Source organism: Phytomonospora endophytica, from assembly GCF_014202425.1.
GTDB classification, from domain to species: Bacteria; Actinomycetota; Actinomycetes; order Mycobacteriales; family Micromonosporaceae; genus Phytomonospora; species Phytomonospora endophytica.
Window position 1 is genome coordinate 1 of record NZ_JACHGT010000024.1, and the last position, 55,767, is coordinate 55,767.

The following is a 55,767-nucleotide window of genomic DNA, read 5'->3' on the forward strand; positions in this document are numbered from 1 at the left end:
CGGCTTCGCCGCCCTGGCGTGCGGGGGGTCGGGGCCGCGCGCGCCCGGGGGCGGGCTGGCGGGGCCGGCCGGGCCCCCCCCCCCCCGCCCCCCCCCCCCCCGGCCGCCCCCCCCCCCGCCCCCGCCCCCCCCCCCCCCCCCCCCCCCCCCCGGGGGGGGGGGGGGGCCCGCTTCCGTGTGGTCTAGCCGTGCGCGGGCCGTCCCATGCCGCGGTATTTCCAGCCCGCGCCGGTCCACAGGACGGGGTCGAGGCTGTTCGTGCCGTCGATGACGCGGGCGTGGTCGACCAGGCCGGTCAGGGCGGCGGGGTCGGTGTGGCGGAACTCCTCCCAGGCGGTCAGGACGCAGACGAGGTCGGCGCCTTCGACGGCTTCGGGGATGTTCTTGGCGTATATGACATCGGGCACGACGTCCTTGGCGGTGGCCATGCCCTCGGGGTCGTAGGCGGTGACGACGGCTCCGGCGCGCATGAGTTTGCGGGCGACCGACAGGGCGGGGGAGTCGCGGACGTCGTCGCTGTTGGCCTTGAAGGTGACGCCGAGCAGGGCGATCTTCAGGCCCGACAGGTCGGGTCCGGCCGGACCCGATACGCGTCCGCACATCTCGGCGGCCATGGTCACGACCTTGGTGCGGCGGCGGGCGTTGATGCGGTCGACCTCGCCGAGGAAGCGCAGGGAGTCGCCGACGCCGAGTTCCTCGGCGCGGGCGACGAAGGCGCGGATGTCCTTCGGCAGGCAGCCGCCGCCGAAGCCGACGCCGGCGCGCAGGAACTTCGGGCCGATGCGGTCGTCGTAGCCGATCGCGCGGGCCAGCAGCGTGACGTCGCCGCCGGTGGTGTCGCACAGGTCGGCCATGGCGTTGATGAAGGAGATCTTGGTGGCCAGGAAGGCGTTGGCGGCGACCTTGACCAGTTCGGCGGTGGCGAAGTCGCAGGCCACGACCGGTACCTGGCGGTCCTCGGCGGCGGCGAGCTCGAACACTCCCTTGTGGACGGCGTAGAGCATGCCGCGCGCCCAGTCGCTGTTGACGCCGAAGACGACGCGGTTGGGGCGCAGGACGTCTTCGACGGCGAAGCCCTCCTGGAGGAACTCCGGCGACCACGCCACCTCGATGCCCGCCTCGGGCGGGGCGTGGCGGGCGACGAGTTCCTCGACCCACGTCGCGGTGCCGACCGGGACGGTCGACTTGCCGACGATCAGCGCCTTGCGTGACAGGTGGGGCGCGAGTTCGGTCACGGCCGCCTCGACGTAGGACAGGTCGGCGCCGTCGGAGTCGGGACGCTGCGGCGTGCCCACGCAGATGAAGTGCACGTCGGCGAACTCGGCGATCTCCTCGACCGAGGTGGTGAACCGCAGCCGCCCCGAGTCGATGTTGCGCTTGAGCAGCGCCTCCAGCCCGGGCTCATGGAAGGGCAGGACGCCCTGGGAGAGCTTGGCGACCTTCTCGACGCTGACGTCCATCCCGACGACCTCGTAACCGAGTTCGGCGAAACAGGCCGCGTACGTCGAACCCAGGTACCCGCAGCCCACGAAAGCCAGCCGTGGCCGCAGCGCACCGGAAGGTGGCGTGATGGGGTTGGACGGTGACGGTCCGTTGACCTGGACGCTCACTGAGCGGACCCCCTACTGGCGAGTAACGCTGTCGACGAGAATATGGTTCGTACTGCCGTACTGCTATGCCTAGGTATCCTCACAGCCGAAGCGAGCACACGGTGTCCTGATAGTTGACGGCGGGTGAAGGGCGAGGTAAATGGTGTTCGACGCGTACCGGTTGCCAGAGGAGCACGAGGCCATCCGCGCGGCCGCGCGCGAGGTCTGCGACGCCGAAGTGGCCCCCCGCGCCGCCGAGGCCGACGACACGGCGACCTTCCCGCAGGCCTCCTACGAGGCGCTGCGGGCGGCGGATCTGCACGCACCGCACGTACCCGAAGAGTACGGCGGAGCGGGCATCGACGCACTGGGCACGGCCATCGTCATCGAGGAGGTGGCACGCGCGTGCGCGTCCTCGTCGCTGATCCCGGCGGTGAACAAACTGGGTTCGATGCCGGTCCTGCTCGCCGGTTCCGAAGAGCTCAAGCGCGCCTACCTCCCGCCCGTCGCGGCCGGTGAGGGGATGTTCTCCTACTGCCTGTCGGAGCCCGAGGCCGGTTCGGACGCCGCCTCGCTCAAGACGAAGGCCGTCCGCGACGGCGACGCCTACGTCCTCAACGGCGCCAAGCGCTGGATCACCAACGCGGGCGACTCGAAGTTCTACACCGTGTTCGCGGTGACCGACCCGTCGGCGCGCAGCCGCGGCATCAGCGCCTTCGTCGTCGAGAAGGAGGACGAAGGGGTCAGCTTCGGCGCGCCCGAGCGCAAACTCGGGATCAAGGGCTCGCCCACGCGCGAGGTCTTCTTCGACAACGTGCGCATCCCCGCCTCCCGCCTCATCGGTAACGAGGGCGAAGGCTTCAAGATCGCGATGAAGACCCTCGACCACACGCGCGTGACGATCGCCGCCCAGGCCCTCGGCATCGCGCAGGGCGCCCTCGACTGCGCCGCCGCCTACGTCCAGGAGCGCCAGCAGTTCGGCCGCGCCATCGCCGAGTTCCAGGGCGTCCAGTTCATGCTCGCCGACATGGCGATGAAGCTCGCCGCCGCCCGCCAGCTCACCTACGCCGCCGCGGCCAAGTCGGAACGCAACGACGACGACCTGACCTTCTTCGGCGCCTCCGCCAAATGCTTCGCCTCCGACGTGGCCATGGAGGTCACGACGGACGCGGTGCAGCTGCTCGGCGGCTACGGCTACACCAAGGACTTCCCCGTCGAGCGGATGATGCGCGACGCGAAGATCACCCAGATCTACGAGGGGACGAACCAGGTGCAGCGGATCGTCATCGCGCGGCAGGTCCTCGCCAACGTGGGATCGGTCTTCGACTAGCGCGACGTGGAGCCCTCGCCGGTGTGGCCGGCGGGGGCTTTTCGCCGTCCCCGTTCCGCCGGTTCGGCCGAGGTCCGGCCGATCCCGCAGCGGCTCGTTCGCCGGGCCCGCGGCACTGAGGCGTCCGGGTGAATCTTGATCCGTGGCGGGCATTTCCAGGTGCGTTCGGCGTGGTGGGGCGTCGTCGGTGAGCAGCCGAGCCGCCGCCGGCCCGCACGAACGCCCTGTTCCGGACGCCGGCCCGCGCGGGAGGGAGTCGGCCGCCGCGCGAGTCGCGCGGCGGCCGACCGCCGCATCGGCCGGGACGCCCTATCCCGTGCGATGCGGGCGCCGGTCGTCGATCCGCGCGAACGCGGGATCGAAGCGGCAGACCGGGCGCCGGAAAGGAGCTGAGCTGCAGGTACCCCGGCGCCCGCGGGGTCCAAACCTCTCGGCCGGAACTTTCGCGTCGCGGCCCGGGGTTGATCGTGGTGGATACCTTGGTCATCGGGCAGTCCGGTCCGCACGGCGCCCGACGCCTCGGCGTCCCGGCATCCCCGGCACCGGCTCAAGACGTGGGGCCCGGCCCGCACGGTCGGGCGCTGCCCACCGCCTCGCCGGGGCCGGTCGGTCCCGGCGAGGCCTCCGCGGTCGGGGGGAAACGGCGTCTTTCCCGCTCTCTGACCGCTTTACCGTTGCGTGAACAACCCGTGGGCCTCCCATCACGTGTAGCGTCATGACCAGAGGGTCTGTGGATGTGCGTCCCCATCGTGGACATCGACCCCCAGGTCTCGACGGCTCGACGGTTCCACGTCGCCGGGGTACGGCGTATCGGCGGACGCTGCACGTTCCGCCGGGAACCTCAGCGAGGACTTCCGAAGATGGATGACACCGTCCGCACCTTCGTCGAACTGGTCAAACAGAAGCAGCACCGCATCGTCATGGACGTCGCCGCCGCCAATCTCGGCTCGCCGCTCCCCGACATCCAGGCGGCCCTCCGCGTCCGGCTCGTGGGCACCGGTGCCTCCGACGCCGAGATCGCCGCGTGGGCCGAGATGATCCACTCCACCGCCCGCGCGCCCCACCTGGACGACGCCGACCGACGCTCCTGAACGTGCCCGCGTCGTGAGTCGCGGGATCGACCGTCATGAGCGATCGGCATCGCCCTGAGGCGAGGAGAGAGCGCGCCCGGCACGCGCGTTCTCGGTTTCGCGCGGGTGCGTGGCGCCACCCGCGGAAGCGGCGAGGGCCCGCGCGCGGTGGTCGGCGCCCCCTGATATCGAGGCCCGGTGGCATGCCCACAGCGTCCATGGCCGTACCCCCCCCGCCGGAGGTCTCCCCGCGAGGCCGGCTCGGTCGGGCGGTGGATCCAGCGGACCGAGTGCCCGCGGAGTCGTATGCCTCGGGGCCGCACCGCGTCGGCGGTTTGCTTTCCGATCACCACGGGTAGCCAGACGGCGCCCGGCCTCGCTCGGTGCGGCGCCAGACGAGAGGAGAGGCCATGAGCCACCAGCACAAGCCTCACATGCCCAGCGACGTGACGTCTCAGGTCGGATTCTTCGATCGTTTCGCCCAGTCGGCGTCGAAGTTCTTCTCCAAGCCCTGGTTCTTCGCCTTCTGCGTCCTGCTCGTGCTGCTGTGGGCGCCGTCGATCCTGGTGATCAGCGAGGTCGACACCTGGCAGCTGATCATCAACACGACCACGACGATCGTCACCTTCCTCATGGTCGCTCTGCTCCAGAACACCCAGACGCGCTCCGACGAGGCCGTGCAGGACAAGCTCAACGCCATCGCCGAGATCCTCGCCGCCATGGCCGAGGAGAGCGGCTCCGAGGACGTGAAGGCGGCCGTCAAGGAGGCGAAGGCGGCCATCGGCCTCGAAGACAAGGAAAGCGCGTGAGCGGCCACGCCGGGCATCCCGACATCGTCGACGGGTTCCCCGTGCTGAAGGCCCGCGCCATGAACGGTGACGGCGAACCCGAGGCCACCGCCCCCCGCCCCGCGCACCACGGGAGCCCGGGCTCCGGGCGCGCCTGCAAGGCGAAGGGGCGCGAGGCCTGGATCGTGGCCGCCGTCGTCAACGGCGCCGGCTCGGTGGCGGCCGCGATCCTCGCGGTCGCCGGCGTCCTCGCGTGGGTGGTCGTCGGGCTGGCCGCCGGGTTCACCCGGTCCTGGCTCGACGTCCTGTTCGCCGTCAGCGGCGCCGTCACCCTCGTGACGGTCATCGTCATCCAGCACACCACCGGTCGCCGGTTTCGCGCGCTGACGCTCCAACTCGACGAACTCCTCCGCGTCGGCGACCGCCACATCGGCGCCGAGCGTTCCCCGCAGGAAACGCAGGAAGATCTCGAACACGACGTGGTGGAGGACCGTAGAGCCGACAATGGTCGTGAAGGGACGTGATGACTCGTGGAGAAGCACTTCGTCGACCACATGGAGGCCTTCGGCAACGGCTATCGCGATCCGCAGGACGTCGTGGGCCGTCTCCTTCCCCCAGCGGAGGTCAGAGCACCGCACGAGTGTGTTCCCGGCGTATGCCGAACCGACCCGGGCACCGAGGAGCCCGGGCCCGCGGCGGATTCGGCGACCTGAGGGTCGTCAGTCCTGGACGGCGCGCGCGGCCTCGACCGTCGCGAACACCGGCAGCGCCGTCAGCAGTCCGTTGGTCCGCAGCACGCTCGTCACGTGATCCTGCGGGCCGGCCAGCCGCATGGCGCCGTCCCGTTTCCACAACTCCTTGGCCGAGCGGATGAGCATCCCGATGCCACTGGAGTCGCAGAAACCGACCTCCGACATGTCGACGACGACGAACACGCCCGGCGCTTCGGACACGAGCGCATGAAACTCGTTGGCGACCGCGCCCTGAACCGCGATGTCCATCTCGCCGTACAACCGCATGACCCGAATGCCCGCCTCGTCGGCGACCTCGATGCGCAGGCCCTCAGGTTCGTCGAAACCCGTCATGCGGACACGCTAAGACACGCTTTGACCGGGCCGCAATCGCCCACCTGAAATCGAGGTGCGGGAGACGGCGTTCTGCCTGGAAGGCCGCCTTTGTGCGGGCCTTCGCGGGCCTGGCGCAACGGCCTCGCCGACCCGTTGCGAGCAAGGCCACAGCCGCACGTCCCGCCGCGGAGTCCGAAGTGGACTCCGCGGCCGGGCCGCGCCCGCTAGTCGCAGTGCCCGATCGGCGTGCACGAGCAGCGGTAGCACTTCTTGAGGTAGGTGAACTCGCACTTGTACCACCAGAAGTTCCGTAGCGCGCACGCCTGAGCCGCCCGCGCCCGCGAGGCTGGAACCAGCCGGGCGAGCAGCCTGTCGCCGAGTCTTCCCACGAACGTCACGTGACCTCCCGTTGCCGCGACCCGGACGTCCCCTGTGGACGGAACGGATCGTGCGGCCAATGTCCCTCACCGGCGGGCGAAAGTTCTTGAGCCGACCTTGACCGCACCGGCGACGGTGCTCGTTGGTGCCCCGGATCGCCCAGTGACCTGCGGAAACTCGCTGTCAGACGTCCTGTCAGGGCAACGTCAGGCCGGTGTCAGCACGGCCACCGATAGTTGCCCCATGACCGAGACCGGTGAGGCCGGGCAGGACGCGAACCGTCCCGCACCGGGCCCCGCCGCAATTAGTCTCATAACCATCGGAAAGCCGTTAAAGGAGCCCGCCGTCATGTCGATCACCCTTACCGACCAGGACAAGATCACCGTCTACAACGCCGCGCACGGTGCCGTCATGCTGATGTCCTTCGCCGGTGTCGCCAGTTCGCCCGGCAAGATCGCCGCGCACGGCAGCCTGGCCTTGACGTCCGCGACCGGTGCCGTCGGACACGTGCTGGCCAAGCGCCCGAAGGGCGCCAAGCTCGACGCCAAGTCGGCCGCCGCGCTGGCCGACCAGGTCTTCCCCGCCCTCACCGAGGCGGTCGCCCTGCTCAAGAAGCAGGACCCGGCCGAGGCGGAGAACTTCCGCAGCACCGTGACCATCGCCGTCGAGGCCGCCGCCGGCGCCCAGCGCGGTGAGGCGAGCCCGCCCGTGGTCGCGATGACCCGCAAGATCAGCGACGCCCTCGGCGCGGCCTGATCCGGCTACCGTCCAGTTCGACCACAGCCCCCGCCGGGAACGGCGGGGGCTTAGCGTGCCCGGCATCTGCATCGGACAGGGCGAGAGCGTGTGGCGCGATCTCCCGACTGACGTCTACCCGATTGCCCCCGAACGGCCGCCGGGGCATGGTCGGATGAGACTGCCCGTCCACAAGGGCGGGACCCATCGTCAGGGGGAGGAATCCATGCTCACCGAATTCCAGCGGCGCAAGGTCGACCGGTCCTTCCGGCACTTCGACGTCAACGCCGACGGCTTCATCGACGTCCGGGACGGCGGCAAACTGGCGCAGGCCTACATCAACGGGCTCGGCCCGACCGACCCCTTCGTCCAGCTCGCCGTGCACGAGCGCGTCGAGATCTACTACCGGCAGCTGGCCCGCGGCCTCGACGCCGACAAGGACGGCCGGATCTCGCCGGCCGAGTTCCGCGAGGTCTTCGCCCACGCGATCGTCGCCCCCGCCGACGGCTTCGGGCGCTACCTGCAGCCGCTCGTCGACGTGGTGTTCACCTGCTGCGACGACGACGGCGACGGCCGCATCGACCGCCGCGAGTTCCTGTCGCTGCAGAAGCTCCTCGGGACGACCGAGGTCGCCGCCGAGCAGGCCTTCCGCCGCCTCGACAGCGACGGCGACGGGCGCATCTCCCGCGAGGAGTTCGCCGCCGCCGCGCGGGATTACTACACGGGCGACGACCCGGAGGGGCCGGGGACGGCGCTGTTCGGGGAGGTGTGAGGTTCGGGCGCTGGGTGGGGCCCGGCGTGGGTGGGTGCGGGCGGCGCGTGGTGGGGTGCGGGCTGGTGGCGTGGGCGTTCTCGTGTGCCCGGGGCTCGGTGTGCGGTGTGCGGTGTGCGGTGTGGCGCGAGTGTGGTGTGTCCGGCGGTGGCGGGGCGTTGGGGCGAGCTGATCGTTTGGTCGCGTGTCGCCGCGTACGTGGGGCCTCGGCGTGCTGTGACACGCCGCCCGCGGTCTTTGTGGGCGTGGCGTGGTGGCGGCGGACGGCCGGGCCGTGAGGCGTGGTGGCCGGAGGGGCTCTGCCGGCATATATGCGGGTCACACCAGGCGCCCCCGATACGAGGATCGCGCGCGGGTGTGACAGTTCGCCCCGGCCCGCCACGGTCGGGGGTCTTGCACCCGCGCCTACCTCACGCCTTCGCTCCCCACCGTTCCGCGAGCACCCGCCGCGCCTCTCCGCCTCCGCGCCTCACCTCTCCGCGAGCACCCGCCGCGCCTCTCCGCCTCTGCCTCCGCATGGCCGAGCTCGTCCTGGACGGCCAGGGCGCGTTCGTGGTGTCCACGGGTGGCGGGGTGGCCTGTCGCCGTCGTGTTGTCGCCGCGGTGGCGGAGGACGGTGGTGGAGGGCGTGAACTAGGGGGTGTCTCAGCCCGTCAAAGGCTCACCCTCGCCGTCTCCCCGGCACCACCGCCGCCTACGGCGACGGTGTCCTCTGCGCCGTCGGTGGAACCGTCGACGAGGCCCAGACCGGTGCCGTGGCGAGGCCGGGCGGTCGCCGACTTGGGCGAAGAGTGTGGCGGCATCGCCGAAGGCCTCGTCGGCGTGGTCGTGCTCGCCCAGGCGGTGAGGGGCGAAGCCGATGCCCCAGGCGCCCGCGCGGCCGTGTGGGGCGCCGAGTTCGGTGTGCGGCGCCAGCGCCTCGCGGCTGTGGTCGAGGGTCTCGCGGCTTTCGCCAAGGTCGGCCAGGTGGTGGCCGATGCTGTTGAGCGACACGGTGATCCCGCGCCGGTGCCGGTGGCGCCGAACAGGTCCAAGGCCTGCCGGGAGTGATCGAGGGCCTCGGCGTGGCGTCCCCGCCCGTCGAACGGCACCGACAGGCTCTGGTCAGTGTGACGCGACCGGCCCGCGCCGGCGGGAGCCCGGCGAGGCTCGCGGCGGCCGCGGTCGAGACCTCAGTGCCGGGGTACGGCCCGAGGAGGCGGAACATCCGGCCGCCGCGTCGCCGTAAGCGCGGTACGACCAGGAGAACACCGAGCGCTCTCGTGATTTCCTCACCGCTGTCGAAGGCGTCGAGGCCGATGCAGGCCGCGTGCAGTTCGGCGGCGAACCCGGCCAGGGGCACGCCCGGGCGCGGCGCGGCCCGGGCGGCGATCGCCAGCGCAGGCGGGAGCCCGCGCACCAGGCGATGAGTTCGTCGTCGGCGGACGCGTCGGTGCGCAGCCGCGCCCGCAGCAGGTCGCGGGACTCGGCGGCCGACAGCACGTCCGGCCCGACCGGGACCGCCGTTGCGTAACGAGGAGCGCTCGGTGAGCTCGCGCAAGGGCGCGGCGAGTTCGGTGCAGTTCCCGGTGGCGAGATCGAGGTAGGTGAGCCGCTCCAGCGCGCCAGGTGGCGCTCGGTCAGACCCGGCCGCTCGGTCCGCTCAAGCTCGGCGGAGGAGAGGTCCTGGAAGGGTTCTCCGCGCCACAGCGCCAAGGCCTCGGTCAGCAGAGGCCGCTCGGCCGCCGGGTCGACGGCCTCGGCCGCGTCGTCGAGTAACCATCCGAAGTGGAGGGTGTCGAGGCCGTCGGGGACCCGCAGCGCGAAACCGGTCGGTGAGGTCGCGATCCGTTCGGCGCCGTGGATCCCTCGCAGGCCGCCGATGTAGGTCTGGAGGCTGCCTTTCGCGCTCGCCGGAAGCCGCTCCTCCCACACGGCCTCGGCGAGCCGCCTGACCGGCACGGGCCCACCGGCCGCCAGCACGAGGACGGCGAGGACGGTGCGCGGACGTCCGCCGCCCGCTTCGATGTCCTCGTACCCGGCTGTCACCCCTCCGGCGGCCGACGGTCTTCGCCGCGGCCCAAGTCACCGTCGGGTCGGATGAGCGACCGCGCGGTATTCCGGACCTCAACGTAGTGTCCACATCGGACCGAAGAGTCTCGTGTGCGGCCGTTCCCGCGCCGAGGGGACTCGACGGCCCGCCCGGCGGGGGAGCGGGCATGGCCGTCGAGTCCGGTCCGGGGGTCGGTCAGCGCGTGATCAGCTCGCGGCTCTTCTCGACCAGCGGGTTGACGGCACCGTCGTAATTGGACAGTACGACCGAGACGTACTCCCGCTCCGGGAACAGGTCGAGGCGGGCCGAGGCGCCCGGCGCGCTGCCGGAGTGCCCGTGCACACGACGGCCGTTGACGACGGAGTCGCGGTGGCCGTACCCGTAGAACGACACGCTCGCGAGAGGGTCGGCCGGACCGTCCGCCGGTGCCAGTGGCACCTTCCCGCCGGTGAGCAGCCCGGTGAAGGATTCGCCGAGCAGCTCGTGCGAGGACAGCGCGCACGCGAAGCGCAGCATGTCCGGCGCGGTGGAGTACGCGCCCCCGGCCGGGCCGTAGCTGAACGGGAAGTACGGGCTTTCGCTGAAGTCGAAGCGCGTGCCGTCGGGCTGTGTCGCGTAGGGCCGCGCGATCCCCTTGCCCGCGCGGACTTCGGGCGCGGAGTGGAAGGCCGTGCGCGTCATGCCGGCCGCCGCGAAGACGTTCTCGCGCACGTAGTCGAAGTACGACCGTCCCGAGACGCGCGCGACGACCGCGCCGAGCAGGAAGTAACCGTCATTGCTGTACACGTGCCGGATTCCCGGCGGCGTGAACTGCGGGGGCGTGTTCCGGACGAGGTCGACGGTGCCGTCCATGACCTCGTCGAAGGTGTCCCATTCGAGGCCGGGCGGCTCGCCGTGACCGAGCGGCGGCCGCCCGAGACCCGAGGTGTGGGTGAGGAGCTGGTGGAGGGTGACCTCGGGCGGGAAGCCGTCGAGGTACGTGCTCAGCCTGTCGTGGAAGGAAAGGGATCCGCGTTCGGCGAGCTGTGCGATCGCCACCGCGGTGAAGATCTTGGTGATCGAGCCGAGGCAGAAGACCGTGTCGACGGTGTTGGCCGTCCCCGCCGCCTTGTGCGCCTTGCCGTGCGCGCGGGCGAGGACCGGGCGGCCGCGGTGGGCGAGCAGGACCGTCCCGGAGAAGCGGTCTTCGGCGGCCAGCGCCGCCGCGAGACGGTCGTAGGCGCCGCCGGGCCGCAGGTCGGCCGGGACGTGCCGGCCGGACGAGGCGGCGGCCGACGCCGGCGTCGCCGCCAGGACGCCCGCGGCGAGCGGGGCGGCGGTGATGAGTCCCAGGAGGGATCTGCGGGTCTGCGCCATGGCGCTTCTCCTTGCGGTGGCGGGGATCTGCGAACCCGGTCCGTTCTACCGGCGCGGCCCGATCGCGGCCCGATGCGGCGCTCATACCCGGGCCATAGGTCCGCGCTGGGATACTTCGGGCGTGCGGGTGCTGCTGGTGGAGGACGAACGGCCCCTGGCCGGGTACATCGCGGTCGGGCTGCGCAAGCACGGCTTCGCCGTGGACGTGGCCTTCGACGGTCAGGAAGGGCTCGACAAGTGCGAGCTGACGCCCTATGACGTCGTGGTCTTGGACCGGGATCTCCCGGTCGTGCACGGCGACACGGTGTGCCGTCGGCTCGCCGAGCGCGGGACCGCGCGGGTCCTGATGCTGACGGCGTCGGGCACCGTCGAGGACCGGGTGGACGGCCTGACGCTGGGCGCCGACGACTACCTCGGGAAGCCCTTCGCCTTCAGTGAACTGGTGGCGCGGGTGCGGGCCCTGTCGAGGCGCAGCGTCCCGGCGCGACCGCCGATCCTGCGCTCGGCCGACCTCGTGGTCGACCCGGCCCGCCGGACGGCCGAGCGGGGTGGACGGCTGCTTTCGCTGACGCCCAAGGAGTTCGGCGTGCTGGAACGGCTGCTCGCCGCCGACGGTGACGTGGTGAGCGCCGAGACCCTGCTCGACAAGGTGTGGGACGAGCACGCCGACCCGTTCACCAACGCCGTCCGCATCACCGTCGGCACCCTCCGCCGCAAGCTCGGCGAGCCGCCGCTGATCACCACCGTGACCGGTGCGGGGTACCGGATCCGGGCGTGAGCTACTTCCCTTCGCGGCCCGCCCGGGCGGCGCGGACGTCGGCGTCGCCGTAGACGGTGCGGACGCCGGAGAAGGACATGCCGGAGGCCTCCGCGAGCGAGGTGAGCGTGTAGGAGCGCGGCCGGACGACCTCGCGTCCATAGGCGACGAGCGCGCGGATCTCGGCCTCGGCGCGTTCCTTGCGGGCGCGGGCGCCGGCGAGCGCCGACAGCAGCGGGTCGGCGTCCCGCGCGTGCCAGGCGGCGGCCAGTTCATCCATAAGGGACGTTCGCCGCGCGGAGATCTCGGCGAGGGCGGCGGTGTAGGTCTCGGCGGCGGCGGGGTCCCCGGCGATCCCGGCCGGTGGCTCCGGGCGGGGATGGGCTATCGCGGCGATGTCGGCGAGCAGCGGGTGGAAGGCATGGTCGGTGGTCATGGGAGCGATGCTACCTCGATTTGCGATGATCGCAAATTCTTGTGTCGTTCGCAGAGGATGACGTGTCCGCAACTTGTCCGGAGATGCCGCTCCGCCGTTGTCGCAGGTCCCGCGCCGGAGGCACGATCGGGACCTCAATGACACCGGCGTGGAGGTGGGGAGGGTGAGCATGGGCATCGGTGCGTTCCGCGATCCGATGACGGCTCTGCGACGGCTCGGTGGGGCCGTCACCGTCGAGTCCGCGAATCACAACAGACTGGCGCGACTGAAGGCCGTGCAGGCCCATCTCGCCGCCGAACGCACTCCCGGCCCCGACATCGCCACCGGCATGCTCGCGGTCTCCCTGGTGGCCAACGCCCTCACCGCGCACGGCCGGCTCTCCGAGATCGACGGCTGGCCGAGCCAGGAGTCGCTCACCGACTCCGTCCGCGAGCTGGGCCTGCGGCTCGGCCGCGAGAGCGAACTGCCGACCCACATCGAGCTGCGCAGGCCGGACGGCTCGACGCTTCGACTGGCGAGGGCGTCATGAGGGCCTGGCTGGCGCTGTGGCGCTGCGGCCCGCTCGTCGTCGCGGCCGCGCTGGTGCCGGTTCCCTTCGCGCTGTCGGGAACCGTTCCGTGGACGCTTCCCCTGGCACTGGCGGTGACCGGCGCGCTGATGCGCTACGGCTCGAAGGGCTTCGTCGACTGGCGCGCCGCCCACCTCGACCGGATGTTGCGATCGACACCGGTCGTGCACCGGGGAGTGCTGCGGGCCCGCGCGGTCGCCGCCTGGGAGGTGCAGACCCAGATGCGGCGGCGCTTCGGCCTCACCGACGCCGTCACCGATCCCGACGAGGACCTCCTGTCGGGTGCCGACGCGGTCCACTTCGCACTGTCCCCAACGGACGGTCGCTCGGCCGAAAGGCATGCCGAACCCGGCTGTGCGAGGGAGCCCGCCGAAAGCGTTTCGGTGGGGATAATGTTCGCGTGTCCCGACGTCCCCTCGAAGACGCGCTCGTCACCCTAGGCAGGGCGATGCGCGCAGCGCGCGAACGTCGCGGCGTGTCCCTGCGGTCCATGGCCGCCCGTCTGGGATACGGGCACAGCGCCTTCACCGACTACGAACTCGGCCGGCGCCTGCCACCGCAGGACATCCTGGACGGCTACGAGAGCATCCTGGAGTTCAACGGCGGCCTGTCCGACCTGCGCCGGGCCGTGCTCACCCACCGTGCGATGGCCGCGCGCGGCGACCGGCCCGTCGCCCAGCTGCCCGCCGCGCCGGCCGTGTTCGTCGGCCGCGAGAGCGAACTGGCCGCTTTACGGCGCCACGCCGAGACCGCCGCCGAAGGCGAACGCCCGGTGACCGTCCTGGTCCACGGGCCGCCCGCCGTCGGCAAGACCGCCCTCGCCCTGGCCGCCGCGCACACCGCCGCGCGGATCACCGGTGCCTTCGACACCGTGCTGCACCTCGAACTCGCCGACGCCGAACGCCCGATCGGCGCGGCCCTGCACTACATGCTCACCGCCCTCGGCGTCGGCGAGCCGGACATCCCGCCGTCCACGGCGGGGCGCTCGGGGCTGCTGCGTTCGCTGCTGGCGCATCACGGGACGCTGATCGTCCTGGACAACGCCCTCAGCGCCCGCCAGATCGCGCCGCTGCTCCCCGGCGGGGGCCGCTCGCTGGTGCTGATCACGAGCCGTTCACGCTTCGCCGATCCGTCCATCGACCACGAGCTCGCGCTGCCCCCGCTGCCCGACGGGCACGCGACCGTCCTTTTGCGACGGTTGATCGGCGCCGAACGTTGCGACGGGGAGCCCGAGGCGGTGGGCAGCGTGGTCGCCGCGTGCGCCGGATTGCCGCTGGCCCTGCGGATCGCCGCGCACCGGATCCTCGGCGCGCCCGACTGGCCGGTCGCGCACTACGCCGGCCAACTCTGCGACGAGCAGCGCCGGCTGGCGGCGCTCGACGTGCCCGGCGGGGAGGTCCGCGCCGCCTTCGACCTGTCCTATGAAGCCCTGCCCGAGCCCGCGCGGGTGCTGTTCCGGCGGCTGGCGCACGTGCCGGGAGGCGTCGTCGGCGAACGGCACGCGGCCCTGCTGACCGAAGGCGGCGACGCCGCCGCGCTGCTCGCCGACCTGGCCACCGCGAGCCTGATCGCGCCGACCGAGCGGCCGGGCCGCTACCGCGTCCACGACCTGCTGCGGGTCTACGCCGCCCACCGGCTGGACCTCGACGAGGCGCCCGAGCTGCGGGAGGAGGTGCGGGCGAAGCTGTTCGACCGCATGGTCGGCGAGGCGATCGCGGCCGGGCACGGGCTCACGCCGGGCGCCGAACCCGGCTACCCGGGTGGCAGCGAGGCCGCACTGTCCTTTCTGGACGAGGAGGCCGAGGGCGTCCTCGACGTGCTCGCCCTGCTGGCGCGGGAGCACGGCGAGATGGCGCCGCGCACGCTCGGCCGGCTCGTCGAGGCGATGGCCTGGTACTGCGACCACCGCTGCCGCTGGACCCTGCTGCGTTCGGTCGGGCGGCACGCCCAGACCCTCGCGGCACGACTCGACGACCCGCTGCTGGAAGCGGTGTCCCGCAACGCGATCGGGCTGTCCTACAGCGAGGGGAACCGTCCGGCCGCCGCCGTCGCCCATCTGGAGAAGGCACTCGTCGCCGCCCGTCGCGCGGGAGAGTGGGCCGAGGAGGCCGAGACGCACGGCTTCCTGGGGCTGGCCACGCGCAATCTCGGCCGCTTCGCCGAGGCTTCGGCGCATCACCGGGCCGCCCTGGCGATCTACGAGGGGCGCGGGCACAAGCGCGGGACCGCGCAGGAACTCGGCCGGCTCGGGCACGCGCTCAGCCTGCACGGCGAGTACGACGAAGGGCTGACGGAGCTCCGCCGCGCGCTGGGGCTCTGGCAGGCGCTGGACGCGCCCCGGTCGGCGGCGATGGCCCGCTACCGGCTGGCCGCCGTGTACATCCACTGTGGACGGGCGCTGGATGGGCTCGCCGAGGCCCGCGCCGCCCGCGCGGTCTTCGAAGAGGTCGCCGACACCTGGGGCATCGCCGCCGCCGGGCAGATCACCGGTGCCTGCGAGCAGGCCCTCGGCGAGCACGGCCGTGCCGTGACCGCGCTGCGTGAGGCCGCCGAGGGCTTCGACCGGCTTGCCGACCGCTTCCGCCAGGTCCAGACCCTGCGCGTCCTCGCCGGGGTCCACGCCGCGGCGGGCGCGACGGACGCCGCCGAGGCGGCCCGCCGCCGCGCGCTGCACATCCTGGGACAGCTGGAGTCCACGCCGGTCATCGCGGCCGAACGCGCGGTGCTGGAGGGGGTCGCGGGTGCGGAGGGGCCCCCGTTCTTGTGACTCAGAGCGGGAACGCGGTCGTCCGCTCGCCGGGCCGCGGCCGGTGGCCGTGGGTCTGGCGCGTCGCGCCTATCAGCGGCGGCACGTGGGAGGCGGCGACGCCAACGGCCCGACGAGGCGGGACGCGAGCTTCTCGTCCCGGAGATCGCCGAAGATCCGGCTGAGCGAGGGGTCCCCGGTGTTGCCGTCGTCCTCCTCGACGCGGGCGGCGGCACGGCAGGCGATGAGCGTCCGCGAGCCGAGGAGGGCCGGGCGGAGCCCGAACGGCCTCACTCCTTCGCCAGATCACCCCGCACCGTCACGGTCGCCTCGATCGAGGCGGTCAGGAAGCGGACGATCGTGGCGCGCTCCTCCGGCGTGAACTCCCGCCAGCGGTCGCCGAACTCGACCGCGAGGGGCGCGAAGAACCCCGAGCCGACCCGCCGCGCCTTCTCGGTCATGTCCAGCTCGATCTTGCGGCGGTCGGCGGGGTCGCGGGTGCGCCTGAGGTGGCCGCTGGCCTCCAGCCGGTCGAGGGCCGATGTCGTCGCCGATGGGCTCAGGTGCAGCGCGGCGGCGAGGGACCCCGGCGACATGCGCCGGCCGCGGCGGGTGGCGTCCATGACGACGGCGAGCGCGTTGAGGTCGGTGCGGTGCAGGCCGTGCGCCTCACCGAACATCTCGGCGAAGCGCGCCGATTCCACCGTGAGCTGCCGCAGCAGCCGGATGAGCAGGCCGTCGGCGGTCTCAGGGTTCGGCAGGGAGCCGTTCGCGTCTGCCGCCATGTCGCCCACGTGCTCTCCTCGCCCTCGGGTTATCGTTTCGATCAGCGAAAGATTCGATCATCGAAATTATTTCGGAGGACCACCGTCATGGCCCCTGGCAATCCTGCTGCAAGCGAGACCGACGGCGGCCACCGCCCTCGCCGCGTTCTCCGATGGCTGCTGCCGGCCCTGGCGGTGCTCGCCTGGCTGGCCGTCGGCGGCCTCGGCGGCTCCTACACGGGCAAGCTCAGCGAGGTCACCACCAACGACTCCGCCGCCTTCCTGCCCGCCTCCGCCGAGGCGACCGAGGTCACCGAACTGCTCCGCGGCTTCGACACCGACAGTGCCATCCCGGCCGTCGTCATCGCCGAACGGCCCGGCGGCCTCGCCCCCGGTGACGTCGAGTACCTCGCCGGCGTCGACTACGGCACGCGGGTCTCGCCGCCGCTGGAGTCCGACGACCACGAGGCCGCCCAGGTCATCGTGCCCCTGACCGGCGACCCCGGCGAAGGCGTCGAGAGCATCCGCGCGGCCCTCGCCGAACCGCCCGCCGGACTCACCGTCCTGGTCACCGGGCCGGCGGCCCAGGTCGCCGACCTCGGCGAGGCGTTCAAGGGCATCGACGGCCTGCTCCTGCTGGTCACCGCCCTCGTCGTCGGCCTCATCCTGGTCGTCGTCTACCGCTCGCCGCTGCTGCCGCTCGCCGTCCTCGTCTCCGGCGCCTTCGCGCTCGGCCTGGCCAGCCTCGCCGTCTACTTCCTCGCCGACGGCGGCGCCCTCGAACTCAACGGGCAGAGCCAGGGCATCCTGTTCATCCTCGTCTTCGGGGCCGCGACCGACTACGCCCTGCTGCTCGTCGCCCGCCTGCGCGAGGAGCTGCGCGACACCCCCGACCGCGTGGACGCCGTCCGCCGGGCCTGGCGCGCCACCATCGAACCCATCGCCGCCTCCGCCGGGACCGTCATCCTCGGCGTGCTCTGCCTTCTTTTCAGTGATCTCAACTCCAACCGCACCCTCGGCCCGGTCGCCGCGATCGGCATCGGCGCGGCCTTCCTCGCCTCGGTCACCTTCCTCCCGGCCGTCCTCGCGCTGCTCGGCCGGGCCGCCTTCTGGCCGCGCCGACCCCTCGTCGGCTCGCCGCATCCCGAGGCGAGCGGTCTGTGGGCGCGGGTCGCGAAACTCATCGACGCCAAACCCCGCGCGGTCTGGATCGTCACCGTCCTCGTCCTGCTCATCGGCGTGGCCTTCGTGCCGCAGCTGAAGGCCGACGGCACCGCCCAGTCCGACATCTTCCTCACCGACGTCGACTCCGTGGCCGGTCAAGAGGCACTGTCGCGGCACTTCCCCGGCGGCAGCGGCTCCCCGACGGTCATCATCGCCCGGGCCGAGTCCGCCGACGCGGTCATCGCCGCCGCCCGGGTCGACGGCGTCGAGCAGGTCGGCCTGTCGGGACGTCCCGGCGAGGCGCCGAAGGTCGTCGACGGCCTCGTCCGCATCGACGCGGTCCTGTCCGACCCGAGCGACTCCGAGGACGCCGTCGACACCGTCTCCCGCATGCGCGAGGCCGTCCACGCCGTCCCCGGCGCCGACGCGAAGGTCGGCGGACCCACCGCGACCCAGCTCGACACCGAGAAGACCTCCGAACGCGACCGGAGCGTCATCATCCCCATCGTGCTGCTGGTGATCTTCCTGGTCCTCGCGTTGCTGCTGCGCTCGCTGCTCGCGCCGGTCCTGCTCATCGCGACCGTCGTGCTGTCCTTCGCGGCGACCATGGGCGTATCGGCGCTCGTCTTCAACGACGTCTTCGGCTTCCCCGGCGCCGACCCCGTCGTGCCGCTGTTCGGATTCGTCTTCCTGGTCGCACTGGGGATCGACTACAACATCTTCCTCATGACCAGGGTCCGTGAGGAGTCCAAGACCCTCGGCACCAGACGCGGAACCCTGCGCGGCCTGACCGTCACCGGCGGCGTGATCACCTCGGCCGGCGTCGTGCTCGCCGCGACCTTCTCGGCCCTGGCGGTCCTGCCGATCCTGTTCCTGGCGCAGATCGCGTTCATCGTCGCCTTCGGTGTCCTGCTCGACACGCTCATCGTGCGCTCGCTTCTGGTCCCGGCGCTCACCGTCGACATCGGACGGTGGATCTGGTGGCCGTCGAAGCTCAGCCGAGCCAGCGCCGAACGTAGTCCCCGTCCGGATCGAAGCGAGCCTGCTGGCGAACGGGATTGAAGCGGCGGTAGGGCTTGGAGTCGTTGCCCGTCCCGGCCGTCCACTGCCAGTTCCCGCAGTTGTTGGCGACGTCGGCGTCGAGCAGTCGTTCGGCGAACCAGGCCGCCCCGGCCCGCCAGTCGAGGCCGAGCGTCTTGGTCAGGTAGGAGGCGGTGATCATCCGCGCGCGGTTGTGCATCCAGCCCTCCGCGAGCAGCTGGCGCATACCGGCGTCGACGACCTCGACGCCGGTCTCGCCGGCCTTCCACTTCTCCAGGGCCTCGGGGTCGTCCGCCCAGTCGTCGTCGGCGTTCGGGCGGTAGGCCTCGGTGGCCAGCTTCGGGAAGGCCGCCAGGACCTGGTGGTAGAAGTCCCGCCAGCACAGCTGCCGGACGAACGCCGACGGCACACGCGGATCGGTCGCCAGGGCCAGCGGTGAGACGCACCCGAAGTGCAGGTACGGGCTCAGCCGCGAGGTGCCGTCGACGGCCAGGGCGTCGTGCAGGTCGGCGTAGTCCGCCGACCGGGGCGCCCAGTCGTCGAGCCGGTCCTGCGCGGCCTGCTCGCCGCCGGGCATCAGCGGCGACGTCTTCGCCGCGCCGAGCACCTTTCGCGGATCGTCGCCGGTGAAGCCGTCGGGCAGGCGGATGCTCGCCGGGGCCTCGCTCGGGTCGCGCCACGGCGCGGCCTCCCAGGCCCGCCAGTACGGCGTGAAGACCTTGTAGTGGTCGCCGCCCGTGCTCGGCAGGACCTTCCCGGCGGGCACGACCGTGACACCGGGAAAGGTGCGGACCTCCAGACCGTGGTCGCGCAGGGACTTCTCGCGGGCCTTGGCGTAGGCAGAGACGTCGGAGGTGAGCGCGACCTGCCTCGTCCCCGCCTCGGCGGCCACCTTCGCGACGACCTCGGCCGGTGCGCCCTCGCGGACCAGGAGGTCCCCGCCGAGCCGCCGCAGGGATTCGCGCAGGTCGGCGAGGGACTCCGCCAGGAACCGCCGGCGCGGTGGCGAGGCCCTGATCGCCGGGTCGACGACGAACAGCGGCACCACCCGTTCGGCGACCGCGCAGGCCGAGGCGAGCATCGGGTTGTCGTGCACGCGGAGGTCGCGGGTGAAGAGCAGAACGATCGTGCGCATCCGCCGACGCTACCGACGCCGGTGCCCGAAAGTGGTCAGACGCGCGGATTCCAGGCCAGCGCGAGATCGCCGACGGTGTCGGTCCCACGCTGCTGCGGCGCCGGGAGGCCCCGCGCGACCAGTGCGGTCCGCAGATGCGGGAAGAGATGCGCGACGCGGATCAGCTCCTCGCCGTTGTCGATCCCCTGGCGCAGCAGGGAGACCAGTGCGCCGGTGAAGGCCGAGTGGCGCTCGCCTTCGGGCGCGTGGGCACGGCGGGTCGGCGAGGTCGCCGCGAGGATGTAGGTCCCGGCGATGTCGAGCTGGCCCGTGGGATCGCCGTACTCGGCGAGGGTGCCGACGGCACGGCCGGCGTAGCAGCAGTCGAGGACGACGACGCGGTTGCGGGCCGGGCTGTCGCGGACGAGGTCGCGCAGGCGGTCGTAGGGGAGCGCGGAATGCTTGCGGCGGGGGAGTTCGGTGGCCTTGAGGCCGAGATAGAGATCGCCGTCGGATTCGACGAAGCCGTGCCCGGCGAAGTAGACGAGGAGGGTGTCGGTGGCGGACTCGGCGGCCTCGGCGATGCGAGGGAGGTCGGTGATCGAGGGGTCGAGGTGACGGTGGACGCGGGCGGGGTCGAAGGCGCTGGCGAGGACGTCGGCGAGGTCGGCGAGGTTGTTGGCGACGGCGGGGATGTCGGGGAGGGCGGGGTCGTCGTAGGCGCCGGTGCCGATGAGGAGGGCGGTGGAGGCGGGAGCGTGGGGCAGGCGGGTCGGCGAGCGGGACGGCTTGGGGCGGGCGGGTTCCGGTTCCTCGGCGAGGGTGATCTCGGCGGCGGGGATACCGGTGAGATCGGCGATCGTGGCGATGACGTCGTCGAGGCCCACCGGCGGGGTCCCCTCATCGGCCGGTGCCTTCATGCGCCGTGCCGCGCCGACCTCGTCGAGCAGGCCGATGGCCTTCGCTGGCAGATGGCGGTCGGTGATGAAACGGTCGGCGAGTTCGGCGACGGCGGACAGAACGCCCGAGCCGAATGTGACGCCGTGGTGCTCCTCGTAGGTGTCCCGAACGCCCAGCAGCACGGCACGCGTCTCCGCCACCGACAGTTCCGGCACCGGGATCGGACGGCAGTGACTGTCCAGAATGGACCCGCGGGCGGCATGGCGGCGGTACACGTCCGGCGGCATGGTGAGGATGACCTGGAGATCCCCGCGCGCGATCAGGGACCAGAACACCGACGCGACCGAGCCGGGTTCGCTGCGGGGGTGCAGATCGAGGTACCGGTCGGCGTTGTGCACGCAGAGGAGCACCGAGGACGCCGTCGCGGCCTTTTCGAAGATCACGCGCAGGCGCCCCTCGAAGTCGGTGCTCCGGTCGGTGATGAGCTCGTGCCAGTCGATGAGGACGAGTTCGCGGTCGAGCAGCCGCGGGGGCGCCTCGCCCGCGGCGAGGCGCCGGGCCAGTCCATTGAGGACGGCGCGCCGGCCCACACCGGCCTCACCGATGAGCACGGGGTTGTTCCGGGACCGGAGGGAGAGGATCTGGACGAGGCGGTCGATCACGCCGTCGCGGTTCAGGGCCGGGCGGACCCGGCCCTCGCGGGCGGCCTGCCCGAGACGAACTCCGAAGGGGCTGGGACGCGTCACGGCGACACTCAACGCCGACAGGGATCCGTCGGCGCGGGAGAGCAGGGCCCGGCCGCCTTCGTGCCGCAACAGGCCGAGCAGCAGGTCCGAGGCCTCGACGCGCTCGCCGCCGACCGCGTGGGACTCGGCCTGCGCGAGGGCGAGAACGCGCCGAAGCTCGTTCGTCGGCGGCACCGCCGGCCCGGCCTCGTGAGGGCGCGACGACGCTCGGGAACGCAGGTTCGAGTACTCGTCATCGAAGCCGAGATCGATCAGGTGCCGCTGGACGGGACTTCGTACGGCGGTGAGCGCCCACAGCAGCTCGCCCAGACCGGCTTCGGTGGATCCCTGATCCCGCGCGCGCAGCCGCGCGGCGGTCATCACATCCTGTCCGTAGCCGTCTTCGAGGTTCCAGCTCGACGCCATGTCCCCACTGTTCCAGACATGCGGAAGCCCCCGCCCGGGGCAGGCGAGGGCTTCCAGGTGAGAGGGAAGGTCTGGTCGGTGCGGCCGCCGTCCACTGGAACGGCACGGACGCGTCCCGGTGAGAGGGAGGGTCTAGTAGGTGTACGTGCTGCCGGTCGTCGCGATCGGCTTGCCGTCGTTGGCGAACTTCCCGTCCGGCGTCACCGCGAAGAACGTGCCGTCGGCACCGCCGTGCCCGTTGACCTGACCGGGCGCGGTGTCCTGGGCGAACCGGTAGAGCGGCCAGCAGTCCAGCGAGCTCTGGGTGGAGCCGTCCTCGCGCTGGAAGCTCGTGATCGGGGCCTGGATGCCCTGCGAGCCCTCAGCCTTGATGGCGGGCACGGGAGGCCACGCGGTGGCGCACTGGCCGTTGCAGGTCGAGGCCATCGGGTCGTCGGTGTCGCCCTTGTGGCGGTAGAGGGCGTAGCCCTCGGCGTCGACGACGATCGTGCCCAGCTGCGGGTGCTGGATCGTGCTCAGAGGGCCCTTGGCGAGCACGGGCGCGGCGGGCTGGCCGGCGCGCTTGCCGTCGGGCGTGACCGCCCACCACTTGCCGTTGACGCCCTGCCCGAGGGTGTCCCCGGGGTTCTTGTCACCGGCGTAGCGGTACAGCAGGTAGTTGTTCAGCATCGACTGGCCGGAACCGTCGGAGCGGCTGAAACTGCCGAGAACGCTCGCGTCGATGCCGGTCAGGTTCGCCGCGTCGACGCTCGGCGAGGGCGGCCACGCCGCCGCGCATTCGCCTTCACAGTTGGACTTCGGCGGTTCGGAGGTGTCGCCGTCGAAGCGGTAGAGGACCCAGCCCTTCTCGTCGACGACGATCTCGCCGAGCTTCGGGTCGTCGATCGTCGACAGGGCCGCGCCCTCGGCCTCGTTGGCGACCTGGTCGGTCGCGGGACTGTTCGTGGTCGCATAGCCACACCCGGTGAGTCCGAGGACCAGTACGGAGGCGGCGACGATCATCAGCTTCTTCATGGTTTTTCAAGCCCTTCAATCGCCCGGGAAAAGGTCCCGGGGCGCGAGTCTTCGATGGCCTCGATCGGCCGGCGGTCGATGCGGTGGACCGACCCTTCCGGCTCGTCGTGCCGCACACCTAGGGATACGCGGGGTCGCGCGGATCGGTTCACCAGAAGTTCGGATTCGGTCAAGATTTATTGCGGCGTAAGGCATCCGTGCTGCTCAAGCGGCCCGTCCACGAGGTCTCGCCGACCGCTAGTCTGCTTCCATGCGAACGGACATCGCCGTCCGTGCGGTCCTCGCGGTGGCGCTCGCCCTCGTGGCCGCCGGGTGCGGGAACGCCGGCACGGCCGACATCACCACCGTGCCCGCGGTGGCCGCGCCGCCGGCGCTGCCCGGCGCGTCGACGGGCGAGTACCGCTTCGACTGCGGCGACGGCGGTGAGGGACACCGCAACGCCGACAACATGATCACCAGTCCCGGCCGGAGCGGCGCCGCCCACCACCTCCACGAGTACGTCGGGAACGTCTCCACGGGCGCGGGCTCCACCGACGCCTCGCTGGCCGCCGCCGAGACGACGTGCCTCAACGGCGACCGCTCGGCCTACTACTGGCCGGTCCTGCGCACCGGCGAACCACACCGCGGCGAGGTGCGGACTCCGTCCAATGTGGAGTTGAGCTTTCTGGGAAACCCGACGGGGCCGGTGATCGCCGCCCCCGACACCATGCGGATGCTCGCCGGGAACGCCAAGGCCGTCACCAGCGGCGGTGCCTTCGCCCGGCCCAGCTGGTCCTGTGAGGGCTTCCGCGACCGCCTCACCAACACCTATCCGTCCTGTCCCGACGGTGCCGCGACCCTGCGGATCCACGACTTCCCCAGCTGCTGGGACGGCCGCCGCACCGACAGTCCCGACCACCGCGCGCATCTGGCCTATCCGTCTCCGGTCAACGGTGCCTGTCCTCAAGGGACTTTCGCGGTGCCGCGGTTGCGCGTGGTCCTGTCCTATGAACTCGACGGCGACGACTTCGTCATCGACACCTTCCCCGAGGAGAAGAACAGCGCCGTCGCCGATCACGCCGACGCGGTGCTGGCCATCGGGCCCGAGCTGATGGCGGCGATCGTCGGCTGTCTCAACGGTGAGCGGAGCTGCTGAGAAAAGTCCGGCGCGGGTGAACCGTTCCGCCGCCGCCTACGTGATGGAGCGTGACGGCAGATGAGAGAGGGACGAACCCATGGCTGGACTGTGGCCGCGCAAGCGCGAGCGAGCCAGCGGTGAGGCGTTGGTCCGGTCGCTGTACGAGGAGCACGGTTACGCGCTCCTCGCCTACGCGACCCGGATCACCGGTGACCGCGCGGCGGCCGAGGACGTGCTGCAGGAGACCCTGTTGCGGGCCTGGAAGAACGCCTCGTCGCTGTCCGACACCGAGGGCTCGGTACGGGCGTGGCTGTTCACGGTCGCGCGCAACATCATGACCGATCGCTTCCGCGCCAAGGCCTCCCGCCCGGCCGAGCAGGCCGAGAGCGAGACGGTCGTGCCGGTCGCCAAGGACCACGCTCCGCAGGTGGTCGACTCGATGCTGGCCTACCAGGCCCTCGACACGCTGTCCGAGGAGCATCGCGACGTGCTGGTCGAGCTGTACCTGCGCGGTCGCAGCGTCACCGAAACGGCCGAGACGCTGGGCATACCGCCCGGTACCGTCAAGTCGCGTTCCCATCACGCGTTGCGCAAGCTGAGGGACCGTTTCGGTCCGACGATGACGGCGCTGGAAGGAGTGGCGGGATGAGCGAGCACGAGCAGCGACTGCTGGGTGCCTACGCGCTGGGCACCGTCGACCCGGACGAGCGCCGGGAGATCGAGGCGCACCTGGCCGACTGTGCCGAGTGCCGCGCGGAACTGGACGAGCTGGAGGAGGTGAAAGTCATGCTGGACGCGGTACCGCCCGAGGCGATGCTGGAAGGCCCGCCCGGAGCCGACCACGTGCTCGACGCGACCCTGGCGAAGATGCGGGTCGCGGAACGCTCGGATTCCCTGCGGCGCCGGTTGTTCACGCTCGCCGCGGGCGTGGTCGCCATCGCGGCCGTCGCGGTCGGCGGTGTCCTCGCCGGACGGGCCACGGCGCCCGCCCCCGACGCGCTGCCGCCGCCGCCCGGCGTGACGGTCCCGCCTCCGGTGGAGGGCACGAAGTCGGGCACGACGGTCGACGCCGACACCGGCGCCCGCCTCACCGCCTCGGTGATCCCGGCCGACGGCTGGGTACGGGTGACCACCGCCGTCAACGGGATCCCCGAAGGCGAGCTGTGCCGGATCGAGGTCCTCGGTGCCGACGGGACCGTCGAGGTCGCCGGAAGCTGGCGGGTCTCGGCGAAGGGTGCCGCCGACGGGACCACATTGGACGGTGCGGCGATCGTCCCGCCCGACGAGGTCAGCGCCGTGCGGATCGTCAACACGGCCGGGAAGGTGTTCGTGTCATTGGCCTTCTAGAGCCGGGGCGGCGGGAGGCGGAGGGGCCGGTGCGTGAGCACCGGCCCCTCCCATGTCACGTCGTCCGCTGTAATCCCCTGGCCGTCAGGCCGATGGCCCGGACGTGCTCGTAGGCCTCGGTCAGGACGGTCCGCCATTCCTCGGGGTCCTCGGGGAGCGGGATCGACACCCACTCCTTCATCAGCCGCCCGCCGGCCTCGTAGGGCACGGCGCCGGTCGTCGCGATCAGGCCGGCGGCCCGGTCGGCGGGCAGCTTCACGATCAGCCTGTCCGCGTAGAGGAAGGCGAACATCTTCCCGCCGACGGTCAGCGTCTCGCTGCGCAGCGAGCGGCCGGGGCTCACGTCGGGCTTGGCCAGCTCGACCGCGGCGAGGGCCGCGTAGAGGTCTCGTGCGGCGCTGCCGGTGGGATCGGTCATCGGTTCGCTGTCTCCGTTCGCGATCATTCGAATGTTTGTACGATGAGACTGTACGAGTGTGCCAGAGTGGGGCCTTTTCGGCACCCCGGTTCGCCCGGACGTGTCACACCTCGATGTGTGGCCGCCCCACACCGCCACCCTCTGTGCCCCCGCGATCCCGGATGGCAGGATGGGCGCGGTCACAGTGTTGTGGGAGGACGGACGAGCATGGCCGACGAGCTTTGGACACCGACGCCCGAAACGGTGCGCGACAGCCGCATCGGGGGTTATCTCGACTGGCTGCGCACCGAGCGCGGTCGCGAGTTCGCCGACTACGCCGCCCTGTGGGAGTGGTCGACGACCGACCTCCCGGCCTTCTGGGACTCGATCTGGGACTTCTTCGAGGTCGGCGAGCGTCGCGGCCCGGCCCTCGATCCCGCCGAGATGCCCGGCGCGACCTGGTACCCCGAGGTGGAGCTGAACTACGCCGAACGGGTCCTGCGCGCCCCCGGGCTCGGTGACGACGACCCGGTCGTGTTCGGCTACTCCGACTCCCGCGAACCCGTCGTCGTGACGCTCGCCGGGCTGCGCGACCAGGTCGCGCGCTGCCGCGCCGGACTCGTGCGCGCCGGGGTCGGCCGCGGTGACCGCGTCGCCGCCTATCTGCCCAACATCCCCGAGGCCCTCGTCGTGCTGCTGGCGTGCGCGAGCCTCGGCGCGATCTTCTCCAGCTGCGCCCCGGAGTTCGGCACCCGCAGTGTGTGCGACCGCTGGCGCCAGATCGAGCCGAAGGTGCTCGTCACCGTCGACGGTTACCGGTACGGCGACAAGACCGTCGACCGCCGCGTCGAGGTCGCCGCGATCCGGGCGGACCTGCCGTCCCTGACGAGCGTCGTGCACGTGTCCTATGTGGGCGGCGAGATCCCCGACGCGGTGTCCTGGCAGGACTTCCTCGCCGAGGAGGCGCCCCTGGAGTTCGTCTCCGTCCCCTTCGGGCATCCGCTCTACGTGCTCTACTCCTCGGGCACCACCGGCCTGCCCAAACCCATCGTGCACGGCCACGGCGGCATCCTCCTCGAACACCTCAAGCAGCTCGCCCTGCACCACGACCTCGGCCCCGGTGACCGCTTCTTCTGGTTCTCCACCACGGGCTGGATGATGTGGAACTACCTCGTCTCGGCGCCCGCGGTCGGTTCGGCGATCGTCATGTACGACGGCAATCCCGGTCACCCCGACCTCGGCCGTCTCTGGCGCCTCGCCGAGGAGTCGGGCATGACCTACTTCGGCACGTCAGCGCCCTATCTCCTCGCCTGCCGCAAAGGCGGGCTGCGGCCCGCCGACATCGCCGACCTCTCCGCCCTGCGCGGTGTCGGCTCGACCGGCGCGCCCCTGCCGCCCGAGGGGTGGCGCTACGTCTACGACGCGATCTCCCCCGACGTGGTGCTCACCTCACTGTCGGGCGGCACCGACGTGTGCACCGGCTTCGTCGGCGGCGTCCCGATGCTGCCCGTCGTCGCCGGTGAGATCACCTGCCGCTGCCTCGGTTCCCGCGTCGAGGCCTTCACTCCCGAGGGCAAGCCCGTCATCGGGCAGCAGGGCGAGCTGGTCATCAGTGCGCCGATGCCGTCGATGCCGGTCGGTTTCTGGGGCGACGAGGACGGCTCCCGCTACCGCGACGCCTACTTCGGCACCTACCCCGGCGTGTGGCGCCACGGCGACTGGATCACCGTCTCCGAGCGCGGGACGTGCGTTATCACCGGCCGCTCCGACGCGACCCTCAACCGCGGCGGCGTGCGCCTCGGGACCGCCGAGTTCTACTCCGTCACCGAGGGCATGCCCGAGGTCGCCGACTCCCTCGTCGTCCACCTCGAAGACGACGAGGGCGGCGCCGGGCGGCTCCTGCTGTTCGTCGTACCGGCCGCGGGAGTGGCCTTCGACGACGCGCTCGTCAAGCGCATCCGCACCGAACTGCGGGTGAACCTCTCCCCGCGGCACGTCCCCGACGAGATCCACGCCGTCCCGGCGGTCCCGAAGACCCTGTCGGGCAAGAAGCTCGAAGTCCCCGTCAAACGCATCCTCACCGGCACGCCCGTCGACGAGGCCGCGGCGAAAGGTGCGCTGGCCAACCCCGAATCCCTGCCCACCTACCTGCGCTTCGTCGCCGAAACGTCCTAAAAGGGACGATGCTGCGGATAGCCTGAGGTCGCCGATGTGACGTGAATGCGTACAGGCCGCCGTGCCCGGGTATCGACGGTCATGCACGCCGACGAACCCAGCGGGGAGACGCCATGAGCACAGCGTCAGTACGCAGCACGGTCCCGACGCGCCTCGACCGTCTGCCCTGGTCGAGGTTCCACTGGCTGGTGATCATCGCCCTGGGCACCGCCTGGGTGCTCGACGGCCTGGAAATCCAGATGGCCGCCTCGATCGCCTCGGTGCTCACCGACAAGGACACCCTCGCGCTGACCTCCGCCGAGGTCGGCGCCTCGGCGTCGGTGTACCTCTTCGGGCAGGTCGTCGGCGCGCTGCTGTTCGGCCGCCTCGCCGACCGGCAGGGCCGCCGCAAGATGTTCATCCTCACGCTGACGCTGTACCTGGTCTTCAACGGCCTGGCCGGTCTCTCCCTGAACTTCTGGATGTTCGCGGCCTTCCGCTTCATCGCCGGCATGGGCATCGGCGGCGAGTACGCCGCCATCCACTCCGCCATCGACGAACTCATGCCCGCCCGCTACCGCGGCCGCGTCTCCCTCGCCATCAGCGGCACCTACTGGGCCGGCGCCGCGCTCGGCGCCGTCATGGGCGCCTTCCTGCTCGACCCGGACATCTTCGGCAAGGACGTCGGCTGGCGCCTGAGCATGTTCATCGGCCCGCTCATCGGCGCGGCGGTGTGGCAGCTGCGCAAGCACATCCCCGAAAGCCCGCGCTGGCTCATGACCCACGGGCGGGAGGAGGAGGCCGAGAAGACCGTCAAGGAGATCGAGGACTACGTCCGCTCCAAAGGCGGCACGATCGAGCACGTGCACGAGGACGAGGCCATCGAGGTACGGCACTATCCACCCGTCACCTACCGCGAGATCGCCTCGGTGATGCTGAAGAAGTACCTCCGGCGATCCACCCTCGGCTTCGTGCTCATGGTGACCCAGTCCTTCCTGTACAACGCGATCTTCTTCACCTACGGGCTGGTGCTCGCCGACTTCTACGGCATCGCCGACGAGACGATCCCGTGGTTCTTCATCCCCTTCGCGCTGGGCAACCTGTGCGGGCCGCTGGTGCTGGGCCGCTACTTCGACACCATCGGCAGACGCGCCATGATCGGCGGCACCTACCTGGTGTCGGCGGCGATCCTGGCCGTCAGCGGGTACCTGTTCTGGATCGACGCGCTGACCGCGGTCACGCAGACGGTCCTGTGGTGCGTGGTCTTCTTCATCGCCTCGGCGGCGGCCTCCTCGGGTTACCTCACGGTCAGCGAGATCTTCCCGCTGGAGTTGCGCAGCCAGGCGATCGCGTTCTTCTTCGCCATCGCGCAGTTCTGCGGGGGCGTGATCGCGCCCTGGCTGTTCGGGATGCTGATCGGCGACGCGTCGAGCCGCACGCCCCTGTTCATCGGTTACCTCCTCGGCGCGGGATTGATGTGCCTCGGCGGGGTCACGGCCATCACCCTGGGCGTGAACGCCGAACGGAAGTCCCTGGAGGACGTCGCGACCCCGTTGTCGGCGGTCAAGGCCGCCGCGGCCCGCGAGGAGGCGACGGGCGAGGAGATCATGGAGGAGATCCAGCGCGACCGGGACGACGACGGCAAGCCCCAGCGGTAGGGGAGTCGTCGCCGAGGCCCTTGTGCGGCGGGCGCCACTGGCACAGAATGTGGTGATCACCGTGCGGAGGGCAGAGATGACCGAGGCGCAGCCGATCGGGGCACCGAGCGCGATCCGCCGCCAGCTGGGTTCGGCGCTGCCGCCGCACGTCGGCGAACCGCACCTGTTCCCCGTCGGGCACTTCGCCGGACCGGTCTACCCGCATCGGGGCGCCGCCGCGCCCGACTCCTTCGAGATCCGCTACCGCGACGGCGTCTTCTCCCTCAGCGCCGCCGAGTACGTCATGTGGGCCAGCGCCCACGGTGAGCCCGCCGACCTCGCCGGGTCGCCGCTGACCCGGGCCGACGCCGAGAAAGCCGCCCGCCTCGCCGGGCTCGACGCGCCCGGTCCGGTGCTCGACGGGTTGCGCGCCGACGGGCTCGTCGCCTTCGTACCGTCCGATGTGGAGGGTGCGCGCGCGTTCGCGATGACCCACCAGATCCGGCCGCTGGCCCTCGGCCTCGGCAACTCCCCGGAACGGCCCGGCGTCTTCGAGATCGGCATGCCGGGTGCCGCGCGGGTCAGTGTCGGCTACGACGTCTACCACATCTGGCTTTTCGCGCACCTCGCCGCCGATCTGTGGTCGGCCCTCGCCGAGATGGCCCGTGAGGCCGCCGACGCCAACGCCGAGGAGAACGGTGAGGATCGCCCGCGACTCGTCGACGACCCCGACATCCTGCTGCGTCACGTGATCGAGGCCCTGCCGGTGCTCATCTCGACGAGCTGCGTCTATCTCGACCGCCGGGCCTGAGACCGCCGCGCCCACCGGGCCTTGTGGACGAACCGGCGCTCACGCAGAATGAGTGCGGTCCCGAGACACGGGTGGAGGGGGCGACGGTGGCGTCAGCGAAGAACGCGGGTGCGGTCGGCGACCGCACCGAAACCGTGAACACCGCGCCCGACCTCGGCGCGATCCTGGCCGAGACCCGGCGGATCCGCCAGGAGTTCGCCGAGCACGGCGGCGGCCCGCTCGACAACTCCAATGTGGAACTCGTGCTGCCCGTAGGCCATTTCGCCGGTCCCATGTTCACCCGTCCCGAGGCCGAGGCGCCGGAGTCCTTCGAGGTCCGCTTCCGGGACGGCGTCTTCTCCTTGAGCGCCGCCGAGTACGCCGTGTGGGCAGTCGCGCACGGCGATCCCGAGTCGGTCGGCGCCTCGCCGACCACCCGCGCCATGGTCGAGGACGCCGCCTCGCGCGCCGGCGTGCGCGAACCCGCGCCGCTCTTCGACGGCCTGGCCAAGGACGGCCTGCTCGTCCGCACCCGCACCAGCGGACCGGACGCCGAGGAGTTCGCCCGCAGACACCAGATCCGGCCGCTGGCGCTGGGGCTGGGCAACACGCCCCAGTCGCTGGGCGGCTTCCAGATCGGCATGCCCAACGCGCCCCGGGCCACCGTCGGCTACGACGTCTACCACATGTGGCTCTTCGCGCATCAGGCCGAGAACCTGTGGGGGGCGATCAGCACGATCGCCGCCGAGGCCGCCGCCGCGAACCTGGAGGAGGGCGACGAGGGCGTGCGCCTGATCGAGGACCCGGAGACGCTGCTGACGGGGTTCCTCAACGCGATGCCCGTTCTGGTCTCGACGAGCTGCGTCTACATCGACCGCTGCTAGGACCCGCCCGGCTCCTCCAGGTGAGCGGCGAACGCCGCCACGTCCACATCGGACTCCCATGCGCCGGGCTCCTCGGCGTGGCCCTCGTGGCAGAGCACGAACATCCGGCGCAGACGCGGGACCGCGCGGTCGAGAACGTCGCGCCACCAGCTGGGATGGCTGGCGTCGCGCGCCGGGTCGTAGGCGTAGGCCCGCGCCTGCCACAGCGCGCCCAGCTCCTCGACCGCGGCCGGATGCCGCCACCAGCAGGGCAGGACGACCCTGCGCAGCTGCTGGCGTTCGACGAGCCCGGCGACGAAGACCGCCAGCTCGCCGAGCAGCCGCGCCCGCTCGGGTCCCGCCAGTGTGGACCAGTCCACGGCGGTACCGCGGGCCGGAGTCCGCGGCGGCTCCTCCAGCTTCCGGACGCGGGCTTCGAGGACGCCCTGCTGCTCGCGCGCGCGGTTGAGCTCCTGCTGGAAGGCCCGGATGGTGTTCAGCTGCTCGGCGAGGACCTCGGCGAGCTCGGTCGTGGAACTGTCGCTTGTGTCGGTCATGTCGCTCGGGCTTCCTGTTCGGTGTCGGTGATGCGGTCGGACCCGCGGGTGTGGAGCGAGAGCCGCGGGCCGTGCCCGACGGCGAGCCGTCCGTCGGCGCCGAGGTCGAAGAGCGCGCCCTCGGCGGTGGTGGGCACACCGTCCACTTCGGAGCCGTCGGCCAGGTCCCAGGCCCGGATGCGCAGGTCCTCGGCGGAGGTGACGAGCACGTCGCGGCCGTCGAGCCGCGCGAAGCGGACCTTGGTGGTCGGTCCCGCGTGGCCTTCGAGGCTCAGGACGGGCCGGCCGGTGCCGGCGTGCCAGACGCGGACGAGGCGGTCGCCCGTGGTGGCGGCGAGGTCGCGGTGCAGGGCGATGTCGTGGACCCAGCCGTCGTGGGCGCGGATCCGGTAGTGCGGGCGGGATCGGGCGAGGTCCCAGCCGATGACCTCGCCGTCGTCGGAACCGCTGAGCAGGTGCGGGCCGTCGGCGGCGAGCGCGCCGACGGGAGCGGTGTGTCCATGAAGGACGGTCCCGCCGGAGTCGTCGTCGAGGTCCCACACCCGGACGGTGCCGTCCTCTCCGCCGGTCGCGGCCAGGCCGGACGCGAGGAACCGGGCGCAGTAGACGGCGTCGCGGTGGCCGCGCAGGGTTCGCCGCGGCCGGGTCGTCGCGATGTCCCAGACGATGGCCGTCAGGTCGGCGGACGCGCTCAGGACGAGCACGCGTCCCTTGTGGACGCCCATGGCCAGGCTGTGGATCACGCCGTCGTGTCCCCGGAGCACGCCGTGTCCGCGGCCGCTCGCCGGATCCCAGAGCCGGACGGCGAAGTCGTCGCCGCTGCTGGCGCACAGCGGTGTGCGGCCGAGCGGGTCGCCGATGAGCCGCCTGGCCGGGCCGTCGTGCGAGCCGAGGACGGTCGCCTCGCCGTCGGCGCCGAAGAGCGTGACACGGCCGTCGACGTCGGCGGTGAGCAGGCCGTGGGCTGTGCCGAGGACACCCCAGATGAGGTGCTCCTCAAGGGTTCCGGGACTGAGGGGGAGACGCCTGGTCCAGGACTCGGTCCACATGTGACGGATCAGCTCCTCGGCCTTTGGCGCGTGGTGGGCGGTGGCGGTTCGGGGCCGCGCTCGGGGGCCGCGCCGGGTGTCGCGTCGAGCATGGACGACCGCTCGGCGTTCGGGACGACCTGGGCCCCGCCCGGCCCGCGGGCCGCACTCGACCGGAGGAAACTCGAATAGGAGGAACCGGCCTTTCGGCCGCCGCCGGTGAGGACGGCCGGTGCGGTGAGCCGCGACCGGCCGGCCTCCGCCGGAGCGGCCTTGACATTGTGCGCCCACGGTGGCGCGGGCGGGGTGCTGCGCTTGAGCAGCGGAAGGGCGCCGTCGCCGCGGATGAGGTGTTCCGGCGTCTGATCACCCTCCCGGTCCCGCATCTCCCGGAGCAGAGCCTCGGCCAGCATGCTCAGCGAGACGGGGTCGGTCGCGGACCGCACGAAAGTGCCGAGGCAGTCCACGAGCGCGCCCGTGTACCGCGATAAGGGTTCGCCCGGAACGGCGAAGGACGGCCGGGTGCGCATACTGGAGGCGAGGATGGCGACGCTGCTGCGAGCCGATCCGGCCGACAGCGCCCCCGGCAGATACGTGGCGGCACCACTGAAGCACGAGTCGAGGACGAGCACCTTCAGCTTCGCGCCGATCTTCCCCAGCGCCCGCAGCGCCGCCGCGAGGGAGTAGCAGTACTGCTCGTAGTCCCTCTTGTAATAGGTGCTGCGAGTCGCGAAGTAGATGTCCTCGTGGTCCTCGTCCAGAAAGGCGTGCCCGGCCAGGTACAGCAGGAACACGTCGTCCCCGGTGACCTTGCCCGCCGAGATCTGCAGATCCTGCTCGATCTGCGACTGCACGGGGTTCTTGGTCGACTCGACGACGAAACCCCAGTGCGGCAACGCGTCCTTGAGGGCCTCGACGTTGGTGCCGGCGGCCGGCAGATCCTCGATGCCGCAGCCGTCCTGGTAGCTGCTCATGCCGTACAGCCGCGCGTACCGTCTCCCGATCTCCACGCTAGGGCGCTTTCGGGCCGGCCGTGCGGACCGGCCCGGGCGAGCTCACCCCGGGCTTCCGCTCCGTGCGCAGCTCCACGCGCAGCCTCCCCGTCTCGCTCCACTGTGGCCGGTGACGTCACGATACGGCCTGGCGGCCGCGCGGCGCCAGCCTCAGCGCACGTCGGCGGTGAGGTCGCCCGTCTCGCCCTCGGCGATGGCGCGGCGGCCGAGGATCACCACGTAGGCCAGGAAACCGACCCAGACGAAGGCGCCGATGGTGATGGCCAGCGGCGCCGGGAGGAACGGCGTCACGAAGCCCTCGATGAGGCCGCTGACGAACAGCACCGCGACCAGTCCCATCGCCACCATCGCACCCGAGCGGGCCGCGGCGGCCAGGGACTGCCCGCGCGTCAGCGCCGGACCCGGCGCGATCCACGACCAGCCGATTCGCAGCCCGACACCGGAGGCGACGAACACCGCCGTCAGCTCCAGCAGCCCGTGCGGGGCGATGAGCAGGAAGAACGTGTCGGCGCCGTCGTTGCCGACCATCACGCCCCCGGTGATGCCGAGGTTGAGGATGTTCTGCCACAGCACGTACAGCGTCGGCAGGACCAGCACGCCCCCGATGAGGGCCTGCGCGGCGACGAAGGCGTTGTTCGTCCAGACCCTCAGGAAGAAGTTCTGCGCGGCGTACTCGCTGTAGTAGGCCTCGAAGTCCTGGTTGACCAGCGCCTCGATCTGCTCCGGCGACATCAGCGCCAGCTGGGTGGCCGGATGCGCCGCCACGAACCAGATCAGACCGCCCCCGATCAGCACGAAGGAGGCGATCACGCCCGTCCACCACGGCCACGCCTGGTACACCGTCGCCGGGAACGTGTGCGTGAAGAAGCGGACGAACTGGCGCGGCGAGGTCCGCGTCGTTCCGGTGATCGCGCTGCGCGCCCGCAGCACCAGCTGCGACAGCCGTGCCACCAGCAGCGGGTCGGGCATCCGGCTGCGCACGACCGCCAGGTGCGTCGCCGCGCGCTGGTACAGCATCATCAGCTCGTCGGACTGCTCCGCCGTCAGTCGCGCGCCCCGGCTGAGCTGGTCGAGGCGCAGCCACTCGGCGTTGTGTTCGGCGACGTAGGCATCCAGGTCCACGCAGCGACGGTACCGCCCGACGGCAACGCCCGGGCGCTCGGACGCGTGAGCGCCGACGGGCGCGCGTACGGCACACTGGGCGGGTGGCAGCCGACGCGTCGACCATCCTCCCCGGCCGCTTCGTCAGCGGCGAAGCGGTCGAACTCGACGTGCGCGTCGCCCGCCTCGGCTCGCGGATGCTCGCCTTCGCCCTCGACCTGATGGTCCTCGCCGGTGCCGCGCTCCTGCTCAGCACCCTCACCACGTACTTCCTCAGCGAACTCGACCAGAGCGGCGCCGACGTCGACGGCGCCCTGGTCAGCGCGTTCGTCCTGATCGACCTGATCATCCTGTTCGTGGTGATCCCCGCCGGCGTCGAGACCCTCAGCAAGGGCCGCTCCGTCGGCAAACTCGCCGCCGGCCTGCGCGTCGTCCGCGACGACGGCGGACCCATCCGCTTCCGGCACGCGCTCGTGCGCGCGCTCGTCGGCGTCACCCTCGAATTCCCCGGACTGCTGCTGCCCGGTATCACCTGGCTGGTCGGGCTGTGGACGATGCTGATCAACCCGGCGGGCAAACGCCTCGGCGACCTCGCCGCCGGCACCGTCGTCATCCACGAGCGCTCGCCCGCCGTGTGGGGCTGGATCCCGCTGATGCCGCCGCAGCTCGGCGCGTGGGCCTCCCTGGTCGACCTCGCCGACCTCGACGACGAACTCGCGCTGGCCGTGCGGCACTTCCTGTCCCGCAACGCTCAGATCCGCGAACCCGCCCGCACGGCGCTCGGGCAGGCCCTGGCCGCGGAACTGGCCGCCAAGGTCGTGCCGCCGCCCCCGCCGGGGACACCCGGCTGGGCCTTCATGAGCGCGGTCCTCGCCGAGCGCTACCGGCGCAACGCCGGGCGCCTCGCGGCGAGCCGTGCGGTGACCGCGCAGGTCTGGGACACGTTGTACGGGCCCCGGGTGGAGAAGGTCGGGGGTTAGCCCTACAGCTGCTCGATCGCCTCGCGCAGCCCCGTCGCCGGGCGGCCCGTCAGGGTCGCGACCGCGTCGGAGACCACGTTCATCTCGCCCGTCGCGATGGCCGCGTAGGACGTGATCCAGCCTTCGACCTCCCAGTCGGCGGCGCCGTAGCCACCGCGGGAGGCGCGGGCCTCGTCGAGACTCTCGGGGACGTAGTGGACGCCCTTCCCGGTAACGGTCGACAGGATCTCGGCGGTCTCGACCATCGTCAGCGCCTTCGGGCCGGTCAGGTCGTGGACGCGGCCGTCGTGGCCCTCGGTCATCAGGACCGAGGCGGCGGTGTCGGCGACGTCGCGGCGGGCCACCCAGGCGACGCGTCCGCTCCCGGCGGGGCCGCGGATGGCCCCGTCGTCCCAGGCCATGCCCGGCACGTAGTCGGCGTACAGGCTCGGCCGCAGGAAGGTCCAGGCGAGTCCGCTCGCCTTGATGTGCTCCTCGGTGGCGAAGTGGTCGCGGGCGAAGGTGAAGGTCGCGTCGGGTGCGGCGGCCAGGAACGACAGGTAGACGATCCGCCGGACACCGGCCGCGACGGCCGCGTCGACCGCCGCGAGGTGCTGCTCGACCCGGTCGGCCGACTCGGTCGCCGACACCAGGAACACCGTCGAGGCCCCGTCGAAGGCCGCGCGCATCGCCGCGCCGTCCCCGTACGACGACGCCCGCCGCACCTCGGCGCCCGGGTACTCGGGCGCCCGGGACGGGTCGCGCACGACGAGGGTCATGGCGGCGCCCGCCGCGGCGATGTTCGCCGCGACCGCGCCGCCGATCGCGCCGGTGGCGCCGGTGATGGCCAGTCCGCTCATGCCCTGTTCCTACCAGAGGCGTCGCGGAAAACCGCGCGACTCGGGAACACGTCCCCCTTAGTCTCGGGCCTCATGGACCCCTCGGCGCTCCTCGACCAGCTGGGCATCACCGCGCCCGCCACGCCCATCCACGGAGGCTGGGCCTCGTGGACCTTCGACATCGGCGGCACCCGCATCCTGCGCGTCGCCCGCAACGACGAGATCGCCGCCGCCCACCGCCGCGAGGAGCGGCTGCTGCCCGAACTGGCGCGGCACGTCACCTTCGCCGTGCCGGTCCCCGAGACCGTCGGCGAGTTCGGCGGCCACACCTACATGCTCTATCCGCGCCTGCCGGGCCGCGCGATCGGCGCGGGCGACCGGGTCGGCGAGGTCGCCGGCATGCTGCGGGAGCTGCACTCCTTCCCGGCCGAACGGGCCGCGGAACTGCTCGGCCGCCCGGTCGGCGGCTGGCGGGACGAGTACGCGCGTGACCGGATCTGGATCGACGGCGAGGTCATGCCGCGACTGGAGCCGGGGCTGCGCGCGGTCCTCGCGAAGCGGCACGACGAGGCCCTCGACGCGCTCACCGGGTTCACGCCGGTGCTGGTGCACCGCGACCTCGGCACCGAGCACATCCTGTGCGGCGAGGACGGCTCGCCGACGGCGCTGATCGACTTCGAGACGGCGCTCGTCGGGGACCCGACGATCGACTTCGTCGGCCTGTGGATCACCTTCGGCGAGGAGGTGACGCGCGACCTGATCGCCGACTACGGCGGGACGGTGTCGCCGGACCGCCTGCGCTTCTACGTGTGGATGGGCGCGGTCCACGCGATCCGGCACGGCGTCCAGGAAGGCGACGAGGAACTCGTCGCCGACGGCATCGCCGGACTGACCGCGCGGCTGGAGATGTAGCCCGCCGGTTCCGGACGCGGAACGTCCGGAACCGGGCCTAGCCTGTCGGGCATGACCGAGTTTCGTGAACAGGACTTCTCCGGGGCGTGCTTCGAGGACGTGAACCTCCGTGACACCTCCTTCACCCGCATCCGCTTCAACGGCGCCCGGATGCGCGAGGTCGACTTCGGCGGCGTGCGCGTCCACGGCGCCCTCTTCGGCGACACCCGCCTGCGCGGTGTGTACATGCGGGGCGTCGAGATCAGCGGTGAGCTGCGCGACGTCGTCGTCAACGGCGTCGACGTCGCACCGCTCATCGAGGCCGAACTCGACCGCCGCGACCCCGACCGGGTCCTCATGCGGCCCGGCGACCCCGACGGCTTCCGCGCCGGCTGGGCCGCGCTGGAACGCCGCTGGGAGGGAACGATCGCGCGGGCGCGGACCTTCCCCGAGGACACGCTGCACGAGCGCGTCGACGGCGAGTGGTCCTTCATCCAGACCCTGCGGCACCTCAACTTCGCCTACGCGAGCTGGGTCGACCGGATGCTGCTCGGCGTGGAAGCCCCGTGGCACCCGCTCGACCTGCCCTGGGACGAGGCGCCGGGCTGGCCCGGCGTCGTGCCCTGGGACCGGGAGGCCAGGCCTTCGCTAGACGAGGTCCTCGCCGTCCGCGAGGAGCGCAAGGCGACGATCGGGCGCGTTCTGACGGCGCTGACCGACGAGCTGCTGGCCGGCGAGGTCACACGGACGTCACCGGGCTACCCGAGCGAGGAAGGCGTGCCCTACCGGGAATGCCTCCTCGTCGTCCTCAACGAGGGCTGGGAGCACCGGCTGTTCGCCGAACGCGACCTGACCGCGCTGGAAGGCTGATCACCGGGGGCGTCGCGCGATGAACTCGTGGACGTGCCAGTGCTTCGGGCCGCCGAGGGCCTGACCGTCGGCGTCCTCGACCTCGAACCACACCAGGTCGAGGCCGTCGAGGAGCTCGCGGGCGCGTTCCTCGGTGTGCCGGCTGATCCAGGGGAGTTCGGCCCAGGTGTCGCGGTCGCCGAGCAGGTGCCCGGCGAAGACCCCACCGGGTGCGAGGGCCGCGCGGATCGAGGCCCACAGGCCGTCGAAGCGTTCCGGTTCGGTGAAGAAGAGGCTGTAGCCGGCGTAGATGTAGTCCACGGTGGGCAGTGGCACGTCGGCGAGCCTGGCCTCGATCAGGGTGAGTCTCCCCGGACGGCCCTCGGCGCGTTCGCGCAGGTTGTCGATCGCCTTCGGCGTGCTGTCGACGGCGGTGAGATCCCAGCCGCGGTCGAGGAGGTCGACGCTCTCGTTGCCCGCCCCGAAGCCCAGATCGAGGGCGCGGCCGGGGGCGTCGAAACCTTCCAGGGCCTTGAGATGCACCGCACGGGCCGGCCGGTGGTTGGTGTGCTCGACGAACGGTGCCCAGTCGGGCCGTTTCTCCATGGGCGGATTCTGGCACGCCCGCCTTGCTACCGGTGGGTAGAGTGCGGCGCATCCCTTCAATCCCGAAAGGAGCAACATGACCCGTTTCGCATTACCGCGTAAGCGGAGCGTGATCGCCGTCGTCGCGGCGATCGCCATGCTGGCCGCCGGACTCTGGCTGGCCCGTCCGGCCTCGGCCGACGCGCCGCCCGAGGGCATCGACGTGTCGGGCCACCAGGGCGACGTGGACTGGGGCGCCGTCGCCGGCGCCGGGATCCAGTTCGCGATGATCAAGGCGACCGAGGGCACGAGCTACACCAACGACCACTTCGCCCAGCAGTACGTGGGTTCCTACGAGGCCGGGCTGATCCGGGGCGCCTACCACTTCGGGCTCCCGAACGTCTCCTCCGGCGCCGACCAGGCGAACTACCTGGTCGACCACGGCGGCGGCTGGTCGGCGGACAACCAGACCCTCCCGGCCACGCTCGACATCGAGTGGAACCCTTACGGAGCGGCCTGTTACGGCATGTCGGCGGGATCGCTGGTGGCCTGGACGCACGACTTCCTCAACACCTACAAGGCCCGCACCGGCCGCGACGCGCTCGTCTACACCGCGGCCAGCTGGTGGAACGACTGCATGGCCGGTTCGACCGACTTCGTAGCGAGCAATCCATTGTGGATCGCCCACTACGGGGTGTCGACGCCGAACATGCCGAACGGCTGGCCGGTGTACACCTTCTGGCAGTACACCTCGACGGGCTCGGTGCCCGGCGTGAGCGGCAACTGCGACCGCAACATCTTCAACGGAAGCCGCGACCGGCTCATCGCCCTGGCGAACAACACGCCATAGCGAGACGTTGAGGTGGCCCGGCGAGAGCCGGGCGGGCAAGACGCGAGACCCGGCACGCGCCCGGGCTCCGGAGACGGGGCCCGGGCGTTTTAGTGGGCGGCGCTGCGGGAGATGTCGCCGGCTCGCGCCCACTCCGGTGCGCATCGGTCGGCTTCCCCGGCTAGAGCCGCCCGCTCGCCTTCAGCGCCAGATACGCGTCGGTCACCTTGCTCGCGAACACGTCGGCGGGCTGGTCGACGACCTCGACGCCGTAGCGCACGAGGCTCGCCGCGACCCGGCGCCGCTCGACGAGCGACTTCTCCGCGGCGGCGGCCTGGTAGGCCACGTCCATCGGGTCCCCGTCGCCGTATCCGCGCCGGGTTCGCATGCGCGCGATGACCGGGTCGCTGACGGCGGCCACGATGACCTTGTGCCGTGATGCCAGCTGCGGCAGCGCCGGGAGCAGCGACTCGGCGATCGCGCCCGGCTCCAGCGACGTGAAGATCACCACCAGCGCGCGCTTGGCCTCGCGTTTGAGCACCTCGGCGACGACGAGCCCGAAGTCGGTCTCGACCAGCGCCGGTTCCAGCGGGGCCAGGGCCCGCACCAGTTTCGGCAGCAGCCCGCGCCGGGCGCCGCCCTCGATGACCGCGCGCACCTCGGTGTCCACGGCGAGCGCGTCGACGCGGTCACCCGCGCGGGCGGCGACCGCCGACAACAGCAGGGCCGCGTCGATTGCGGCGTCCAGGCGCGGCTCGGCGAGGCCGCCGCCGTTGGTGTCGCCGACCTGCACGGCCGAGGTGCGGCCGGTGTCCAGCACGCACACGACGCGGCGGTCGCGCTCGGGCCGCCAGGTCTTCACGATCACCGACTCCCGGCGGGCCGACGCGCGCCAGTCGATCGAGCGGATGTCGTCGCCGATCACGTACTCCCGCAGCGAGTCGAACTCGCTGCCCCGGCCGCGTCCGCGCGCGGCGACGGCGCCTTCCAGGACCCGCAGCCGGGAGTACTTCTCCGACAGGTGCCGCCGCGAGTCGAAGCGCGGCAGGACCCGCAGCGTCCACGGCGGGCTGACCTTGTCGGCACGGGCGCGGGGGGTCTGGCGGTAGGCCAGGCGCATCGGGCCGTGGGAGCGGACGGTCACACGCACGGCAGGCCGGTCACCGCGCCGGGTCGGCGTCAGCGTCGTCACCAGCTCGCGCGCCTTGCCTGGCGGGAGCGTCACCGGGTGGGAGGCGGGCGTGGCCCCGGCGGAGGGGACCCACGAGTCGTGCAGGGCGCCGTGCAGGGTGCGCGGCCCGTCGTTGCGGACGTGCAGTGTCACCGTCGCCGTGCCGGTCAGGCGCACCATCTTGTCGCCCGACCGCCACATCGTCAGCCGGTCCAGCGGCGCGGCCATCATCGCGTCGGCCAGGCACGCCACACCGACCAGCACGATGTACAGCAGCAACCCCAGCCACGGCAGCGGCCACAGCGGCAGGGTCAGCAGCAGGACGCCGAAGACGACGACCGGGCGCCAGGTGATCATCGCGGCGTCGGGACGGTCGCCAGCAGCGAGTTCAGCACGTCGTCGGAGGCGATGCCCTCCAGCTCGGCCTCGGGCCGCACCTGGATCCGGTGACGCAGGCACGGGCGGGTCAGGGACTTCACGTCGTCGGGAGTCACGTAGTCGCGCCCGGCCAGCCACGCCCACGCCTTCGACGCGTTGAGCAGCGCCGTCGCCGCACGCGGCGAGGCGCCCAGGGACAGCGACGGCGAGTGCCGGGTGGCCTGCGTGATGTCGACGATGTAGCCCATGACCGGGTCGGCGACCTGCGTCGCGGCGACCGCGCGTTGCGCGGCGGCGATGTCCTCGCCGGTCGCGACGGCCCGCACACCGGCGGCCGCGAGGTCGCGCGGGTCGAAACCGGCGTGGTGCTTGCGCAGCACGTTCAGCTCCTCCTCGCGGGAGGGCGGGTCGACGGTCAGCTTCAGCAGGAACCGGTCCAGCTGCGCCTCGGGCAGCGGGTAGGTCCCCTCGTACTCGACCGGGTTCTGCGTCGCCGCGACCAGGAACGGCTCGGGCAGCGGACGCGGCTTGCCCTCGACGGTTACCTGCCGCTCCTCCATGACCTCCAGCAGCGCGGCCTGCGTCTTCGGGGGCGTGCGGTTGATCTCGTCGGCCAGCAGCAGGTTCGTGAACACCGGGCCGGGCCGGAAGTCGAAGTTCGACGAATGCGTGTCGTAGATCAGCGAGCCCGTCACGTCACCCGGCATCAGGTCGGGCGTGAACTGGAGCCGCTTGGTGTCCAGCGACAATGCGGCCGCCAGGGTCCGCACGATCAGGGTCTTGGCCACACCCGGCACGCCCTCAAGGAGGATGTGCCCCCGGCACAGCAGCCCGATGACCAGCCCGGACACCGTCGACTGCTGCCCGACGATGACCTTGCCGACCTCGTCACGCAGACGGCCGAGGGCCGCCCGCGCGCGGGCCGTGTCGGCCGGGCTGACCTGCGGCGCCGCCGCGACGGGCGCGGAGCCGGACCACTTCGCGCCGGCCGTGGCGCTGACGGGATTCTCGGTCACCTTCGGTGCCGCCTTTCATGAGGGCGCTCGCCGAGGACGGCGTGCTCCAGGGAGTCGAGCGCGTGGATCGAGTTGAGCAGGTCCTGGTCGGAGCCGGGCGGCGGCCCGAACAGGATCATGCGCACTTGCTGCCGGTCCCGTCCGGCGCGGGCGGCGACGGTCTCCACGATCTGGCCGAGGTCGGCCTTCGAGGACAGGCCGACCGCGGGCAGGATCCGGTGCAGGGCGCCGTCGCGCATGGCGCTGAGCGCGGCCTCGCGCCCGTCGCCGCGCCGGTAGAGGCGGGCGCGGCCGTAGACGGTCTCGGCGGCCGGGACCTGCACCGGCAGGGGTTCCACGACCGGCGGGCCGAGCCGGCGGCCCCGGGCCAGCGCGGCGAGCGCGAACACGATGAGCAGGCCGATCAGCGCCGCCCACATCCAGGCCGGGAAGGCCTTGTACAGCGGGTTCTCGGGGCTGCTCGCCTTGGGCGGGACGTAGGGGTCGGGCTCCTGCTCTTCGCCGTCGTACTTCGGGGGCGGCTCGGACGCGTGCATGTCGAGCCACACCAGATTCGGGCGCGTGGCGAGCATCCCGACGGCCAGCTCGCTGTTCCCGGCGGCGTTGATGCGCGCGTTGTCGAAGGGGTCGGCGGCGCCGACGACGACGATCTCGGGCATCTCCTCGACGGAGGGGACGGTGACCATGGAGCCGTCGTAGCAGGGCACGCCGATGGTGACCGGCTGCATGCCCTTGGGCGGGTCCGGTGCGGCGTAGCGGTCGCGGAACACCTCGGCGGGACCGGCCGCGGCGGCCTCGGGGACGTTGCAACCGGGCTCGGCGAGCCCGGTGGCGATGCGGCTGTCGGCGACCTGGAGACCCGTCAGCGCCATGAGGCGGAAGGCGCCGGGCCGGACCAGAACGATCCTGGTGCCCTCCGGCAGGTAGCTCATCTCCAGCAGCTGGTCGGCGCGCACGAAGTCGGGCGCGGGGACGAACAGGGTGGTGTTCGGCCGCCCGGCGGCGGCGAGCGCGTCGGCGACGTTGGTGGCGACGGTCGTGGCGATCCCGCGCTCGGTGAGCCGCTGCGCGAGGACGCTGCCCCCGAAATCGCTCGTGGCGGTGGGGGACAGGTAGTCCTCGTCACCGGGGGACGGCGTCTCGACCGACACCGCGATCACCGTGAGGATCGCCAGGAGGAACACGACCGCGTAGGGGGTGATCAGTCGGGGCTTCGACCAGCGGCTCTTCTTCTTGACCGGGCCTTTCGCGGCGGGTGCCGCCTCGACCGTCTCGGGCGGGGGAGTCGTCGTGGTCATGTCGCGCTCCCGGCGAGGCGGCCGCCCGCGGCGGCGGAGATCGTCGCGTCGAGCTCGGCCATGCGCTCCACGTGCCCGGCGTCGGCCTCGTGCTGGCCGTACCAGATGTCGGAGAAGATCCGCGCGGCCTCGTCCATGGCGACCGCCGCCGGGGGCAGCGCCGCCGAGGCGGCCGCGGCCAGTTCGGTGACCGTCCAGCCCGGGCGGTGGTCGATGAGCTCGCGGTCGATGAGGTCGCGGACGCTCGCGCGCAGCCACTCGCGCACGGCGCGGCGGTGATCGCCGGCGGCGGCGTAGGCGCGGGCACGCGCGCGCAGCTGGTCGGAGGGGAGGTCGGGGACTTCGTCGTCGAGGACTTCGGCGGCCTTGTCGTACTCGACGACGCCGTCGTACCTGCGCTCCCGCCGCAGCCAGCCCGTGCCGTGCGAGAACAGCGCGACGACCGTGGCCAGGATCAGCAGCGTCAGCAGCAGCCCGCCGACGCCGAGGGGGTACCAGTCGGAGATGTCGGCGACCAGCTGCGACCACCAGCGCGCGATTCCGCCCGAGACGGGCCCGTCGTTCTCGCTCACCGCGGCGGCCCTCCGTGCGGCGGGTACACGAGCATCCGCGGCGGCGCGAGGTTCGGGGCGTCGCCGCGGGCCGCGGCCCGGGTCAAGACGATGTCGAGGCCTTCGGTGCGGATGCGCGTCTCGATCAGGGTCACGGCGTCGAGGCACGCGAGCATCGCGTAGGCCATGGTGTTGATGGCGAGGTAGGCGCCGCCCAGGACGAGCAGCAGGTTCCCCTCCAGGATCGACGAGTAGGACGCGATCTGGTCGGCCGCCGACCAGGCACCGCAGGTGATGGCCAGGCGCACCAGCAGCCACGAGCCGTATCCGAGCAGCCGGACGCCCGCCGCGCGGCAGCCCGCGCGCCCGGCGAGGGCGAGGCCGCGGCCGATCGCGGTCCCCAGTGGGGCTCCGTCGATGATCAGGACGGGCACGATGAGCCCGCCGAAGGCGTAGACGACGAACCACGGCAGCCCGCACATCGCCGCGGTGAGCGCGGCGACCGGCGCGATGATCACCGCCACGACCACCACCCGCCCCCACGGCACGCCGCGCACGTACAGCTCGGCGAAACCGGGGGCGGGACGGTCGAGGACCGTCGCCAGCGCCGCCCGGCTCGCGGGCACGCCAAGGACGGTGATGATGAGGATCTCCGTGGTCAGCCCGGCGATCATCCACAGCCACAGCACGGTCGGTTCGCCGAAGAGGTCGGAGGAGTACCTCGGGGCCAGCGCGTCCTGCGTCGACAGCCGCATCCAGGTCATGATGACCTGCTCGACGGCCGCGAGGCCGAAGGAACCGGCCAGCAGGGGCTTCCAGTGGGCGCGCAGCAGCGTGGCGGCGGCGTCGAGCAGCTCGCCGACGGTCATCGGGCGCAACGGGAGCACCTGCGTGCCGCTCACCTGGTCCCCTCTCCGACGCCCGGTGGTGCCCGCCCATCGTGCCATGGCCGCGCTCGTGGCCGCGGGAGCGCTGTCACGGGGTCCGCGACCTCGCCGGCCGGGCCGTCCACACCGCCCGTTCACCTGGCCGTTCGGGTGGTAACGAGACTCACAACGCGCAAAATGTCATGATCAGGACTGATTCGTCTCTTAACAGTGAGTAACCCCCACCGCCACGATTGCAAGATTTATTCATCGGGATGGAACTATGGAGCGCATGAGAGCACGGGTACTGGTTGTTGACGACGATCCCGCCCTGGCGGAGATGCTCGGCATCGTGCTGCGCACCGAGGGGTTCACACCGTCGTTCGTCTCGGACGGCGAACGGGCACTGTCGGCGTTCCGGGAGAACGGCCCGGACATCGTGCTGCTCGACCTCATGCTTCCCGGCATGAGCGGCATCGACGTCTGCAAGGCCATTCGCGCCGAGTCGGGCGTGCCGATCGTGATGCTGACGGCCAAGAGCGACACGGTCGACGTCGTCCTCGGGCTGGAGTCGGGCGCCGACGACTACGTCGTCAAGCCCTTCAAGCCCAAGGAGCTGGTCGCGCGCATGCGCGCCCGCCTGCGCGGCAGCCAGGACGACATGCCCGAGCGGCTGACCATCGGCACGCCGGGGCTGCGCGTGGTCGTCGACGTGCCCGCGCACACCGTCACGCTGAACAACGCCGAGGTCAAGCTGACCCCGCTGGAGTTCGACCTGCTCGTCGCGCTGGCCCGCAAGCCGCGCCAGGTCTTCACCCGCGAGGTCCTCCTTGAGCAGGTGTGGGGCTACCGGCACGCCGCCGACACGCGGCTGGTGAACGTCCACGTGCAGCGGCTGCGCGCGAAGATCGAGCCGGACCCGGAGAACCCGCAGCTCATCCAGACCGTGCGCGGCGTCGGCTACAAGGCCGGCATCGGTTAGACCGAGCCTTGCCCTCCGCGTTCACCCCTCCCTGGCGACGGCCGAAAGTCCGGGCGCTGCTGAGGCGTACCTACCGCGCCTCGCTGCGCATGGCGCGGCCGATCATCCGGACGTGGCGCGGGTCCCTCCAGCTGCGGGTTGTGGCGATCACCCTGGTGACCACGACGCTGCTGGTGGCGATGTTCGGCCTGATCGTCGGCAAGAGCATCACCGACCGCCTGGTGAACAACAAGATCCAGAACTCGCAGGCCGTGGTGGTCGGTGGCCGTGAACAGGCCATCAAGGAACTGTCCTCCCTCGTCGGCCCGCAGGACACCGCGCTGCCGCGAGTCGCGACCGAGCTGGTCAAGACCCTCGCCACCCAGCCCACCCAGCCCGGCAGCCGCTACGAGGTCCTGCTGGTCCCCGACCCCCGCATCGGCGACGCCGTCGCGCCCTTCCGGCAAGGCTTCGGGCACCCCGCCAAGGCCGAGACGATGGTGGTACCCGACGACCTGCGCGCCATGGTCGCCGACGGGCACAGCGGCTACCAGCTGACCTCCGCCACCTTCGACCAGGCGCCGGTGAGCCCGTTCCTCGTCTTCGGGACACCCCTGAGCACGAACTCGATCGGGTTCCAGCTCTATTACTTCTTCCCCCTGGAGAACGAGGCCGCGGTCAGCGACCTGGTCAGCAAGACCCTCTTCCTCGGCGGAGCGGCGCTCGTCATCCTCCTGGCCCTGCTGGCCGCGCTGGTCACACGCCTGGTCGTGACGCCCGTACGCGTCGCCGCACGCACGGCCCAGCGCCTGTCGGCGGGCCTGCTGCACGAGCGGATGACCGTCAAGGGCGCCGACGACCTCGCCAGACTCGCCGGGTCCTTCAACCTCATGGCCGAGAACCTCCAGCAGCAGATCGTCCGCCTCGAAGAGATGTCGCGCCTCCAGCGGCGCTTCACCTCCGACGTCTCCCACGAACTGCGCACCCCCCTGACCACCGTCCGGATGGCCGCCGACCTGCTGCACTCCTCCCGCGAGGACTTCCCGCCGGAGGCCGCGCGCAGCGCCGAGCTGCTCCAGGACGAACTCAACCGCTTCGAGGACCTGCTCGGCGAACTGCTGGAGATCAGCCGCTTCGACGCCGGCTTCGCCCAGCTCGACGCCGACGCCGTCGACCTCAACCCGATCGTCCGCTCGGTCGCCGGATCCTTCGCGGCGCTCGCCGACCGCTGCGGGGTGGAGTTGCGCGTCAGCGTCCCCCGGGCCCCCACGATCGCCGAGGTCGACGGGCGCCGGGTGCAGCGCGTCCTGCGCAACCTCATCGGCAACGCCGTCGAGCACGCCGAGGGCCGCCCGGTCGACGTGGAGCTCGCCGCGTCGGGCACCGCCGTCGCCGTGACCGTCCGCGACCGCGGTATCGGACTCAAACCCGGCGAGGAGAAGCTGGTCTTCAACCGCTTCTGGCGCGCCGACCCCTCGCGCGCCCGCCAGACCGGTGGGACGGGCCTCGGCCTGTCGATCAGCGTCGAGGACGCCAAGCTGCACGGCGGCTGGCTGGAGGCGGTCGGTGAACCGGGCGTCGGTTCGGTGTTCCGGCTGACGCTGCCGCTGCGCAGTGGTGACCGGCTGCTGTCCTCGCCGCTGTCGCTGAACCTCGGCGAACCGGCGGTCGAGCCCGCCGGGCAGGAAACGCAGGAGACGGCCGGAGGTGTGCACAGTGGATAGGCGCCGAAGCCCGCTACTGGCGGTCGTCCTGTCGGCGGGCGTGGTCCTGTCGGGCTGCGGTGTGCCCGCGGACGGCCCGGCGACCGAGATCGCCATCGAGCAGAACGGCGGTTCGGGTTTCAGCGACCCGGGCCCGTCCTCGCTGGAACCCGAGACCGACGCCGGGAACTCGCTGCGGAACTTCCTGGGCGCCGCCGCCGGGATCTCCACCACGCGCGGGGAACGGCTCAACAAGTTCTTCGTCTCGCCCTCCACCGAACCGATCGAGCAGTCGCAGGTCGTCAACGTCATCCGCCAGACCGACCTCACCCAGCTTCCCGACTCGGAGAACGGCCAGGTCAACTACCGTCTGCGGGCCGAGATCGTCGGCGTCTACGACCAGTGGGGCCAGTTGTCGCCGCCGGACGGCAAGCGCGACTTCACGATGGACTTCCGGCTGGCCAAGGATCAACCAGACGGCAAGTGGCGCCTGGTCGACCGGCCGACGCGGCTCCTGCTCGACGAGGAGGCGTTCAAAGGCGCGTACATGGTGTCGCCGCTGTACTTCCAGCGCGTGGGTTCCACCGCGCTGGTCCCCGACATCCGCTACACCTACAAGTACGCCACCGACGACCGCACCCGCGAGGAGCTGGTCGACTGGCTGCTGCACGGCCCGTCGACCTGGCTGTCCCGGGCGGTGACCACGGCCTTCCCGTCGGCGACCAAGCTCAACAGGCCCCCGACCCAGGTGGGCGGCGCCCTGGTCATCGACCTCGGCAGCGACGCGGTCACCGGCGACGAGGAGAAGATGGCCGCCCAGCTCGCGTGGACCCTGTGGGATGCCGCGGGCGGGTTGTCCCTGCGGCTGGAACGCAACGCGCAGCCGGTCTTCGAGAGCACCATCAGCGCCTACGCCGACCGGAACCCCACGGCGGTCTTCGCCGATGACACGAACTCGGTCCTGCACCGCATCGACAACGGCCTGGTCCTGTCGGCCTCCACCACCGGGAGCGGGCCCTACCAGGGCGTGGAGGACGCCAAGTACGTCGCCAACAGCGTGTCCCGGCAGCACACCGCGCTCGTGCACGACTCGAACAAGCTCACCGTGTACGTCGTCTCCTCGACGAAACTGGCCGAACAGGTCGTGACACCGTTCCCCGTCACCGGCCTGCCCTCGGGCACGGTCGGCAGGCCCACCTGGGTCGGGGAAGAGACGCTGCTGGTGCCGGTCGGCGGGCGGCTCTACGCGGTCAACGATCGTGGCGGCGGCACCTGGAAGGCGCAGTCGGGCAGCCTCATCAGCGGGGTCGGGCGCGTCTCGGCCGCACCCGACGGGGGACGTCTCGCCCTGACCGTCGACGGCCGCGCCTACGTCGTGCCCGTGATCCCGCAAGGCGACGGGACCGTTGAACTGGGCGACCGGCGGCCCGTCGACCGCGCCTACGACAACGTCGTCGACGTGGGCTGGAGCGAGGAGCACCGCCTCATCCTGCTCAACTCCGGGCCGGAGAACTTCCTGCGCTCGGTCACCATCGACAACGTCCAGGTCGAACAGCTCAAGGACAACGGGCCGTCCTTCCCACCGGACTTCCTGACCGTCCTGTGCGACAGTCCCGTCGGCGGACGATCGACCTCGGCGAAGGTCTACGTCGTGGTCGACAAGAAGATCTACCAGGCCGAATCACGTCGGCTGCGCGAGCTCCAGAACACCGACGGGACCCCCATGACCGGCACGGCGCCCTTCTTCTAGACCGCGCCACCGTCGTAGGTGTCCACCAGGTCCTTCGGGGCCGTGGCCCGCCAGGCGTGCTCGACCAGCTCGGCGAAACGGTCGGCGGGTGCCCGCGCGAGGTCCACCCGCAGGCCCACGAAGACGCGCCCGTGCTCGGTGCGCCACACCTCTTCGTACACGTCGGGGTCCTCGGCGACCGCTATCGCCGCCTCCTGCCTGCCCACCGCGATCACCGCGTGGGTCTCGCCCCGCTCGTGCCGCACGAAGTCGACGCCGCCGACCAGGAAACTCGGCTGCCGGTAGTGCACCCCCTCCACGACCTCCGGGAGGGCGGTGGCGAGTTTGCGGATGTCGTCGAGTCCGATCACGTGCGAACCCCTCGCGAGCGGCGGCGGATCTCCTGCGCACGATACCGCCTGGAGGATGCGCGCGACGGGGCTCGATGCCAGGGTCATCCGCAAGAGTTGTCCACAAGCGGTCGGTTGTCCACAGGGTCGCCCACCGAGCACTGGCGGCGCGGCCCGGCGGAGGGGAAGGTCGAGCCATGTCCTCACCGAAGACCTCGACCCTCCGCGCGATCGCCGACCTCGTCCTCCCGCAGTCCTGCGCGGGCTGCGGGAGGCGCCCCCTCCCGGGCCTGTGCGCGCCATGCCTGCTCACCCTGGAGACCCGGACACCGGCGTCCACAGCCCCCGACCCGCCGCCCCGGGGCATGCCGCCCTGCGTCGCCGCCGGCCTCTACGCCGGAGTGCTCGCCGAGGTGATCATCGCCTACAAGGAACGCGGCCGCCACGACCTCACCCGCCCCCTCGCCGCCCTGCTCGCGCGCTCGATCGCGCTCGCCGACGACACCGGCGCGCCCGTCCTCGTGCCCGTCCCGACCACCTTCGCGGCCCGCCGCAGACGCGGCAGCGACCACCTCCGCCCACTCGCCGAGGCCGCGGCCCGCCTCGTCGGCGGCACGGTCGCCCCATGCCTGCGCGCCCGGCGTCGGCCGGACTCCGTCGGCCTCGACCGGGGAGCCCGCCTGCGCGCCGCGCGCGGCGCCTACGCGCCCCGCTTCGCCGGCCGCCCGAGACGCGGCACCCCCGTGCTGATCGTCGACGACGTCCTCACCTCCGGGGCCACCCTGAGCGAGGTCGCCCGCACGCTCACCACGATGGGACTGCGCCCGGTCGGGGCGGCCGTCCTCGCCGTCGCCGGGAGGCGCGCGAAATAGGGTGTGCCGACCTGGGAATCCGGGCGAATCCGCGGCCGTCCGGGCTTAACCTGTGGATACACCCCAGCAAGACCTTCAGGTGATTCACAGGCGTCCGACCGGTGACATCCAGGTGATCAGCGGTTAGTGTCTAAGGATCGCGGGAAGGTAACGCGATGGTCTCGAACAGGCCGACACGGACAGACGTCGTACGGACAACGTACGGACGCGATGTCGGCCCGCTGGAGAGGAGGTCCGATCTTGCACACACCGGCCCCCGTGTCTTCCCCAGGCGGCCGGACATCCGAAGAGATCCCGGTTAACCCCTTGGTTAACCCAACGTGAGATCACATGATGATCGCGTGGGAGGTCAGGCGTGGAGATCGTTGTCAAAGGCCGTAACGTCGAGGTGCCCGAGCACTACCGCCAGCTCGTCGAAGAGAAACTGGCGAAGGTCGAGAAGTTCGACCACAAGCTGATCCGGATCGAAGTGGAGCTCCTCCACGAACCGAATCGCCGGCAGTCCGAGCGCTGCCAGAGGGTCGAGTTGACCTGCTTGTCCCGGGGCCCGGTGATTCGCGCCGAAGCGTGCGCCAAGGACTTCTATGCCGCGCTCGACGCGGCGGTCGAGAAACTCAACAACCGACTGCGCAAGTCCGCCGACCGGCGGCGCGTCCACCGCGGACGACGCACGCCCGTCTCGGTCGCCGCGGCGACCGCGGACCTGCCCGTGCCCGTTGGCGTGAGCGCCAACGGAACCGGTGCCGATGGCGCTCACGCCAACGGCGCGAACCGGCCGACCGCGAGCCTTCCGGCGGCCGACCTCGAAGCCTCCGACCCGTACGCCGACCTCGTCGACGAAGACCTTCCCGGCCGCATCGTCCGCGAGAAGGACCACGCCGCCGAGGCGATGACCGTCGACGACGCGCTGTTCCACATGGAACTCGTCGGGCACGACTTCTACCTGTTCCACGACAAGGAATCCGGCAAGCCGAGCGTGGTCTACCGACGCAAGGGCTACGCCTACGGCCTGATCCGGCTGGACACCTAGCCACACGACCGCCGCCCGCGGAGGCGACGGCGCGAGACGGGCGGTGGGCCCGGCGCCGGAACACGCGGCGAAGCGAGACGCGACAGGCGGCCGACCGCCGCCGGCGAACTCGCCCGGCGGTACACGACGACGACACCACTTCACAACGAGGCGCGCGCTTCGGGGAATCCGGCCCCGAAGGCGAGACGCCCGCATAGGCATACGAGGTTCAGCGGCTCCCGCGACGCGGGAGCCGCTTCTCGTGGGGGGGATGGCGCGGGTACGGCTCGGGCGGGGGCGGGTGGGGATGGCGCGGGTACGGCTCGGCCGGGGCGAGTGCGGAAGCCGCTCTCGCCGCGCCAGCCTCCCGAGCCCGCGTCCACATTGTCGACGGGATCCCGCCGGAGCCGAACACGCTCGCCATCGCCGCGACCGCCCGGCCTTCCGACGCCACCGAGTTCGCCGCGAGGCATGCCGAACTACCCCATCCGGCGGCCCCCTCCGCGAAAGCCCTGCGCGGCGTGGGCCTCGCGGCTGGCTCTCGCCGAGCTCGCCCGGGAGTGGCGGTCACGTGCCGGAGCCACTTCCCGCCGGGCCCGGCTTGGCCGTGGCCTGCGGGTGCTCGGCTGCGGGAAGCGCCATCCCCCCTAGCCCGCCGCGTCCCGGGCCCTTGCGGTGTGGATCTTGCGGCCAGCCCTCGCCGAGCTCGCCCGGGAGTGGCGGCCACGTGCCGGAGCCGCTTCTCGCTGCGTGGTTCGGCCGTGGCGTGTGAGTGCCCGGCAGCCGGGAGTGTCACCCCGGCCTTCACCCGTCGCCCGCCGCGCCTGCCTTCGCCAGCGAGTCTGCGTCCCTCCAGGCGCTTGCGGCGTGGGCCTCGTGGCTGGCTCTCGCCGAGTTCGCCCGGGAGTGGCGGCCACGTGCCGGAGCCGTTTCTCGCTGCGCGCGGCTCGGCCGTGGCGTGTGAGCGCCCGGTAGCCGGGAGCGCCCCCGGGGCCGTCGCCCGCCGCGCCTGCCTTCGCCAGCGCGTCCGCGCCCCGGCCCCTTGCGTCGTGGGCCTCGTGGCCAGCCCTCGCCGAGCTCGCCCGGGAGTGGCGGCCACGTGCCGGAGCCGCTTCTCGCTGCGCGGCTCGACCGAGGCCTGCCTTCGCCAGCGCAGCTCCCGGCAGCCGGAAGCGCCACCCCGGCCTGCCCCCGCACCTCCGCGCCCCACGCGTGCCGCCGGCCACGCCCCCGTCTCCCGCCGCGCCCGGGCGGTCGAGTCCGCGTCCCGCCGGAACCGTCCCGCTCGGCCACGCCAGACCCGTCCCGCCCGCTCCCGAGCGCTACCCCTCGCCCAGTTCGCCCGGGAGTAGGGACCACATGATGTTGTCGGTGCGTTCGCCGTCGCCGCCGTTGAAGTACGAGCGCAGCACGCCCTCGCGGGTGAACCCGACCCGGCGCATGATCGCCTGCGACGCCTCGTTCCACGTCGCCGTCCCGGCTTCGACTCGGTCGACGCCGACCTCCTCGAAGGCCCACCTCGCCACGAGGCGGACCGCGCGGGTCGCGAAGCCCTTGCCCTGGTGGGCGGGCGCCAGGTGGATTCCGATCATGCCGGTCGTCTTGTCCATCCCGCGCGAGTACAGGTCGATGCCGCCGGCGTACTCGTCGGTGGCGGCGTCGCGGATCGTCATCCGGGCCGATTCCCCCGACAGCCATTGCGCGTAGGCCGTCGCCGTGAAGGACCGCGTGTGCTCATAGGTCGGCTTCCCCGGCCGCGCCGAGGAGCGGATGAACTCGGGCAGGACCCGCACGGCGTGGAAGTCGTCGGCGTCGGCGGCGTTCAGGGGCCGCAGCGTCACGACGCCGTCGGTGAGGTGCCCGTCGGGCAGGTCGGGCAGGTGGCGCTCGATCGGGCCGGGCGGGTCGCCCGCGACCCGTGCGAACAGGGCCGAGTCGACGAGCGAGCCGTCGCGGCGGAGATGGTCACCGCGCAGGGTCGACTCGCGGCGGAAACCCGCGGCCAGCGCGACCCGCTGGCTGCCGAAGTTGGCCAGGTCGGCGACCAGCGTCATGCGGTGGATGCCGTTGGCGAACGCCCAGTCGGTCGCGGCGACGACCGCCTCGGTGGCGATGCCCTTGCGTCTCGCCCAGGGCGCCACCCAGTAGCCGACCTCGGCGACCCCGCGGCCGTGCATGACCATCGGGAAACCCAGCGACCCGAGCAGCCGGCCGCTGTCCTTGTCGGCGATCGTCCACTGGGCGCGGCCCTCGTCGTGGGCCTTCGAGGCGCGGTTGCCGATCCACTCGATGGCGTCTTCGACCGTGTAAGGGTCGGGCATCATCGTCAGGAACTCGCGTGTGCTCGGGTCGGAGCAGGCGGCCGCGACGTCCTCGGCGTCGGACAGCACGGTCGGCCGCAACCGCAGCCTTTCGGTGACCACGTCCCCCTCGGGGAAAACCGCCGCCGTCATTTCGCCTTCCCTTCCAGGTACTCCGCCTTCAGCAGCGAGGCAACCCAGCAGTCCCGCGGTTCACCGCGGTGTATCTGGTCGGCTCGCAGGGTGCCCTCCATGGTGAAACCGGCCTTCTCGGCGACCCGGCGCGAGGCCTCGTTGCCGACGTAGGCCTTCCAGACGACGCGCTCGCAGGCCATGACCTCGAAGGCGTAGGCGCTGATCGCCTTGAGCGCGGAGGTCATATAGCCCTTGCCGCGCGCCCAGGGCGCGGCGGCGTAGCCGACCTCACCGGTGCGCAGGTCGGCGCCCAGGCGCAGGTCGATGCTGCCCGAGTAGCGGCCGTCGGCGTCCGACAGCGCGAAGATCAGGTTCGTGCCCTCGGTCCAGCCGGCCCGCACGATCCGCAGGAAACCCTCGGCGTGCTCGCGGGTGTAGGGGGTCGGGACGGTGATCCAGCGGACCGACTCCGGGTCGCGGCTGACCGCGACGATGTCGTCGACGTCGTCGTCGGCGAAGGGCCGCAGGGTCAGTTCCGGGCGCTCGGTCTTCAAGACCGGCTGCTCCTCCATGAGCGCGACCGCCCTGGCCCGCATGGTCGCGTAGCCCGGCGGCGGCTCGTCGCTCAGCTCGCCGGGGAGCATCTCGCCGGTCCACAGGTCGACGCGGGTGCCGCGCTGGTCGAGGGCCGCGCGGGACTTCCCGGTCATGGTGAAGCCGAGCTTGCGGGCCAGCAGCCGCGAGTACTGGTTGCCGATGATGGCGTCCCATGAAACCCGGCGGGCGCCTGCCGCGTCGAAGGCCCAGGAGATCGCGACGCGGCAGGCGCGTTCGACGATGCCCTTGCCACGCCCGGCGCGCGTTGACCAGTAGACGATTTCGAGGGTTTCATGCCTGTGCACGAGGAAACCGACCATGCCGAGCAGTTCGTCGCTGTCCGTGTCGACCACGCACCAGCGGTACACGCTGTCGCGTATCCACTGCTTGTGGGTCGTCGGGAGGTACACCGCCCAGGAGTCCTCGTTGAACATCTCCGGAGCGAGGGTCCAGCGGAAGATGTCCCGGTCTGCCAAGGCGGCGGCGAATGCGGGATAGTCGGTGTCCTTGGCTGGCCTCAGGGTGATGTCGGCGGCGACGAGTGTGACCGGTTCCATCGCGCAAGCATGCCGGGCACTCGCACCTCCCGCCAGTCAATTGCCCCGCGTACGATTGTCGAGCAGGACGTCCTATAGGAGCGGTGAACGAACTCGTGTCGATATTTGAGAAGCTGCTGCGTGCCGGCGAGGGCCGGATGCTCAAGCGCCTTTCCGCCATTGCCGATGCCGTCAACTCCATCGAAGATGACTACGTCGATCTGAGCGATGAGGAGTTGCGGGCGCTCACCGACGAGTTCAAGGAGCGGCTCGAAGACGGCGAGACCCTCGACGACCTGCTGCCGGAGGCGTTCGCCACGGTCCGCGAGGCGGCCAAGCGGGTCCTCGGCAAGCGCCACTACGACGTGCAGATCATGGGCGGCGCGGCCCTCCACTTCGGCAACATCGCCGAGATGAAGACCGGTGAGGGCAAGACGCTGGTGTCGACCCTGCCCGCCTATCTCAACGCCCTCTCGGGCAAAGGCGTGCACGTCATCACCGTCAACGACTACCTCGCCCAGCGCGACGCCGAGTGGATGGGCCAGGTGCACCGCTTCCTGGGTCTGA

General features: G+C 71.7%; 55 protein-coding genes (1 of these 55 only partly in view). 29 read left to right on the plus strand and 26 right to left on the minus strand.

Annotated features, from left to right (window positions below; translation table 11 throughout):
* Positions 1-182: 182 nt before the first annotated feature.
* Entirely contained in the window at positions 183-1,538 is a 1,356-nt protein-coding gene (locus HNR73_RS36710; protein WP_184792775.1) for a UDP-glucose dehydrogenase family protein, read from the minus strand.
* Positions 1,539-1,749: 211 nt separating this feature from the next.
* On the opposite strand from HNR73_RS36710, the gene HNR73_RS36715 reads away from it, so the two are divergent.
* The 4 genes from HNR73_RS36715 to HNR73_RS36730 all read left to right on the plus strand — a co-directional run bounded on the left by HNR73_RS36715 (position 1,750) and on the right by HNR73_RS36730 (position 5,301).
* On the plus strand, positions 1,750-2,919 hold the full coding sequence (locus HNR73_RS36715) for an acyl-CoA dehydrogenase family protein (RefSeq protein WP_184792685.1): 1,170 nt from the start codon (positions 1,750-1,752) through the stop codon (positions 2,917-2,919).
* An 860-nt stretch (positions 2,920-3,779) separates the two neighbouring features.
* On the plus strand, positions 3,780-4,010 hold the full coding sequence (locus HNR73_RS36720) for a hypothetical protein (RefSeq protein ID WP_184792686.1): 231 nt from the start codon (positions 3,780-3,782) through the stop codon (positions 4,008-4,010).
* Positions 4,011-4,399: 389 nt separating this feature from the next.
* The gene (locus HNR73_RS36725) at positions 4,400-4,798 is read left to right on the plus strand and encodes a low affinity iron permease family protein (RefSeq protein ID WP_239122044.1); all 399 of its coding nucleotides are present in this window, start codon (positions 4,400-4,402) and stop codon (positions 4,796-4,798) included.
* Entirely contained in the window at positions 4,795-5,301 is a 507-nt protein-coding gene (locus HNR73_RS36730) for a low affinity iron permease family protein (protein ID WP_184792687.1), read from the plus strand. The genes HNR73_RS36725 and HNR73_RS36730 overlap by 4 nt, the downstream gene beginning before the upstream one ends.
* Before the next feature lie 195 nt (positions 5,302-5,496).
* Here HNR73_RS36730 and HNR73_RS36735 read toward each other — a convergent pair whose 3' ends face one another.
* The gene (locus HNR73_RS36735; protein WP_184792688.1) at positions 5,497-5,862 is read right to left on the minus strand and encodes an STAS domain-containing protein; all 366 of its coding nucleotides are present in this window, start codon (positions 5,860-5,862) and stop codon (positions 5,497-5,499) included.
* A 206-nt stretch (positions 5,863-6,068) separates the two neighbouring features.
* Positions 6,069-6,242 carry a hypothetical protein gene (locus HNR73_RS36740; protein ID WP_184792689.1) on the minus strand — a complete coding sequence of 58 codons (174 nt, stop codon included), beginning with the start codon at positions 6,240-6,242 and terminating at the stop codon, positions 6,069-6,071.
* 328 nt (positions 6,243-6,570) lie between these two features.
* Between HNR73_RS36740 and HNR73_RS36745 the strand changes: the two genes are divergently transcribed.
* From HNR73_RS36745 to HNR73_RS36755, 3 genes are all read left to right on the plus strand, one after another.
* The gene (locus HNR73_RS36745; protein ID WP_184792690.1) at positions 6,571-6,978 is read left to right on the plus strand and encodes a hypothetical protein; all 408 of its coding nucleotides are present in this window, start codon (positions 6,571-6,573) and stop codon (positions 6,976-6,978) included.
* Positions 6,979-7,183: 205 nt separating this feature from the next.
* The gene (locus HNR73_RS36750; RefSeq protein ID WP_184792691.1) at positions 7,184-7,729 is read left to right on the plus strand and encodes an EF-hand domain-containing protein; all 546 of its coding nucleotides are present in this window, start codon (positions 7,184-7,186) and stop codon (positions 7,727-7,729) included.
* Positions 7,730-8,479: 750 nt separating this feature from the next.
* Positions 8,480-8,779: a DUF1490 family protein gene (locus HNR73_RS36755; RefSeq protein WP_184792692.1), complete on the plus strand. Its 300-nt coding sequence runs from the start codon at positions 8,480-8,482 to the stop codon at positions 8,777-8,779.
* Between the two features lie 54 nt (positions 8,780-8,833).
* Here HNR73_RS36755 and HNR73_RS36760 read toward each other — a convergent pair whose 3' ends face one another.
* Together HNR73_RS36760 and HNR73_RS36765 are read right to left on the minus strand one after the other, a co-directional pair.
* Positions 8,834-9,757 (minus strand): AfsR/SARP family transcriptional regulator, encoded by a 924-nt coding sequence (locus HNR73_RS36760; RefSeq protein ID WP_184792693.1) that lies wholly within the window; start codon positions 9,755-9,757, stop codon positions 8,834-8,836.
* Positions 9,758-9,956: 199 nt separating this feature from the next.
* On the minus strand, positions 9,957-11,117 hold the full coding sequence (locus HNR73_RS36765) for a serine hydrolase domain-containing protein (protein ID WP_184792694.1): 1,161 nt from the start codon (positions 11,115-11,117) through the stop codon (positions 9,957-9,959).
* 121 nt (positions 11,118-11,238) lie between these two features.
* On the opposite strand from HNR73_RS36765, the gene HNR73_RS36770 reads away from it, so the two are divergent.
* Entirely contained in the window at positions 11,239-11,895 is a 657-nt protein-coding gene (locus HNR73_RS36770; protein WP_184792695.1) for a response regulator transcription factor, read from the plus strand.
* A 1-nt stretch (position 11,896) separates the two neighbouring features.
* On the opposite strand, the gene HNR73_RS36775 is transcribed toward HNR73_RS36770, so the two are convergent.
* Entirely contained in the window at positions 11,897-12,310 is a 414-nt protein-coding gene (locus tag HNR73_RS36775) for a hypothetical protein (protein ID WP_184792696.1), read from the minus strand.
* Between the two features lie 163 nt (positions 12,311-12,473).
* Here HNR73_RS36775 and HNR73_RS36780 point away from each other — a divergent pair, with 163 nt between their 5' ends.
* From HNR73_RS36780 to HNR73_RS36790, 3 genes are read left to right on the plus strand one after another with little or no spacing between them, the layout of a single operon-like run.
* Complete coding sequence (locus HNR73_RS36780; protein WP_184792697.1) at positions 12,474-12,839, plus strand: hypothetical protein; 366 nt, start codon at positions 12,474-12,476, stop codon at positions 12,837-12,839.
* Positions 12,836-13,318, plus strand: a complete 483-nt coding sequence (locus HNR73_RS36785; RefSeq protein WP_184792698.1) for a hypothetical protein — start codon at positions 12,836-12,838, stop codon at positions 13,316-13,318. The genes HNR73_RS36780 and HNR73_RS36785 overlap by 4 nt, the downstream gene beginning before the upstream one ends.
* The gene (locus tag HNR73_RS36790) at positions 13,279-15,645 is read left to right on the plus strand and encodes a tetratricopeptide repeat protein (protein ID WP_184792699.1); all 2,367 of its coding nucleotides are present in this window, start codon (positions 13,279-13,281) and stop codon (positions 15,643-15,645) included. Before HNR73_RS36785 ends, HNR73_RS36790 begins: the two co-directional genes overlap by 40 nt.
* A gap of 72 nt (positions 15,646-15,717) precedes the next feature.
* Here HNR73_RS36790 and HNR73_RS36795 read toward each other — a convergent pair whose 3' ends face one another.
* Together HNR73_RS36795 and HNR73_RS36800 are read right to left on the minus strand one after the other, a co-directional pair.
* The gene (locus HNR73_RS36795) at positions 15,718-15,918 is read right to left on the minus strand and encodes a hypothetical protein (RefSeq protein ID WP_184792700.1); all 201 of its coding nucleotides are present in this window, start codon (positions 15,916-15,918) and stop codon (positions 15,718-15,720) included.
* Positions 15,915-16,409, minus strand: coding sequence for a MarR family winged helix-turn-helix transcriptional regulator (locus tag HNR73_RS36800; RefSeq protein ID WP_184792701.1), 495 nt, complete (start codon positions 16,407-16,409; stop codon positions 15,915-15,917). Before HNR73_RS36800 ends, HNR73_RS36795 begins: the two co-directional genes overlap by 4 nt.
* Before the next feature lie 87 nt (positions 16,410-16,496).
* Here HNR73_RS36800 and HNR73_RS36805 point away from each other — a divergent pair, with 87 nt between their 5' ends.
* The gene (locus tag HNR73_RS36805) at positions 16,497-18,614 is read left to right on the plus strand and encodes an MMPL family transporter (protein ID WP_184792702.1); all 2,118 of its coding nucleotides are present in this window, start codon (positions 16,497-16,499) and stop codon (positions 18,612-18,614) included.
* Here the strand turns inward: HNR73_RS36805 and HNR73_RS36810 are convergent.
* The 3 genes from HNR73_RS36810 to HNR73_RS36820 all read right to left on the minus strand — a co-directional run bounded on the left by HNR73_RS36810 (position 18,547) and on the right by HNR73_RS36820 (position 22,772).
* The gene (locus tag HNR73_RS36810; protein ID WP_184792703.1) at positions 18,547-19,728 is read right to left on the minus strand and encodes a cryptochrome/photolyase family protein; all 1,182 of its coding nucleotides are present in this window, start codon (positions 19,726-19,728) and stop codon (positions 18,547-18,549) included. The two genes, HNR73_RS36805 and HNR73_RS36810, sit on opposite strands and share 68 nt — an antisense overlap.
* A gap of 35 nt (positions 19,729-19,763) precedes the next feature.
* On the minus strand, positions 19,764-21,758 hold the full coding sequence (locus HNR73_RS36815) for a caspase, EACC1-associated type (protein ID WP_184792704.1): 1,995 nt from the start codon (positions 21,756-21,758) through the stop codon (positions 19,764-19,766).
* Positions 21,759-21,890: 132 nt separating this feature from the next.
* Positions 21,891-22,772: an SCO0930 family lipoprotein gene (locus HNR73_RS36820; RefSeq protein WP_184792705.1), complete on the minus strand. Its 882-nt coding sequence runs from the start codon at positions 22,770-22,772 to the stop codon at positions 21,891-21,893.
* Between the two features lie 250 nt (positions 22,773-23,022).
* On the opposite strand from HNR73_RS36820, the gene HNR73_RS36825 reads away from it, so the two are divergent.
* From HNR73_RS36825 to HNR73_RS36835, 3 genes are all read left to right on the plus strand, one after another.
* Positions 23,023-23,907 (plus strand): DUF1996 domain-containing protein, encoded by an 885-nt coding sequence (locus tag HNR73_RS36825; RefSeq protein ID WP_184792706.1) that lies wholly within the window; start codon positions 23,023-23,025, stop codon positions 23,905-23,907.
* A gap of 127 nt (positions 23,908-24,034) precedes the next feature.
* A complete protein-coding gene (locus HNR73_RS36830) occupies positions 24,035-24,538 on the plus strand; it encodes a sigma-70 family RNA polymerase sigma factor (RefSeq protein ID WP_221331323.1) in 504 nt (167 codons plus the stop codon).
* On the plus strand, positions 24,535-25,236 hold the full coding sequence (locus HNR73_RS36835) for a zf-HC2 domain-containing protein (protein WP_184792708.1): 702 nt from the start codon (positions 24,535-24,537) through the stop codon (positions 25,234-25,236). The genes HNR73_RS36830 and HNR73_RS36835 overlap by 4 nt, the downstream gene beginning before the upstream one ends.
* A gap of 55 nt (positions 25,237-25,291) precedes the next feature.
* Here the strand turns inward: HNR73_RS36835 and HNR73_RS36840 are convergent, their stop codons facing one another.
* On the minus strand, positions 25,292-25,681 hold the full coding sequence (locus HNR73_RS36840; RefSeq protein WP_184792709.1) for an MmcQ/YjbR family DNA-binding protein: 390 nt from the start codon (positions 25,679-25,681) through the stop codon (positions 25,292-25,294).
* A 180-nt stretch (positions 25,682-25,861) separates the two neighbouring features.
* Here HNR73_RS36840 and HNR73_RS36845 point away from each other — a divergent pair, with 180 nt between their 5' ends.
* From HNR73_RS36845 to HNR73_RS36860, 4 genes are all read left to right on the plus strand, one after another.
* On the plus strand, positions 25,862-27,808 hold the full coding sequence (locus tag HNR73_RS36845; RefSeq protein ID WP_184792710.1) for an acetoacetate--CoA ligase: 1,947 nt from the start codon (positions 25,862-25,864) through the stop codon (positions 27,806-27,808).
* A gap of 113 nt (positions 27,809-27,921) precedes the next feature.
* Positions 27,922-29,445: an MFS transporter gene (locus HNR73_RS36850; RefSeq protein WP_184792711.1), complete on the plus strand. Its 1,524-nt coding sequence runs from the start codon at positions 27,922-27,924 to the stop codon at positions 29,443-29,445.
* Positions 29,446-29,521: 76 nt separating this feature from the next.
* Complete coding sequence (locus HNR73_RS36855; RefSeq protein WP_184792712.1) at positions 29,522-30,235, plus strand: hypothetical protein; 714 nt, start codon at positions 29,522-29,524, stop codon at positions 30,233-30,235.
* Between the two features lie 86 nt (positions 30,236-30,321).
* Complete coding sequence (locus HNR73_RS36860) at positions 30,322-31,098, plus strand: hypothetical protein (protein ID WP_184792713.1); 777 nt, start codon at positions 30,322-30,324, stop codon at positions 31,096-31,098.
* Here HNR73_RS36860 and HNR73_RS36865 read toward each other — a convergent pair.
* The 4 genes from HNR73_RS36865 to HNR73_RS36880 form a co-directional block, all read right to left on the minus strand.
* Entirely contained in the window at positions 31,095-31,634 is a 540-nt protein-coding gene (locus HNR73_RS36865; protein ID WP_184792714.1) for a DUF4913 domain-containing protein, read from the minus strand. The genes HNR73_RS36860 and HNR73_RS36865 overlap by 4 nt on opposite strands.
* On the minus strand, positions 31,631-32,683 hold the full coding sequence (locus HNR73_RS36870; protein WP_184792715.1) for a WD40 repeat domain-containing protein: 1,053 nt from the start codon (positions 32,681-32,683) through the stop codon (positions 31,631-31,633). Before HNR73_RS36870 ends, HNR73_RS36865 begins: the two co-directional genes overlap by 4 nt.
* An 8-nt stretch (positions 32,684-32,691) precedes the next feature.
* Positions 32,692-33,672, minus strand: a complete 981-nt coding sequence (locus HNR73_RS36875; RefSeq protein WP_184792716.1) for a caspase family protein — start codon at positions 33,670-33,672, stop codon at positions 32,692-32,694.
* A 153-nt stretch (positions 33,673-33,825) separates the two neighbouring features.
* The gene (locus HNR73_RS36880) at positions 33,826-34,797 is read right to left on the minus strand and encodes a stage II sporulation protein M (RefSeq protein WP_184792717.1); all 972 of its coding nucleotides are present in this window, start codon (positions 34,795-34,797) and stop codon (positions 33,826-33,828) included.
* 83 nt (positions 34,798-34,880) lie between these two features.
* On the opposite strand from HNR73_RS36880, the gene HNR73_RS36885 reads away from it, so the two are divergent.
* Complete coding sequence (locus HNR73_RS36885) at positions 34,881-35,756, plus strand: RDD family protein (protein WP_184792718.1); 876 nt, start codon at positions 34,881-34,883, stop codon at positions 35,754-35,756.
* A 2-nt stretch (positions 35,757-35,758) separates the two neighbouring features.
* Here the strand turns inward: HNR73_RS36885 and HNR73_RS36890 are convergent, their stop codons facing one another.
* Positions 35,759-36,595, minus strand: coding sequence for an SDR family oxidoreductase (locus tag HNR73_RS36890; RefSeq protein ID WP_184792719.1), 837 nt, complete (start codon positions 36,593-36,595; stop codon positions 35,759-35,761).
* A 72-nt stretch (positions 36,596-36,667) separates the two neighbouring features.
* Here HNR73_RS36890 and HNR73_RS36895 point away from each other — a divergent pair, with 72 nt between their 5' ends.
* Both HNR73_RS36895 and HNR73_RS36900 read left to right on the plus strand, forming a co-directional pair.
* On the plus strand, positions 36,668-37,486 hold the full coding sequence (locus tag HNR73_RS36895; RefSeq protein ID WP_184792720.1) for a phosphotransferase family protein: 819 nt from the start codon (positions 36,668-36,670) through the stop codon (positions 37,484-37,486).
* A 51-nt stretch (positions 37,487-37,537) separates the two neighbouring features.
* On the plus strand, positions 37,538-38,335 hold the full coding sequence (locus HNR73_RS36900; protein WP_184792721.1) for a DinB family protein: 798 nt from the start codon (positions 37,538-37,540) through the stop codon (positions 38,333-38,335).
* On the opposite strand, the gene HNR73_RS36905 is transcribed toward HNR73_RS36900, so the two are convergent.
* Positions 38,336-38,920: a class I SAM-dependent methyltransferase gene (locus tag HNR73_RS36905; protein ID WP_184792722.1), complete on the minus strand. Its 585-nt coding sequence runs from the start codon at positions 38,918-38,920 to the stop codon at positions 38,336-38,338.
* A gap of 76 nt (positions 38,921-38,996) precedes the next feature.
* Here HNR73_RS36905 and HNR73_RS36910 point away from each other — a divergent pair, with 76 nt between their 5' ends.
* Positions 38,997-39,749, plus strand: coding sequence for a lysozyme (locus HNR73_RS36910; protein ID WP_184792723.1), 753 nt, complete (start codon positions 38,997-38,999; stop codon positions 39,747-39,749).
* 160 nt (positions 39,750-39,909) lie between these two features.
* Here the strand turns inward: HNR73_RS36910 and HNR73_RS36915 are convergent, their stop codons facing one another.
* From HNR73_RS36915 to HNR73_RS41090, 5 genes are all read right to left on the minus strand, one after another.
* The gene (locus HNR73_RS36915) at positions 39,910-41,256 is read right to left on the minus strand and encodes a DUF58 domain-containing protein (protein ID WP_184792724.1); all 1,347 of its coding nucleotides are present in this window, start codon (positions 41,254-41,256) and stop codon (positions 39,910-39,912) included.
* Positions 41,253-42,173: an AAA family ATPase gene (locus HNR73_RS36920; protein ID WP_221331325.1), complete on the minus strand. Its 921-nt coding sequence runs from the start codon at positions 42,171-42,173 to the stop codon at positions 41,253-41,255. Before HNR73_RS36920 ends, HNR73_RS36915 begins: the two co-directional genes overlap by 4 nt.
* Before the next feature lie 116 nt (positions 42,174-42,289).
* Positions 42,290-43,591 carry a DUF4350 domain-containing protein gene (locus tag HNR73_RS36925; RefSeq protein ID WP_184792726.1) on the minus strand — a complete coding sequence of 434 codons (1,302 nt, stop codon included), beginning with the start codon at positions 43,589-43,591 and terminating at the stop codon, positions 42,290-42,292.
* Positions 43,588-44,163, minus strand: a complete 576-nt coding sequence (locus HNR73_RS41085) for a DUF4129 domain-containing protein (RefSeq protein ID WP_184792727.1) — start codon at positions 44,161-44,163, stop codon at positions 43,588-43,590. The genes HNR73_RS36925 and HNR73_RS41085 overlap by 4 nt, the downstream gene beginning before the upstream one ends.
* The gene (locus tag HNR73_RS41090; RefSeq protein ID WP_184792728.1) at positions 44,160-45,044 is read right to left on the minus strand and encodes a hypothetical protein; all 885 of its coding nucleotides are present in this window, start codon (positions 45,042-45,044) and stop codon (positions 44,160-44,162) included. Before HNR73_RS41090 ends, HNR73_RS41085 begins: the two co-directional genes overlap by 4 nt.
* A 256-nt stretch (positions 45,045-45,300) precedes the next feature.
* Between HNR73_RS41090 and mtrA the strand changes: the two genes are divergently transcribed.
* From mtrA to HNR73_RS36950, 3 genes are read left to right on the plus strand one after another with little or no spacing between them, the layout of a single operon-like run.
* Complete coding sequence (mtrA, locus tag HNR73_RS36940; RefSeq protein ID WP_184792729.1) at positions 45,301-45,990, plus strand: MtrAB system response regulator MtrA; 690 nt, start codon at positions 45,301-45,303, stop codon at positions 45,988-45,990.
* 8 nt (positions 45,991-45,998) lie between these two features.
* Entirely contained in the window at positions 45,999-47,693 is a 1,695-nt protein-coding gene (gene mtrB, locus HNR73_RS36945) for an MtrAB system histidine kinase MtrB (RefSeq protein WP_239122043.1), read from the plus strand.
* Positions 47,686-49,422, plus strand: coding sequence for an LpqB family beta-propeller domain-containing protein (locus HNR73_RS36950; protein WP_184792730.1), 1,737 nt, complete (start codon positions 47,686-47,688; stop codon positions 49,420-49,422). The genes mtrB and HNR73_RS36950 overlap by 8 nt, the downstream gene beginning before the upstream one ends.
* On the opposite strand, the gene HNR73_RS36955 is transcribed toward HNR73_RS36950, so the two are convergent.
* Positions 49,419-49,772, minus strand: coding sequence for an MmcQ/YjbR family DNA-binding protein (locus HNR73_RS36955; RefSeq protein WP_184792731.1), 354 nt, complete (start codon positions 49,770-49,772; stop codon positions 49,419-49,421). The two genes, HNR73_RS36950 and HNR73_RS36955, sit on opposite strands and share 4 nt — an antisense overlap.
* Before the next feature lie 176 nt (positions 49,773-49,948).
* Between HNR73_RS36955 and HNR73_RS36960 the strand changes: the two genes are divergently transcribed.
* Positions 49,949-50,623: a ComF family protein gene (locus HNR73_RS36960; RefSeq protein ID WP_184792732.1), complete on the plus strand. Its 675-nt coding sequence runs from the start codon at positions 49,949-49,951 to the stop codon at positions 50,621-50,623.
* A 355-nt stretch (positions 50,624-50,978) separates the two neighbouring features.
* Positions 50,979-51,653, plus strand: a complete 675-nt coding sequence (gene hpf, locus HNR73_RS36965) for a ribosome hibernation-promoting factor, HPF/YfiA family (protein WP_184792733.1) — start codon at positions 50,979-50,981, stop codon at positions 51,651-51,653.
* Positions 51,654-52,954: 1,301 nt separating this feature from the next.
* Here the strand turns inward: hpf and HNR73_RS36970 are convergent.
* A complete protein-coding gene (locus HNR73_RS36970; protein WP_184792734.1) occupies positions 52,955-54,085 on the minus strand; it encodes a GNAT family N-acetyltransferase in 1,131 nt (376 codons plus the stop codon).
* Positions 54,082-55,221: a GNAT family N-acetyltransferase gene (locus HNR73_RS36975; protein WP_184792735.1), complete on the minus strand. Its 1,140-nt coding sequence runs from the start codon at positions 55,219-55,221 to the stop codon at positions 54,082-54,084. The genes HNR73_RS36970 and HNR73_RS36975 overlap by 4 nt, the downstream gene beginning before the upstream one ends.
* A 95-nt stretch (positions 55,222-55,316) precedes the next feature.
* On the opposite strand from HNR73_RS36975, the gene secA reads away from it, so the two are divergent.
* On the plus strand, positions 55,317-55,767 hold the beginning of the coding sequence (gene secA / locus HNR73_RS36980) for a preprotein translocase subunit SecA (protein WP_184792778.1). Its footprint extends 2,441 nt past the window's final position; only the first 451 of its 2,892 coding nucleotides appear in the window; its start codon is at positions 55,317-55,319; its stop codon lies beyond the right edge, outside the window.

Excerpts from the sequence above, each read along its gene's own strand:
- HNR73_RS36735 (WP_184792688.1), bottom strand. The coding sequence starts at position 5,862 with ATGACGGGTTTCGACGAACCTGAGGGCCTGCGCATCGAGGTCGCCGAC.
- HNR73_RS36810 (WP_184792703.1), bottom strand. The coding sequence starts at position 19,728 with ATGCGCACGATCGTTCTGCTCTTCACCCGCGACCTCCGCGTGCACGAC.
- HNR73_RS36915 (WP_184792724.1), bottom strand. The coding sequence starts at position 41,256 with ATGATCACCTGGCGCCCGGTCGTCGTCTTCGGCGTCCTGCTGCTGACC.
- HNR73_RS36805 (WP_184792702.1), top strand. The coding sequence starts at position 16,497 with ATGGCCCCTGGCAATCCTGCTGCAAGCGAGACCGACGGCGGCCACCGC.
- HNR73_RS36765 (WP_184792694.1), bottom strand. The coding sequence starts at position 11,117 with ATGGCGCAGACCCGCAGATCCCTCCTGGGACTCATCACCGCCGCCCCG.
- HNR73_RS36720 (WP_184792686.1), top strand. The coding sequence starts at position 3,780 with ATGGATGACACCGTCCGCACCTTCGTCGAACTGGTCAAACAGAAGCAG.
- HNR73_RS36890 (WP_184792719.1), bottom strand. The coding sequence starts at position 36,595 with ATGAGCGGACTGGCCATCACCGGCGCCACCGGCGCGATCGGCGGCGCG.
- HNR73_RS36815 (WP_184792704.1), bottom strand. The coding sequence starts at position 21,758 with ATGGCGTCGAGCTGGAACCTCGAAGACGGCTACGGACAGGATGTGATG.
- HNR73_RS36870 (WP_184792715.1), bottom strand. The coding sequence starts at position 32,683 with ATGTGGACCGAGTCCTGGACCAGGCGTCTCCCCCTCAGTCCCGGAACC.
- HNR73_RS36910 (WP_184792723.1), top strand. The coding sequence starts at position 38,997 with ATGACCCGTTTCGCATTACCGCGTAAGCGGAGCGTGATCGCCGTCGTC.
- HNR73_RS36820 (WP_184792705.1), bottom strand. The coding sequence starts at position 22,772 with ATGAAGAAGCTGATGATCGTCGCCGCCTCCGTACTGGTCCTCGGACTC.
- HNR73_RS36845 (WP_184792710.1), top strand. The coding sequence starts at position 25,862 with ATGGCCGACGAGCTTTGGACACCGACGCCCGAAACGGTGCGCGACAGC.
- HNR73_RS36900 (WP_184792721.1), top strand. The coding sequence starts at position 37,538 with ATGACCGAGTTTCGTGAACAGGACTTCTCCGGGGCGTGCTTCGAGGAC.
- HNR73_RS36925 (WP_184792726.1), bottom strand. The coding sequence starts at position 43,591 with ATGACCACGACGACTCCCCCGCCCGAGACGGTCGAGGCGGCACCCGCC.
- HNR73_RS36975 (WP_184792735.1), bottom strand. The coding sequence starts at position 55,221 with ATGGAACCGGTCACACTCGTCGCCGCCGACATCACCCTGAGGCCAGCC.
- HNR73_RS36855 (WP_184792712.1), top strand. The coding sequence starts at position 29,522 with ATGACCGAGGCGCAGCCGATCGGGGCACCGAGCGCGATCCGCCGCCAG.
- HNR73_RS36800 (WP_184792701.1), bottom strand. The coding sequence starts at position 16,409 with ATGGCGGCAGACGCGAACGGCTCCCTGCCGAACCCTGAGACCGCCGAC.
- HNR73_RS36960 (WP_184792732.1), top strand. The coding sequence starts at position 49,949 with ATGTCCTCACCGAAGACCTCGACCCTCCGCGCGATCGCCGACCTCGTC.
- HNR73_RS36850 (WP_184792711.1), top strand. The coding sequence starts at position 27,922 with ATGAGCACAGCGTCAGTACGCAGCACGGTCCCGACGCGCCTCGACCGT.
- HNR73_RS36905 (WP_184792722.1), bottom strand. The coding sequence starts at position 38,920 with ATGGAGAAACGGCCCGACTGGGCACCGTTCGTCGAGCACACCAACCAC.
- HNR73_RS36725 (WP_239122044.1), top strand. The coding sequence starts at position 4,400 with ATGAGCCACCAGCACAAGCCTCACATGCCCAGCGACGTGACGTCTCAG.
- HNR73_RS36715 (WP_184792685.1), top strand. The coding sequence starts at position 1,750 with ATGGTGTTCGACGCGTACCGGTTGCCAGAGGAGCACGAGGCCATCCGC.
- HNR73_RS36825 (WP_184792706.1), top strand. The coding sequence starts at position 23,023 with ATGCGAACGGACATCGCCGTCCGTGCGGTCCTCGCGGTGGCGCTCGCC.
- mtrA (WP_184792729.1), top strand. The coding sequence starts at position 45,301 with ATGAGAGCACGGGTACTGGTTGTTGACGACGATCCCGCCCTGGCGGAG.
- HNR73_RS36835 (WP_184792708.1), top strand. The coding sequence starts at position 24,535 with ATGAGCGAGCACGAGCAGCGACTGCTGGGTGCCTACGCGCTGGGCACC.
- HNR73_RS36775 (WP_184792696.1), bottom strand. The coding sequence starts at position 12,310 with ATGACCACCGACCATGCCTTCCACCCGCTGCTCGCCGACATCGCCGCG.
- HNR73_RS36785 (WP_184792698.1), top strand. The coding sequence starts at position 12,836 with ATGAGGGCCTGGCTGGCGCTGTGGCGCTGCGGCCCGCTCGTCGTCGCG.
- HNR73_RS36745 (WP_184792690.1), top strand. The coding sequence starts at position 6,571 with ATGTCGATCACCCTTACCGACCAGGACAAGATCACCGTCTACAACGCC.
- HNR73_RS36895 (WP_184792720.1), top strand. The coding sequence starts at position 36,668 with ATGGACCCCTCGGCGCTCCTCGACCAGCTGGGCATCACCGCGCCCGCC.
- HNR73_RS36750 (WP_184792691.1), top strand. The coding sequence starts at position 7,184 with ATGCTCACCGAATTCCAGCGGCGCAAGGTCGACCGGTCCTTCCGGCAC.
- HNR73_RS36865 (WP_184792714.1), bottom strand. The coding sequence starts at position 31,634 with ATGACCGACACAAGCGACAGTTCCACGACCGAGCTCGCCGAGGTCCTC.
- HNR73_RS36970 (WP_184792734.1), bottom strand. The coding sequence starts at position 54,085 with ATGACGGCGGCGGTTTTCCCCGAGGGGGACGTGGTCACCGAAAGGCTG.
- HNR73_RS36840 (WP_184792709.1), bottom strand. The coding sequence starts at position 25,681 with ATGATCGCGAACGGAGACAGCGAACCGATGACCGATCCCACCGGCAGC.